Origin of the sequence: uncultured Pontibacter sp. (genome assembly GCF_947495565.1) — a bacterium.
Lineage (GTDB): Bacteria > Bacteroidota > Bacteroidia > Cytophagales > Hymenobacteraceae > Pontibacter.
In genome coordinates, this window is record NZ_CANLZM010000001.1 from 1 (window position 1) to 57,671 (window position 57,671).

Annotated in this window: 45 protein-coding genes (1 of these 45 running past the window's edge); 20 read left to right on the forward strand and 25 right to left on the reverse strand. The window is 49.1% G+C overall.

Going from position 1 to position 57,671, the window contains the following annotated elements:
* Nucleotides 1–137: 137 nt before the first annotated feature.
* The 5 genes from Q1B04_RS00005 to Q1B04_RS00025 form a co-directional block, all read right to left on the reverse strand.
* On the reverse strand, nucleotides 138–1,610 hold the full coding sequence (locus Q1B04_RS00005; RefSeq protein WP_299754102.1) for a PQQ-dependent sugar dehydrogenase: 1,473 nt from the start codon (nucleotides 1,608–1,610) through the stop codon (nucleotides 138–140).
* 121 nt (nucleotides 1,611–1,731) lie between these two features.
* Entirely contained in the window at nucleotides 1,732–2,247 is a 516-nt protein-coding gene (locus tag Q1B04_RS00010) for a cupin domain-containing protein (protein ID WP_299754104.1), read from the reverse strand.
* A gap of 114 nt (nucleotides 2,248–2,361) precedes the next feature.
* A complete protein-coding gene (locus Q1B04_RS00015) occupies nucleotides 2,362–3,045 on the reverse strand; it encodes a TetR/AcrR family transcriptional regulator (RefSeq protein WP_299754106.1) in 684 nt (227 codons plus the stop codon).
* A 24-nt stretch (nucleotides 3,046–3,069) separates the two neighbouring features.
* The gene (locus Q1B04_RS00020; protein WP_299754108.1) at nucleotides 3,070–3,690 is read right to left on the reverse strand and encodes a carbonic anhydrase family protein; all 621 of its coding nucleotides are present in this window, start codon (nucleotides 3,688–3,690) and stop codon (nucleotides 3,070–3,072) included.
* A gap of 26 nt (nucleotides 3,691–3,716) precedes the next feature.
* Complete coding sequence (locus tag Q1B04_RS00025; RefSeq protein WP_299754110.1) at nucleotides 3,717–5,282, reverse strand: SulP family inorganic anion transporter; 1,566 nt, start codon at nucleotides 5,280–5,282, stop codon at nucleotides 3,717–3,719.
* Between the two features lie 316 nt (nucleotides 5,283–5,598).
* Between Q1B04_RS00025 and Q1B04_RS00030 the strand changes: the two genes are divergently transcribed.
* The 6 genes from Q1B04_RS00030 to Q1B04_RS00055 all read left to right on the forward strand — a co-directional run bounded on the left by Q1B04_RS00030 (nucleotide 5,599) and on the right by Q1B04_RS00055 (nucleotide 11,237).
* Nucleotides 5,599–6,012, forward strand: a complete 414-nt coding sequence (locus Q1B04_RS00030; RefSeq protein WP_299754112.1) for a Dabb family protein — start codon at nucleotides 5,599–5,601, stop codon at nucleotides 6,010–6,012.
* A gap of 389 nt (nucleotides 6,013–6,401) precedes the next feature.
* A complete protein-coding gene (locus tag Q1B04_RS00035; protein WP_299754114.1) occupies nucleotides 6,402–7,712 on the forward strand; it encodes a hypothetical protein in 1,311 nt (436 codons plus the stop codon).
* 132 nt (nucleotides 7,713–7,844) lie between these two features.
* Nucleotides 7,845–8,321, forward strand: coding sequence for a Dps family protein (locus tag Q1B04_RS00040; protein WP_299754116.1), 477 nt, complete (start codon nucleotides 7,845–7,847; stop codon nucleotides 8,319–8,321).
* Nucleotides 8,322–8,662: 341 nt separating this feature from the next.
* Nucleotides 8,663–8,926 carry an ankyrin repeat domain-containing protein gene (locus tag Q1B04_RS00045; protein ID WP_299754118.1) on the forward strand — a complete coding sequence of 88 codons (264 nt, stop codon included), beginning with the start codon at nucleotides 8,663–8,665 and terminating at the stop codon, nucleotides 8,924–8,926.
* Nucleotides 8,927–9,044: 118 nt separating this feature from the next.
* Nucleotides 9,045–10,049 carry an alpha/beta hydrolase gene (locus Q1B04_RS00050; protein WP_299754120.1) on the forward strand — a complete coding sequence of 335 codons (1,005 nt, stop codon included), beginning with the start codon at nucleotides 9,045–9,047 and terminating at the stop codon, nucleotides 10,047–10,049.
* Nucleotides 10,050–10,193: 144 nt separating this feature from the next.
* Entirely contained in the window at nucleotides 10,194–11,237 is a 1,044-nt protein-coding gene (locus tag Q1B04_RS00055) for an alpha/beta hydrolase (RefSeq protein ID WP_299754123.1), read from the forward strand.
* A 106-nt stretch (nucleotides 11,238–11,343) separates the two neighbouring features.
* On the opposite strand, the gene Q1B04_RS00060 is transcribed toward Q1B04_RS00055, so the two are convergent.
* Nucleotides 11,344–12,615 (reverse strand): hypothetical protein, encoded by a 1,272-nt coding sequence (locus Q1B04_RS00060; protein ID WP_299754125.1) that lies wholly within the window; start codon nucleotides 12,613–12,615, stop codon nucleotides 11,344–11,346.
* 209 nt (nucleotides 12,616–12,824) lie between these two features.
* Here Q1B04_RS00060 and Q1B04_RS00065 point away from each other — a divergent pair, with 209 nt between their 5' ends.
* Entirely contained in the window at nucleotides 12,825–13,613 is a 789-nt protein-coding gene (locus tag Q1B04_RS00065; protein ID WP_299754127.1) for a PhzF family phenazine biosynthesis protein, read from the forward strand.
* 194 nt (nucleotides 13,614–13,807) lie between these two features.
* Here Q1B04_RS00065 and Q1B04_RS00070 read toward each other — a convergent pair whose 3' ends face one another.
* From Q1B04_RS00070 to Q1B04_RS00080, 3 genes are all read right to left on the reverse strand, one after another.
* Complete coding sequence (locus Q1B04_RS00070; protein WP_299754129.1) at nucleotides 13,808–15,565, reverse strand: M14 family zinc carboxypeptidase; 1,758 nt, start codon at nucleotides 15,563–15,565, stop codon at nucleotides 13,808–13,810.
* Between the two features lie 210 nt (nucleotides 15,566–15,775).
* Nucleotides 15,776–16,225 (reverse strand): DoxX family protein, encoded by a 450-nt coding sequence (locus tag Q1B04_RS00075; protein WP_299754131.1) that lies wholly within the window; start codon nucleotides 16,223–16,225, stop codon nucleotides 15,776–15,778.
* A 40-nt stretch (nucleotides 16,226–16,265) separates the two neighbouring features.
* Nucleotides 16,266–16,886: a mechanosensitive ion channel protein MscS gene (locus tag Q1B04_RS00080; RefSeq protein ID WP_299754133.1), complete on the reverse strand. Its 621-nt coding sequence runs from the start codon at nucleotides 16,884–16,886 to the stop codon at nucleotides 16,266–16,268.
* Nucleotides 16,887–17,006: 120 nt separating this feature from the next.
* Between Q1B04_RS00080 and surE the strand changes: the two genes are divergently transcribed.
* Nucleotides 17,007–17,783: a 5'/3'-nucleotidase SurE gene (gene surE / locus Q1B04_RS00085; protein WP_299754135.1), complete on the forward strand. Its 777-nt coding sequence runs from the start codon at nucleotides 17,007–17,009 to the stop codon at nucleotides 17,781–17,783.
* A gap of 85 nt (nucleotides 17,784–17,868) precedes the next feature.
* Here the strand turns inward: surE and Q1B04_RS00090 are convergent, their stop codons facing one another.
* From Q1B04_RS00090 to Q1B04_RS00125, 8 genes are all read right to left on the reverse strand, one after another.
* On the reverse strand, nucleotides 17,869–18,285 hold the full coding sequence (locus Q1B04_RS00090; RefSeq protein ID WP_299754137.1) for an energy transducer TonB: 417 nt from the start codon (nucleotides 18,283–18,285) through the stop codon (nucleotides 17,869–17,871).
* 98 nt (nucleotides 18,286–18,383) lie between these two features.
* Nucleotides 18,384–19,202 carry a TonB family protein gene (locus tag Q1B04_RS00095; protein ID WP_299754139.1) on the reverse strand — a complete coding sequence of 273 codons (819 nt, stop codon included), beginning with the start codon at nucleotides 19,200–19,202 and terminating at the stop codon, nucleotides 18,384–18,386.
* Nucleotides 19,203–19,301: 99 nt separating this feature from the next.
* On the reverse strand, nucleotides 19,302–20,603 hold the full coding sequence (locus Q1B04_RS00100; RefSeq protein WP_299754141.1) for a M56 family metallopeptidase: 1,302 nt from the start codon (nucleotides 20,601–20,603) through the stop codon (nucleotides 19,302–19,304).
* A complete protein-coding gene (locus tag Q1B04_RS00105; RefSeq protein WP_299754142.1) occupies nucleotides 20,587–20,979 on the reverse strand; it encodes a BlaI/MecI/CopY family transcriptional regulator in 393 nt (130 codons plus the stop codon). The genes Q1B04_RS00100 and Q1B04_RS00105 overlap by 17 nt, the downstream gene beginning before the upstream one ends.
* A 138-nt stretch (nucleotides 20,980–21,117) precedes the next feature.
* Nucleotides 21,118–22,536 carry a RagB/SusD family nutrient uptake outer membrane protein gene (locus tag Q1B04_RS00110; protein ID WP_299754144.1) on the reverse strand — a complete coding sequence of 473 codons (1,419 nt, stop codon included), beginning with the start codon at nucleotides 22,534–22,536 and terminating at the stop codon, nucleotides 21,118–21,120.
* A 22-nt stretch (nucleotides 22,537–22,558) separates the two neighbouring features.
* Nucleotides 22,559–25,642 (reverse strand): TonB-dependent receptor, encoded by a 3,084-nt coding sequence (locus tag Q1B04_RS00115; RefSeq protein ID WP_299754146.1) that lies wholly within the window; start codon nucleotides 25,640–25,642, stop codon nucleotides 22,559–22,561.
* Nucleotides 25,643–25,921: 279 nt separating this feature from the next.
* The gene (locus Q1B04_RS00120; RefSeq protein ID WP_299754148.1) at nucleotides 25,922–26,524 is read right to left on the reverse strand and encodes a phosphoglycerate mutase family protein; all 603 of its coding nucleotides are present in this window, start codon (nucleotides 26,522–26,524) and stop codon (nucleotides 25,922–25,924) included.
* A gap of 54 nt (nucleotides 26,525–26,578) precedes the next feature.
* Nucleotides 26,579–27,172, reverse strand: coding sequence for a GNAT family protein (locus Q1B04_RS00125; protein WP_299754150.1), 594 nt, complete (start codon nucleotides 27,170–27,172; stop codon nucleotides 26,579–26,581).
* Between the two features lie 492 nt (nucleotides 27,173–27,664).
* Here Q1B04_RS00125 and Q1B04_RS00130 point away from each other — a divergent pair, with 492 nt between their 5' ends.
* The 9 genes from Q1B04_RS00130 (at nucleotide 27,665) to Q1B04_RS00170 (ending at nucleotide 38,397) form a co-directional block, all read left to right on the forward strand.
* On the forward strand, nucleotides 27,665–28,369 hold the full coding sequence (locus Q1B04_RS00130) for an SDR family NAD(P)-dependent oxidoreductase (RefSeq protein ID WP_299754152.1): 705 nt from the start codon (nucleotides 27,665–27,667) through the stop codon (nucleotides 28,367–28,369).
* A gap of 76 nt (nucleotides 28,370–28,445) precedes the next feature.
* Nucleotides 28,446–29,564, forward strand: a complete 1,119-nt coding sequence (locus tag Q1B04_RS00135) for an NAD-dependent epimerase/dehydratase family protein (protein WP_299754154.1) — start codon at nucleotides 28,446–28,448, stop codon at nucleotides 29,562–29,564.
* Nucleotides 29,565–29,595: 31 nt separating this feature from the next.
* Nucleotides 29,596–31,659 carry an SDR family NAD(P)-dependent oxidoreductase gene (locus Q1B04_RS00140; protein ID WP_299754156.1) on the forward strand — a complete coding sequence of 688 codons (2,064 nt, stop codon included), beginning with the start codon at nucleotides 29,596–29,598 and terminating at the stop codon, nucleotides 31,657–31,659.
* 3 nt (nucleotides 31,660–31,662) lie between these two features.
* Entirely contained in the window at nucleotides 31,663–32,673 is a 1,011-nt protein-coding gene (locus Q1B04_RS00145) for a zinc-binding dehydrogenase (RefSeq protein ID WP_299754158.1), read from the forward strand.
* Nucleotides 32,674–32,675: 2 nt separating this feature from the next.
* Nucleotides 32,676–33,725 carry a Gfo/Idh/MocA family oxidoreductase gene (locus tag Q1B04_RS00150; protein WP_299754160.1) on the forward strand — a complete coding sequence of 350 codons (1,050 nt, stop codon included), beginning with the start codon at nucleotides 32,676–32,678 and terminating at the stop codon, nucleotides 33,723–33,725.
* Between the two features lie 35 nt (nucleotides 33,726–33,760).
* The gene (locus Q1B04_RS00155; RefSeq protein ID WP_299754162.1) at nucleotides 33,761–34,831 is read left to right on the forward strand and encodes a glycosyltransferase; all 1,071 of its coding nucleotides are present in this window, start codon (nucleotides 33,761–33,763) and stop codon (nucleotides 34,829–34,831) included.
* 227 nt (nucleotides 34,832–35,058) lie between these two features.
* A complete protein-coding gene (locus Q1B04_RS00160) occupies nucleotides 35,059–36,201 on the forward strand; it encodes a glycosyltransferase (protein WP_299754164.1) in 1,143 nt (380 codons plus the stop codon).
* Nucleotides 36,191–37,297 carry a glycosyltransferase gene (locus tag Q1B04_RS00165; protein WP_299754166.1) on the forward strand — a complete coding sequence of 369 codons (1,107 nt, stop codon included), beginning with the start codon at nucleotides 36,191–36,193 and terminating at the stop codon, nucleotides 37,295–37,297. Before Q1B04_RS00160 ends, Q1B04_RS00165 begins: the two co-directional genes overlap by 11 nt.
* On the forward strand, nucleotides 37,294–38,397 hold the full coding sequence (locus Q1B04_RS00170; RefSeq protein ID WP_299754168.1) for a glycosyltransferase: 1,104 nt from the start codon (nucleotides 37,294–37,296) through the stop codon (nucleotides 38,395–38,397). Before Q1B04_RS00165 ends, Q1B04_RS00170 begins: the two co-directional genes overlap by 4 nt.
* On the opposite strand, the gene Q1B04_RS00175 is transcribed toward Q1B04_RS00170, so the two are convergent.
* Nucleotides 38,372–38,503, reverse strand: coding sequence for a hypothetical protein (locus Q1B04_RS00175; RefSeq protein WP_299754170.1), 132 nt, complete (start codon nucleotides 38,501–38,503; stop codon nucleotides 38,372–38,374). The two genes, Q1B04_RS00170 and Q1B04_RS00175, sit on opposite strands and share 26 nt — an antisense overlap.
* Before the next feature lie 18 nt (nucleotides 38,504–38,521).
* Between Q1B04_RS00175 and Q1B04_RS00180 the strand changes: the two genes are divergently transcribed.
* Together Q1B04_RS00180 and Q1B04_RS00185 are read left to right on the forward strand one after the other, a co-directional pair.
* A complete protein-coding gene (locus Q1B04_RS00180; RefSeq protein WP_299754172.1) occupies nucleotides 38,522–39,340 on the forward strand; it encodes a TIGR04290 family methyltransferase in 819 nt (272 codons plus the stop codon).
* Between the two features lie 82 nt (nucleotides 39,341–39,422).
* Entirely contained in the window at nucleotides 39,423–39,986 is a 564-nt protein-coding gene (locus Q1B04_RS00185; RefSeq protein WP_299754174.1) for an NUDIX hydrolase, read from the forward strand.
* Between the two features lie 693 nt (nucleotides 39,987–40,679).
* Here the strand turns inward: Q1B04_RS00185 and Q1B04_RS00190 are convergent.
* From Q1B04_RS00190 to Q1B04_RS00210, 5 genes are all read right to left on the reverse strand, one after another.
* On the reverse strand, nucleotides 40,680–42,185 hold the full coding sequence (locus Q1B04_RS00190; RefSeq protein WP_299754176.1) for an NFACT RNA binding domain-containing protein: 1,506 nt from the start codon (nucleotides 42,183–42,185) through the stop codon (nucleotides 40,680–40,682).
* A 190-nt stretch (nucleotides 42,186–42,375) separates the two neighbouring features.
* Nucleotides 42,376–43,137, reverse strand: a complete 762-nt coding sequence (locus Q1B04_RS00195; RefSeq protein ID WP_299754178.1) for an MBL fold metallo-hydrolase — start codon at nucleotides 43,135–43,137, stop codon at nucleotides 42,376–42,378.
* Complete coding sequence (locus Q1B04_RS00200; RefSeq protein WP_299754180.1) at nucleotides 43,134–43,409, reverse strand: hypothetical protein; 276 nt, start codon at nucleotides 43,407–43,409, stop codon at nucleotides 43,134–43,136. The genes Q1B04_RS00195 and Q1B04_RS00200 overlap by 4 nt, the downstream gene beginning before the upstream one ends.
* Nucleotides 43,410–43,790, reverse strand: a complete 381-nt coding sequence (locus tag Q1B04_RS00205; RefSeq protein ID WP_299754182.1) for a response regulator — start codon at nucleotides 43,788–43,790, stop codon at nucleotides 43,410–43,412.
* Nucleotides 43,791–43,793: 3 nt separating this feature from the next.
* Nucleotides 43,794–49,013 (reverse strand): PAS domain S-box protein, encoded by a 5,220-nt coding sequence (locus Q1B04_RS00210; protein WP_299754184.1) that lies wholly within the window; start codon nucleotides 49,011–49,013, stop codon nucleotides 43,794–43,796.
* A 225-nt stretch (nucleotides 49,014–49,238) separates the two neighbouring features.
* On the opposite strand from Q1B04_RS00210, the gene miaA reads away from it, so the two are divergent.
* Nucleotides 49,239–50,168 (forward strand): tRNA (adenosine(37)-N6)-dimethylallyltransferase MiaA, encoded by a 930-nt coding sequence (gene miaA, locus Q1B04_RS00215; RefSeq protein ID WP_299754186.1) that lies wholly within the window; start codon nucleotides 49,239–49,241, stop codon nucleotides 50,166–50,168.
* A 40-nt stretch (nucleotides 50,169–50,208) separates the two neighbouring features.
* Here the strand turns inward: miaA and Q1B04_RS00220 are convergent, their stop codons facing one another.
* A complete protein-coding gene (locus Q1B04_RS00220; protein ID WP_299754188.1) occupies nucleotides 50,209–52,587 on the reverse strand; it encodes a BamA/TamA family outer membrane protein in 2,379 nt (792 codons plus the stop codon).
* Nucleotides 52,588–52,593: 6 nt separating this feature from the next.
* Nucleotides 52,594–57,671, reverse strand: partial view of a translocation/assembly module TamB domain-containing protein gene (locus tag Q1B04_RS00225; RefSeq protein ID WP_299754190.1) — the 3' portion only. It continues 205 nt past the right edge of the window; 5,078 of the gene's 5,283 nt are visible here — the last part of the coding sequence; its start codon lies off the right edge, out of view; the stop codon is at nucleotides 52,594–52,596.

Consider the following 57,671-nt stretch of genomic DNA (forward strand, 5'->3'; position numbering starts at 1 on the left):
GGTCTTGCAAGGGATACAGTGTAGATACGCAGAAGCGTTAGCCGGAGAAATCAATAGTTAATATAGGGGGAATTTGAGGCAACAAAAAAGCCACAGTCAACTTGAGTTGTCTGTGGCTTTTTTGTTGTTAGTGGTTGTTACTCTATCGGTACAAGCCTGTAAATTACGCCAGGTTTTTCAACGGCAACATAGATATAGCCGTCGGGGCTCATTTTTACTTCCCGTACGCGGCCGATGTTTTTTAGCAGCTTCTCTTCGCCCAGAATCTTGTCACCATCCATTTTCAGGCGGCTCAGGAATTGGAAGCGCAGGGAGCCCACCATCAAATCGCCTTCCCATTTTTTGTAACGGCTGCCGGTTACAAAAGCCATACCTGACGGCGCAATAGAAGGAACCCAATAGTGCAGCGGCTGCTCCAAGCCTTCTTTTTTGGTTAACTCCGTGAGTACGGTGCCATTATAGTTGATGCCGTAAGATATAACCGGCCAGCCATAGTTCTTTGCCTTCTCAGCTATATTCACCTCATCGCCGCCTCTTGGTCCGTGCTCATGTGTCCAGATTTTACCTGTTTGCGGGTGCATGGCCATGCCTTGTATGTTGCGGTGCCCATAAGAGTAAACGCTTGCCACAGCGCCGGCCTGGTTTGCAAAAGGGTTATCTGCCGGAATGCCGCCATCTGCTTTTATGCGGTGCACCTTACCAGCATGGCGCTCCAGGCTCTGCGGGTTTTCATCGTGGTTGCCCCGGTCACCTACAGATAAGTATAGGTTGCCGTCTTGGCCAAACTCTAGGCGAGAACCGTAGTGATGGCGGGTTTTAGAGTAGGGCAGCGCCTCAAAAATGACCTGCTGGTTGGTTAACTCATCGCCTTGCAGCTTTGCACGCATAACAGCTGTAGTAGACAACGTGCTGCCGCCTTCCTCTTTAAAAGCTGAGTAGGATAGGTAAACAAGGTTGTTCGTCTTAAAATCCGGGTGAACTTCTACATCCAGCAGGCCGCCTTGGCCCTGTGCCAGCACCTGAGGCGAGCCGGCTATTTTCTGAAGGGCTTTGCCCTGCGTGTATCGGTAAAGTATACCTGAGCGGTCTGTTATCAGCATGTCGCCGTTCGGCAAAAAGGCCATTCCCCAAGGCACATCCAGCCCAGTCACTACCGTGTCGAGGCGGAAGGTCAGTTCTTCGGAGGTTTGCACGGGGGCTAGCTCTTTCTCCTCGCTAAAATCGTATTGCTTTACTTCCTTGATGCCCTGCTGAATGTAAGTTACCAGCCCATTGATCTGCTCATCAGTAAAGGTCTCATCAAAAGCAGGCATGCCTTCGTCAGGATAGCCGTGTTTGATGGCTTTAAAAAGGTCCTGATCAGAGCTGCCGTGCTTCCATTTTCTGTCGGCAAACGCCTCCAGTTCTTCGCCGTGGCAACCGGAGCAGTAGCTGATGTAGGCAGCCTTTGCGTTACCCAGTGCAACTCCGGTGGTAACTGCTCCTGCAGCAGATGCTACGGCGTTGGCCGTAGCATCAGAAGAGGTGTTGGGCGAGGTAGTGCTTGTGCAGCTGCTGACACTAATCAGTGCGGCTGCCAGCAAAGTATAAAATGGGTATAAGTTTCTCATGCAGGTTTACCAGAAGGTCTAATGTGTAGTATGTTACTATGCAAATATACTTATCTCTTCAGAATCAATTTGAAGTTAAATTATGATGCAGTGCAACACGCGTTATAAAGTGTAACATGCGTTATAATAGGTGCCAGTGCTGCAGCAGCGGACCAGATTTTCCTAGAACCGGATCTGTGGCGGGCAGTGCTACAGCGGCAATGTTTTCTCTTTTTTCCTCCGGGTCTTCTTTTTCGGTGCAGATGTCATAATTTCCCTGTCCGGCCGGGTAGGCACCCACCACTTTAAAATCCGGAGAAGCGGATTTGAGGCAATGGCCTGTGCCTGCGGGTAATACCAGCATATCGCCAGCATTTGCAGTTAACTCCTGCGCGCCAGGTCCGCCAAGTATAAGTGTTGCCGAACCGGATGTCACGCCCAGCACCTCATGCGCCTTACTATGGTAATGATGGTAATTGAAGACACCGTTTACCCAGCTGCCGCGCCAGTTATTTTGCTGAAACGCATCTTTAAATTGGCTTACTAAATCATTGCTGTTCTTGAGCACCTGCCGGTACACCAGCAAGGGCAACTGTTGGTTGTTGGGTATGTTGCCGTGTGGCTGCAGGAGGTAAGTGGTGATTTGCAGATCTTTCATTATGAGGCGGCTTAACTTTTATACTTTCTGCAGATGCGGCTCTGCAAAAAGTATAAACGAAAAAGAGCCACACCCCGTGTGGCTCTTTTAGTTGCGAATAACTGTTTTTGGGTTCTACTTTTCTTCTATAGCTTTAAATACGAGGTCGGTCAGAAAATCCTGCAGTTGGTTGTTCTGGCCATTGTCAATGTTGGTGAGCGAAGGCAGGTGCTGCGCAAAAAAAAGCTGGTAATGCGCACTCTCTGCCACTGTAGAAACCAGCGAGTCAGGGTACTTATAAGTGGGGCTTATCTCCTGGATAATTGCCGATATACGTCTGCAGAGCCGCTTGTAGCTCAGAAAAAAACCTTCTTTATTATCTGCGTCCACATCCTTAGTCAGGTAAGCTTTAGCCGACTCCGCCACTACGATGCGCTGCAGAATTACTTCGCTGATGTGCGCAAAATCCATATCATCCTCCACTTTGCCGGACAATATACCGATCGCGATGCGAAGGCGATGTTCGGGCGCAGCAATATTGGTGGTGGCAAACACCAGGCGGTATTCCAGCCAGTTCCAATACCACGAAATCAAGTATACAAGCAACATGTGCTTGCTCTCAAAATACCTGTAAATCGTAGCTTCGGTAGTGCCTATCTTTTCTGCCAGCTTTCTAAAAGTAAATGATTCCAGCCCTAGTTCATCAATAAGAAGTATGGCATTCTGTATAATCTGTCGTCCTTTCTCTGTTGATTCAGGATCTTTCAGGTATACATTCTCATCAACTTTAATTTTAATGTTTGCCAGTAAATGCCTCATTTAGAGATTGTTGGTGTTTTGCGTTTATTCGTAAAAATTAACAGCGCCTGTCTCTACATCATACATGGCACCTACAATATTAATTTCACCGTTCTTCATCATCTCAGCAAGCACAGGGCTTTTCTCCTGGATCTCATCCACCGCCTTATGAACATTTACTTCCGCTACCTGCTCCACAAACTCGCTGTTTTTAGAGCTTCTGTCTCCTTCATACTTCACGGCATCAACAGACGGGGCTATTTTCTTAATCAAACCAGTCAGATTGCCCAACTCTACGTGGTCGCAGGCGCCTTTAACGGCTCCGCATCTGGTATGACCCAGTACCACAACAAGTTTAGAACCAGCCACTTTGCAGGCAAACTCCATGCTTCCAAGTATGTCTTCGTTTACAATGTTACCAGCTATTCGTGCGCTGAAAATGTCGCCCAATCCCTGATCGAAGATCAGCTCAGCTGATGTTCTGGAGTCGATACAGCTCAGGATAATGGCAAAAGGGAATTGCCCGGTAGAGGTTTCGTTTACCTGCTGCAGCAGGTTGCGGTTGGCCTTCAGGTTGTTAACAAAGCGCTTATTCCCTTCTGCCAGAATCTCCTTTACTTTTGCAGGTGTAAGTACTGCCTGCGTTTCTTTGGTCTGTGTTCTCATGTTTATGCCTTATCTGTTTTATATGGTTATACATTGATTTGTTTTTCCTGAGCGATTTCTTCATCACTCATTTCCTTTACCGTCAGCGCAATATTCTTATTCTTGGCTGTCTCTCTAAAGTCCTCAATCAGCTCTTTCACGTCCTGGTCAATAACAGCTGATTTGGAAATGTCTATTTCCAGTTCGGAGTCTGCCGGAATTTTGCGGAGCGTATCTAAAATATTGCCTTTGTTAAGGAACGTTACCTCCTGTGCCAGCACTACATGGTGGCGCTGTTTGCCGGCCGGTGTTTTAACTACTTCTGTGTAGTGGGACACATGGTAGCTGTTTTTGAGGATGAAGAATACCGCCACCGCCATGCCAATACCAATACCTGTAAGTAGGTCTGTAAAAACAATGGCTATAATAGTTATAATAAAAGGCAGAAACTGATTATATCCTGTTCTGTACATGCTCTTGAATAAAGCGGGCTTGGCGAGTTTATACCCAACTACCAGTAGTATAGCCGCCAAACTTGCCAGCGGAATCATGTTGAGGATACCCGGAATAAAAGCAACGGAGGCAAGTATAAGCAGGCCGTGGATAAAAGCAGATAGCTTGGTGCGGCCACCAGACTGTATGTTGGCCGAGCTTCTGACGATTACCTGGGTGATAGGCAAACCACCGATCAGACCAGATACCATGTTACCTATTCCCTGCGCTTTAAGCTCTCGGTTGGCTGGGCTGATGCGTTTGTAAGGGTCAAGTTTATCGGTAGCTTCCAAGCAAAGCAAAGTTTCTAAGCTGGCTACAATAGCGATAGTTCCTGCCAAAAACCATACTTCATAGCTAAGGATGCGGCTAAAATCCGGTGTGGTGAACTGCGATACAAAACCTCCGATACTTTCGGCCACAGGCAACTCAACCAGATGGTTAGGGGCTAATGCCAGCTGCGGGTAATAGTTGCTGAAAACCACGTTTAGGATGATGCCCAGCACCACCACTACCAGAGGCCCTTGGATAAGCTGAAATACTTTGCTTTTTTTAGAAAGCACCTGGTCCCAGAGTATAAGTATACCCAAAGACAGGACACTGATGATAAGCGCTGCAGGGGTTATGTAATTTAAGGCATCGAATAGGCCTGTAAACGTGTTTCCACCATCAGGCTGAATAAAATGCACATCCCCCTCGTAGTCACCGTCGTAGCCGAATGCGTGCGGTATCTGTTTTAAGATAATTATGACACCGATACCCGCCAGCATGCCTTTAATAACAGAAGTCGGGAAGTAGTAGCCGATGCTTCCTGCTTTCAGGAAACCCAACGCCAACTGAATAACTCCGGCCAGAAAGACAGCGGCCAAGAACACCTCGAAATTTCCTAAATCCTCGATAGCGTTGAGAACGATAACGGCAAGCCCTGCTGCCGGGCCACTCACACCTAGTTGGGAGCCACTAATAAGTGAAACAACAATACCTCCTACTATACCGGCAATAATACCCGAAAAAAGAGGAGCGCCTGAGGCCATGGCAATGCCCAGGCAGAGTGGTACGGCCACCAGAAACACAACGATTCCTGCCGGCAAGTCATTTTTGATTTCTTTGATACTGATCATACTTTATAACTGTTTTTCTATAGCTGTATTCTTTTTAACAATAGTAATACTATAGTGTTTCAAAGTAAGATAATTTTTTTTGGAAGCAAAAGTGTTTACAAGAATTTAACAGTCCTGTTTTGGAGATATTCTGTATTATGCAGCAGCTGTTGCAGGTAAAAAACGTTGGTTTATACTTTAAAATCGCTCATAATCAAGAATGCAAAAATGCTTTAGGATGATGCCTGTTAATAGATAAAGCCTTATATTAGGTTTAGTTGTGGAGAAGCCTTAGCGCAGGCCGCGATTGCAGCACTTATACCAAACAGCCAATCCAATGAAAAAGCTATCCAGAAGATCATTCCTCGGCAGCAGCACCTTTCTGTCCTTTGCGGGCGCGCTTGGCGCTTTGCCGCTGTTAGGCAGCAGCCCCAAAAAGCCGAAACCCAATTTTATACACCATGTTTACTTCTGGCTCCACAACCCCGATTCGGAAGAAGACAAAGCCAAACTGATTGAAGGGCTGAACACGCTGAAGGCAATTAAAGAAATACGTCTGGCCAAAATCGGGGTACCCGCCAGCACCAACCGCGATGTGATTGAAAGAGGTTATGCTATATCCTGGCTACTTTTCTTCGATAACCTGGAAGAGCAGGAGCTATACCAAAAGCACCCCATTCACCTGAATTTTGTGGAGAACTATGCGCCCCTGTGGTCGAAGGTGATAGTGTATGATTCGGTGGATGTGTAGGGGAAATATGGCTGTTTATACTTGTCCGGCTCCTCATGGCGCAAACGTCTATACGTGCCTTTACTAGGATGAGCAATACTCCAGTTGCAGTAGTTTCAGCAGAAGTATAAATCCGCCCCCTGCCCCTCCCGAGAGGGGAATTGCTCGTGAATGATTTCATACCCCTACCCCCGCCTGAAGGGAGCCAAAGCCAGAAATGAAATAAGCAGCTTATAAAGCTGTGGATGAACAAAGGCTATTAAGTATAGCTTATTTCAAATTGAAGAGAAGCAGCAGCTATGAAAGTATAAATTCACAAACATCCGCTTACACTAGAAAATCGCCTCCCACACTTCCACTCAAAAACCTTATCTTGCTTCTTTCATCATACCCACAAAAATCACTCTACTATGAAAAAAGCACTATTGCTGCTGCTGGCCGTAGCCTGCTGGGCCTGCACTTCCTCCCAAACAGAAACAGAAACCGCTGAAGCTGCCTCCATGGACCAACTGGCTGAACGCTATGTGAAAAACCTGCTTCAACTAGGCCAATACGACAGCGATATAGTGGATGCCTACTACGGACCGGAGGAGTGGAAGCCAACTGAAGCAGCGGCAGACTCGCTTCCCGCCGAAGATATTCTGAACGAGTTCCGAGCGATACAGGAGCAACTGGAGGCGCAGCCGGAGCAGAACCTGTCGGAAGACGAAAAGCGCCGCCTGGCCATGTTTAGAAAGCAGGTGCTGGCCGCCATTACCAAAGTGGAAATGATGCAGGGCAAAAAACTGCCTTTCGATGAGGAGGCCAAACTGCTGTATGATGCCGAGCCGCCGCACTACAAACTGGCCTACTTCGATTCCATACTTACCGAAATAGACCGCGAGCTGCCAGGCAAAGGAAGTATAACTGAGCGTTGGGATGCCTATCGCGCCAAATTTGAAATACCGAAAGCGAAGCTTGACACTGTATTTAAAGCTGCCATTGCTGAAGCGCGCAACCGCACCAAGGCACACTACCAACTGCCGGAGCAGGAGAATTTTAAAATGGAGTTTGTGACGGACAAAGCCTGGTCGGGATACAATTACTATAAAGGCAACGGCTATAGCCTCATTCAGATTAATACTGATTTCCCGATTTACATTGAGCGCGCCATTGACCTGGCTTCACACGAAGGCTACCCGGGCCACCATGTGTTTAATGCGCTGCTGGAGCAGAACTTGGTAAATGAAAAGGGCTGGAAAGAGTACTCGATCTACCCGCTGTTCAGCCCGCAGAGCCTGATTGCCGAGGGTAGCGCCAACTATGGCATTGAGGTGGCTTTTCCGGCGCAGGAGCGACTGGCTTTTGAAAAGGACGTCTTGTTTCCGTTGGCTGGTTTAAATGCAGCCGAAGCAGATCGGTACTACAGCATCCTGGAAAAAATAAGCCAGCTGGACTTTGCCGGTAACGAGACAGCCAGACTTTACCTGAACGGCGAGATTAGCAGGGAAGCCGCCGCCGACATGCTGGTAAAGTATAACCTCTACCAAAAAGACCGTGCCCTGCAGCGCACCCGCTTTATGGATAAGTACCGCAGCTATGTCATAAACTATAACCTGGGCCAGCAGCTGGTTCGCCAGTACATAGAAGCCAACGGCGGCACCGACAACAACCCGGAAAAGCGCTGGGAACTGTTTGGGGAGCTGCTTTCTAACCCTTACACCGCCTCCATGCTGAAATAGGCGTGCCTTTGATGTATAGAATCGTAGCTGCCCACGTAAGTAGGTATAGGCTATTATGACTTTGGCCATTTACTGTAAAACAGCAGCAGGTTACTTTTATACATCGTTTCATCTAAAACCTATACCAAAACTATGGCAAACAAAAATATGATAGGCATAGACGCTGATAAGGCGCAGCAGTTAGCCAATAAACTGAACATGCTACTGGCTAATTATCAGTTGTTTTATATTAATGCGAGAGGCTTTCACTGGAACATCTCCGGGAATAAGTTCTTTGAGCTGCACGCTAAATTTGAGGAGCTTTATGATGATGCTATCCTGAAGATTGATGAGATAGCCGAGCGCATTCTTACCCTGGGCCACACACCCTTCCATTCGTTTACTACTTACCTGGAGAACTCCATTATAAAAGAAGTAGCCGACGTATCGGATGGGGCAGAGGCTGTGCGTGAGGTACTTAATGGTTTTAAGGTGCTGATTGAGGCAGAGCGGGAACTATTAACGCTGTCTGGCGAGGCCGACGACGAAGGAACAAGCGCCCTGATGAGCGACTACATTCGCGAGCAAGAAAAGCTGGTTTGGATGTACTCAGCCTACCTGCGGGATTAGGTAGGACATATACTTTGGAAGAATCTGAAAAGCCACTCCATTGCGGGGTGGCTTTTTTGTATATAAGTGCTGTGTAAAATTATATATAATTGCTAAAATATAGTATATTTGTTAGTCCAATTCCCGTTATTCGCTGGATTTGAGTGTATAGCAGGAGTAAGTACTCCTGCTAGCTGATAGTTGGCACACATTACAATTATTGAAGAAAAGCATAGATGAAGAAGAATCCAGCTTTGGATGAGTTAATTTCCTCTATTGTAAATAGTAATACCCAAAAATTTATCGATGTATTAGAAGGAAGCTCAATAAACATGAACAACAGATGACGCAAAGGCTGGACTTTGCTTCATTATGCTGCCCAATACTTAGCTTTTGAAATAGGTCAGATACTTATTTCAAAAGGTGCTGATGTCAATGCGAAAGATGATTTCGGAAATAACGTGTTGTGGAGAGCAACTTTTTCATTCCAAGGTAAGGGTGAATTTATTGAATTGCTTTTAAGAAATGGTGCGGACAGGTTTGCTAAGAATAACAGCGGAATATGTCCTGTTGATTTAGCTAATACCATAAGCAACTATAACGTCAAGCAGTATTTTGAAGAATAACGCAGTGCCAACGTACTTAGCCATAAGCCAGCTACGCCGCCTTATGGCTAAGTACGTTGGCTGTAACCTTGTAAAAACATATCTATTGATAAACTAAACCCAGTTTGACAGATAAAACATGAAAACACTAAAAATCACTTTCATTTTAATACTGACAGCTTCTTTGATTTCTGTTGGATATATCTACTCTTTGACATTCCAGCCTGAAGGACGTTTGGACTGGGGACAAGTGTTATTTTTAAAAATGGTAGGTGACAACGATGAACAAATAGCGCTACTCAAAAAAATGAATGTTCAGCAGCGCAGCCATTTCATAGATGCATTACCATTTAATACCGCAGGCTTAACCATTGATACGCTTGAAATTACGAATGATAGCCTGACGGTTTTTATCTTCAAATCACAACATCTAACTAAAAATAGCCCTGTGATTGTCTATTTTCATGGTGGAGCTTTTGTTTTGCCCTGGACAAATTTGTCAGTAACTTATGCTTCACGTTTGGCTAATTCTTTTAACGCTATTGTAGTTGGTGTTGATTACAGGGTTGCCCCAGAACACCCCTTTCCCACACCAAATAACGATTGCTATGCTACCTTACTTTGGACAATACAAAATATAGAAAAATGGGAAGGAAACCCCAATCAAATAATCATTGCTGGCGAAAGTGCAGGCGCAACTTTGGCAACAACGGTAGCGATAAAGGCCAAGGAAGAGAATTTAACAAACATCAAATACCAACTTTTAGATTGCCCCGTTTCCTATATTCCATTCAAAACAGACGCTTATCAGAAGTTTAAGCGGGGGTATTATCTGGAAGAAACCGAAATGCTTTTTGGTGTAGAAAGTTATTTGCCGAATAAGGCTGATTATACGAATCCGCTGGCGATGCCTTACTATGCAGTTAACTTGTCAAATCTTCCCCCTGCCTATGTAATAACTACCGAATTTGACCCTTTGAGAGACACCGGACGGGATTATGTAAGAAAATTAAAAGAGGCTAACGTTCCAACCATACATAAAGAGGTGAAGGGCATGTTGCACTGCATACCAGGGCCGCTCAATGAAAAGGATAGAACTAAACTATATAACCAAATAGCAAAAGAAATCAACATCACAACATAAAATTGAAATACAAATAGAAAGGCAGCAGCCAACAAAATCTATGAGGTAGCTATGCCACCTCATAGCCCAGCACGTTGTAGCCAATTTGAAGTATGAAAAATGAAAAGCTCAGTAAAGAATTTGGTATACCAGAACTAACATAATATGAAGCATACATTTTTACTTATTTTATTTCTTTCTTTAGTCCCAGACATATTAGCCGCACAAGCTAAGCCAATTAACGAAGAAAAGTTTGTCACAATTGGAGGTATAGAGCAGTGGGTAACTATCAGCGGGGAGGACCAATCCAAATCCGTTATCCTGTTTCTGCATGGTGGGCCTGGCAGCACCATAAGTCAGTACGATGACGCCATCTATGGCTACTGGAAAAAAGACTTTGTTCTGGTGCACTGGGACCAGCGAGGGGCAGGAAAAACCTTTGGCCGTAATGCCCCCGATACGGTAACAGAGGATTACTGGATGGAGAACCCGCTGACTTTGGAGCAGATGACAGCCGATGGGATTGAGCTTTCTGAGTATTTGGTCAAGCACCTGGGCAAGCGGAAAATAGCCCTTGTAGGAACCTCCTGGGGATCGATATTAGGAGCAAAGATGGCAATTGCCCGCCCAGACCTTTTCTCTGCCTATATAGGCCACTCCCAGGTTGTAAACTTCTATGAAGGGTTTGCGCACGCCTACAGCCAAGTAACTAAAATGGCACAGAACACCAAAGACGAGGAGTCTTTAGATAAGCTGAAAGAATTGGGACCTCCCCCCTACGAGGATGCAAGGAAAGAAGGCCAGCTGATGCGCGTCATTAAAATGTACGAAAGGCAGAACTCAACACCAGCCCCCGCCTCTTGGTGGAAGGTGGCAAGTGCCTATGACAATGAAAAAGACGCTAACGACAGGTATAACGGAGATGATTATTCTTTTCTTTATTCTGCCGGCCACAAAAAGATGGGAATAAAGTCAATGATGGCTGGGGTGAACTTCATGAACGATGGCTTGCGCTATAAAATTCCTGTGTGCTTTATCCAAGGTGAGGGAGATATCCTGACCCCTAAAGTCCTTACCAAAGCGTATTTCGATAAAGTGAAAGCTCCGAAGAAAGAGTTCGTCCTTGTACCAGGTGCTGCACACGGTCACAACCAAGCCGTTATAGACGCGCAGTATGAAGCTGTGAAAAAGACCCTAAATCTCCGTTAGTAAACCAGAAACAACAGTAATAAGACTAGCTACAACCACACCCATAAGCCAGCTACGCCGCCTAATGGCCAAGTACGCCATTAGCAAATCTCTAAACCAACAACTTTCAATGCCAATTCTCCATATGTTCCGCATGGGTTTTTAAATAAGAGCCTGACTTGTAAAACTTATCGTAAAATTCTAAATCCAGGTGGTGGGCCTGCAGGTACGTAATCGTGAAGATAGAGGGCACTGTGCCCGGAAACTTGCCGAAGGTATCGTAAATGTACTGCGCCTGCATCGCCACACATTCCCTAAACTCCTCCGGGTGTACTTCGGCTGCCCCTCGCACCTTAGCTGAATCTTTCCAGGGGCCGGGCGTGTCTGCGTGAAAAGGGCCACCTTTACCAAATTTTCTGTCGCAGATAGCATCTACTGCGGCACGCATATTTGTGTGGTGAGGTGGGCAGTAGCCTTCCATCACACCTTTTAAGCCGGTAGGGTTGGGGTATGGCCAGCTGTTGTTAGTGTCGAACCTGAAGCCAAGTCCCGGCACATCAGGGTTTCCGCTTGCGCCAAGCATGCTAAACGGATCGATGCCGTCAAACATCCAACCGCCCAAACCCATAGCCTGCAGCATCAGGGCACCAGCGTAGCAACTGGTGCTTAACTCCGCAGTAAGTTCAGCCATAGACCATTGCTCCAAAAAAGTGATTGGCCATACGCTTTGTAGATTTGCCAGGTGGCTATACTTTTCTATGCCGGGTATGGGACGCTTATTTATATCGTCGGTAATTAACATTCCATTCTGCAGCATGTAACAGATGGCCAGCAGCACGTGCTGCGACAGGTCGCCTACAGGTATAACCAGCAGCGTACCCGGTTTATTTACCACCCAGGTATTGTGTGCTTCCACGTATGGCACCTCACAGGGTAGTTTTACACGCCCACCCTGCAGCTTTTTAACTTGATTTTTTAGCGGGTTGATGACAGCATTCAGGTCCAGGTGGCCGTTTGCATCTCGTTCAGCGGCGGCAGGAGCATCGCGGTTATCGAGAACATATACGCCTTCATCATCTGTAAAAAAAGTCATGCTGGTATGGAAACCGGCGGCAGACGGAAAAGTACGTCCTCCTGCGGCACCAGCGTAGTTGGAGAGGTGTGGGGCATACCTTGCTGCCCTGTAAATCATGTGGTGCCAACTGGTGCTGCCTGCGCAGGCTGTTACCACCAGCAGCTTCTCCAGCTCCGACAGCGGCACCGGCTCATACTTCGATTTGTAGGTGAAAACGCCATCCGGTATTTCTGCGCCCATAAAAAAACGGCGCGAACGGCGGCCTAACAGCGCATCTACAAGGCTAAAATCCATCATCTTCTCAAAACCCTTCGGTAGCTCCATCCCCATACTTTTTATAGCTTATACTTAGTTGTACTGTGGCGTTAGGCTATTGTTGAGCTGTTGGCCAAGTATAAACCCGGCGGCTACCAAGTTCTTTATGTGGTTTCAGGCGGATGCACCCTGTAGAGAGAGCGTAACAAGTATGGCTTTTTTGCTACCTTAGTACTACAAGGCAAGAACATCTAAACAAACTAAAGCTCTTTATCAATTTGAAAAAGATACAACTATACCAGATCGATGCTTTTACCGACAAAGTATTCGGAGGCAACCCGGCGGCTGTCTGCGTGCTGGATGCATGGCTAGCAAACGCAACCATGCAGCAGATAGCCGCTGAGAATAACTTGGCCGAGACCGCCTTCGTGGTGCCGAAAGGAGAGGACTACGAAATTACCTGGTTTACGCCTACCGTAGAAGTAGATTTGTGCGGCCACGCCACCTTGGCTGCCGCTTATGTGCTGTTCAGGTATGCCGGCCATACGTCAGAGGTGATCAGGTTCCACTCCCGCCGCAGCGGCCTGCTAACGGTGGAGAAGAGCGAAGATGCACTGACACTTGATTTCCCGACAGACAGGTATGAAGCAGTAATTACTCCGGATACCCTGATAAAAGCCTTCGGAAAAGCACCCTTACAGGCCTACAAAGGCAAAACTGATTACCTGCTTGTGTATGCTTCGCAGGAGGATGTGGAGGCATTTAAACCTGATATTGCATTGATCAACAGCGTGGAGGCAAGAGGTGTGATTGTAACAGCGCCGGGTCATGACGTTGATTTCGTGTCGAGGTTTTTCTGCCCGCAGGTAGGCATCAGCGAAGACCCGGTAACCGGCTCCGCCCACACCACACTAACTCCTTACTGGAGCGAAAAACTAGGCAAAAAAGTACTTACGGCCAAACAGCTTTCCGCCAGAAAAGGCAGCTTAACCTGCGAGTTTTTGGGAGACCGGGTAAAGATCACGGGCAAAGCCGTGACATATTTGAAGGGGGAGATAGAAGTATAGACCTAGCAGTGTCCAAAGGTCTGGCGAGGGTTTTCGCTCGTGCTGGCTATTGCTTGGGCCTCTGGCCCAGTCGAGTTGCAAACTCAACATGGTAAACAGACACGGGTTACAAACCCGCGCCAGCGGAAGACACTCGATTTAAAAGTATGAAAGCCACCTTTAGAGGTGGCTTTCATACTTTGTAGGTTTTATACTTATAGCGGCAGTTTTACATCCTGCATCAGCCTTCCTACAGGGTACATTTGGTGCGTATATTCGTAGTGCGGCGAATTTTTATAGATGAAATCCAGTTGGGCCCGTGCGCTTTTTGCAAACTCCGGGTCCTGCTTTTTGCGCTCCTCCAGCTGTTGGCGCAGCTTAGGTTTCTGCTCCAGGTACTCGGCGGCCAAATCCTCGAACACATAGCTGGAGAAATACTCCTTCTGCATCAGAATACTGTCAAAGAAGTTCCAGTTGAAGTACGAGTCCACGGCCTGCGGCTCCAGCACCTCTACCAGGAAACGATTTGCCTCCTGGTTCAGGTATACCACATAATCGCCTTTAAAGAACTGGCGCGGCATACGCCTGGTCTGCACCTGCACATCGTAGTGCAGGTAATGGCCTTCGTATGGGCGCTGGCCTGTTTTATAATCGGCAATGTAGTAAGTGTCTAAGGTGAGGGTAGTGTCTTGCTGCAGCTGCTGTAGCTGCACGTTGTTTAGTTTAAGCCGCTCAATCACTTCACGCCAGGCTTGCGGAATTATGTAAGCAACCGGTTTTTCTACTGTTACAGTCGGTGTAAACTCATTGTAGTAGTTTATCTTTTTGCTGTACGGCGATTTATGGTCGTAGTACAGGCGTTCCAAACCGCTCACGTCGCTTGGTTTATACTTGGCCTCATATCCCAGAAAAGGAATTTGCGCGACCTTGCTTGTGTCGAGCTGCCAGTTTAGCGGAAATTGCTTTTGGGTGAGTGTTTGCTGCTTGGCCTGCTGGCGTAACTTCCCGATCTCGTCGGCATCGCGGTGCACGGTTTCAATCATGTTTTCCATCAGCTTATAAGTAGCTTGCACCCGTTGGTTAAACGGCTTCAGCATATGCGTTTCGGGCACAAAGCCAATGGTATGGTAAAGTGCAGTGTAGCCGGTGGCATAGCGCGGCGACTCCATAAAGCCGATAATTCCTTCGTCCGGGGTGTCGCCGGCGTGGTTCATGTAGGGCACCATCGGAAATTTATCCTGCTTCATACCTTCGTAAAGCGTCGGCGCCATTTTACCGTTCAGGTACTTGGCCAGCGAGGGGTGCAGCTTGTTATGCTGTGTGGCGATAAGCGTCATCACGTGCTGGTAATCTGCCCCGTTGGAAGTATGGTTATCCATGAACACATCCGGGTCCCACTCCCTGAAAATCTGGTGAAAGGTCTGGGCGTTGCGGGAATCGGTTTTGATATAATCGCGGTTCAGATCCAGGTTGCGGGCGTTGCCCCGGAAGCCGTACTCCTCCGGCCCGTTCTGGTTGGTGCGGGTGTGGCTGTTGCGGTTTAGGGCGCCGCCAATGTTGTATACCGGAATAATTACCAGCACCACATTATCAAGTTGCTTACGCAGCTTCTTGTTCTGCAGGTAATCGCGGGCCAGCATCATGGTAGCGTCTATACCTTCCGGCTCGCCTGGGTGAATACCATTTTGGATAAGTAGGATGCGCTTATTTTTCTGACGTATGGAAGCAGGTTCGAAATCTTTGCCCGTAGAAACGACGACCAGGTGCAGCGGCCTGCCTGCATCCGTGCTGCCAAACGGAATCATTTTTACCTCATCGTAGGCCTCGTCCAGTTGCTGATACCAGTTTATGGCTTCGTCATAAGTGGCGGTCTGGTTTCCGTTGCCCTGCTCGTAAGGCGTTTTCAGGTTAGGTCTGTCTTTGTCTGGCGTGCCGGTGCTTAGCAGCGCGGCAAGGAATAAGGTGGTTAGCATGGTTTGGTTTAGCGTAAGATCAAGAGGCAATGATAAGGATTTCTGAGGGGAAATCCTTGGTTAGGCGCTTAACTGCTGCAGCCGAAAAGGCACCCCCGCAGCACGAAGTACTGATTTTAAAAAAATAAAAAAGAGACGCACTACTATGCGTCTCTTTTTATATGTTAAGTTTTCGGGTTGCGATTAAAATGTCGTCAGGCAACAGAAGGTCTACGCAAAATACTTCCGCGTTCTTACTTTGTCTTTCGGGAAAAGCTTGTGGTCGATGCTGTACTTGCCTGGCCCGATAAAGAGGAGAGAGAAGAAAAGTATAGCGGCTTCCAGTGCGTGCGAGTAACCGCCAAACCCATCGCCGCCGGCTACGTGCCGGATAGTAGCTACAATCATGGTAATGAGCAGCAGCAATACGGCCGGCCTGAATAGCAAACCCAGCATCAGCAAAAAGCCTCCCACTACTTCAGCAAAACCAGCCATAAAACCCCAAAATGAGGGTGCAAAGCTTATGCCGAGCAATTCCATATTTTGACCTATTGCTTTCCAGAGCTCAGGTCCGCCAGCCAGTTTAGGCCAGCCATGAAGTATAAACATAATGCCGATGCCCACCCGGAGCAGCAGCATCCCAACATTTTTTGATTTGTAGCCTGAGCGTAGTATAGCCATAAAGACAAGTATAGGTATTAACCTTGAACATAGCAATAGACTAATATAACAAGATTTTTTTGACCAGCAAATTAGCGGGAGCCGTTGTGGCGGTAAGCTTTGGCAACTGGTCGGTTGGCAGCGGGCTGTGGTCAAGTATAAAGCTCATGCCTGCGTCTGGTGCCAAGGCTACCAGGTTGCCTTCCTCATACGTAACCGTGCGGATGTTATACGCCTGCTGCAGCTCGCTATACTTGGAGCCAACGCTTATATCCTGCGCGGTCCTGAAATCTGTACTTAGAATGCTGATGCGCCATACCTGACACTTCGGGTTGCAGGCTTGTTCTATTAAAAGGCCTTTTTGCTGCCCTTCAGGATGTAAAACGTAAGCAGTGCTTTGGATTCCCTCTTGCTGCAGGGTGGTGTCTTTTATACTTAAGCCGCTGGCTACCTGCTTCCGCATCTGCTCAACAGGCATCCCGATGCTGATGTTGCCAACCCGTTGCTTTCCCACCACAAATAGGGCCGGGTCAGGTTGTGGGGCGGCTTCTTCGGTGATAGCAGGAATTAAGGCTTCTTCGGGAGCGCTTTCTGTGGTTTTATCTTGTGTTTCGTCTTGTTGCGAGAGACAAGCAGCCATGCCCACTCCCAGCAACATTGCGTAAAGTATGTTCTTCAGCATAGTGGCTTTCTCACTCTGTTATTTAATAATTAAACCTTGATGCGCTGCTGCAGGTTGTAGTATATTAGCATCAAATACGAATTCGTTCTTTTTGTCACACATCAACTGAAAATATTTAAAATGGCTAAACCTTTAATCTTAGTTTCCAACGACGACGGCATTACGGCACCGGGCATCAGAACGCTGGTGCGTGTGGCCATGAAGGTAGGGGAGGTAGTAGTAGTGGCGCCAGACTCGCCGCAATCGGGCATGGGCCATGCTATTACAATTGGTAACACACTGCGTTTAGATAAATCAATTGCCCTGGAGGATTTGGGTGTGGAAGCTTACGAATGCTCCGGCACACCCGCCGACTGCGTGAAACTGGCCAAGCACCACGTGCTCCGCGACCGGCAGCCTGACCTGGTGGTGAGCGGCATCAACCACGGTTCTAACTCCAGCATCAGCGTACTTTACTCGGGCACTATGTCGGCTGCTATTGAGGCGGCTATTGAGGGGTTGCCGGCCATTGGCTTCTCGCTGTGCGACTACGGGCACGGGGCGGATTTTTCTCATGTGGAGGAGTATGTGGAGAAGATCATACGTGAGGCGATAGAGAACCGCATACCTGAGAAGACGGCTCTGAACGTGAATTTCCCGAAGAAAAGCGAGGAGCCGATAAAAGGCATCAAGATCTGCCGACAGGCAAGAGCCAAGTGGCAGGAGGAGTTTGATGAGCGCCTGGACCCGCACAACCGCAAATACTACTGGATGACGGGCAGCTTCGTAAACTTCGACAAAGGCGAGGACACGGACGAGTGGGCACTGGTTAATAACTTTATTTCCATAGTGCCATGCCAGTTTGATATGACCGCGCACCATGCCATTAGTATGATTAACGAGGAGTGGAATTTTTAATATCCCACTTTTCCTAAAGCTAAAAAGTCCCTGCTACATAATGGCAGGGACTTTTTAGCTTTACCGTAAATTGATGCAGCAGGTGCTACTTCTGCTTGCGGGGTGGAGCAGGCGATATAAAAATAGGAACAGTAAAGCGAACCGGCACCAGTTTATTGTTCTGCATGCCCGGCTGCCATCTACCATTCATTTTTAGAACCGCGTTTACACAGGCCTCGTCTACTTGCGGAGATATACTTTGCACTACCTCCACATCATTTACAGACCCATCAACTCCTATCACAAAGCTTATCACCACTTTACCGGCTGGCGGATTTTTAGGTAGTTTAAGTTTAGCACTCAAGAACCTGAACATAGCCGCATCGCCACCTTTAAACTGTGGTAGCTGTTCTGTATATGTCCACTTTATCTCTTCAGAAACAACGGTTGAGTCTTGCGCAAAAGCTGAATTAGCAAGTATACACGCTGCAACAGAAAGTATAGCAACCAAAAGCCTGTACATGTGGGATCTAAATTTGAACCTAAAGGTATATTATTTCCTGTTGCTGTGTGTATAAAATCCTATAGTGCCTAAGCGGCTGTTCAGGCAAAGCAGCTGCTTTATTTCTCCTCCGAGCGCAGAAACTGCACAGGCAGGGCTAACTCTGCGGCTACAGGCTTGCCGCTTTTAGTGGCAGGCTGCCATTGCCCGGAGGTTGCTTTTACAGCTGCTGCGGCAGCCTCTGCCAGTTGGGCAAGTATGGTTTTGTTCTGCAGGTTAAAGGTAGAGGCATCCATGTAATCTAGTCTGGCATCCGGCCCAACGGTTTTCTTTAGTTTGGTGTTCGCCAGTTTGATGTTAGACACGCTGCCATCCTGCTCTACCGTAAACTTTACTACCACTCTGGCGTTCAGGTGCTCCTTTTTAGCCTCTTCAGGCAACTTCAGATGCTGGTTTATAGTCTGCAGCAGGGCTTGCTGCCCACCTTTAAACTGTGGCTGCTGGTCTGAGGTAGTGTTTTTTTGCTCATCCTTCACTGAATAACGGATAGGCAAAGTATATAAAACCGGCACTACCTTTCCATTCTGCTTGCCTGGTGTCCATTTACCATTCATCATATTCACCACACGCACTGCCTCGGCATCCATACTTTGAATAAGTGATTTGATCACGTGCACATCGGAAATAGAACCGTTGGTGCCGACAATGAAGCTAATAACCACCAGGCCCTCCAGGCCCGCCTGCTGTGCGTCTTTCGGGTACTGAATGTTCTGGCCCAGGAACTTGAGCATTGCACCTTCACCGCCCTCAAACACCGGCATCTGATCCACATAGGTGTAAGGTTTTTCTGGAGTTTGTGCCATTGCAACAGGAGCAGAGGCAAGTATAGCCATACATGCAAGTGCGGCTGCGGTTAGGTGTTTAAGCGAGTTTTTCATGGTTAGTATATTTTTTAGGTTTTAGAAAAGGCAATAACTATCCTGCATCAGCCTTAGATAAGCTGAAAAAAAGGTATTTAAAAACGAATAAGTTATACTTTACTTAATGGCGAAACGAATAGGAAGCGTATACCTCACCGGAACCGCCTGACCGTTTTGCCTGCCGGGAATCCAGTTGCCGTCCATCATTTTAATCACGCGTATGGCTTCTTCGTCGGTGCCGTTGCCAAGCGGTTTTAATATGCTGATGTCGCGCAGGCTGCCGTTGTCCTCCACCACAAAGCTCAGCACCACCAAACCCTCCGTGCCAGTCTCTTGTGCTTGTTCAGGGTAACGGATGTTTTTGCCCAGAAAAGCCATCATGGCTGCATCGCCTCCCTTAAAAGTGGGCATCTGCTCTACATAAGTATAAGGCTTTTGTTGTGTTGCTGGAGCAGCCTCTTGGGCAGAAGGTGCTGTTGCCTCTGCAGCAGGGTTAGTAACTAACTCTGAGGATGAATTTATACTTTGGGAGACTGCCGTAGCCTGCTGCCGCGCAAGTATAAGCGCGAGGCCAGCCAATAGCGGAAGTGTAAGCAAAGGGCGCAGCCAGCTTGGTTTTTGCCCTTGTAGCTGCAGCATGCGCAGGCGCTTGAGCACCTGTGGCTTCGTAAAATGGCTACCTACAGGCAAGCCCATACTTAGCAGCGCCTCTTTAGAGAGTAAGGACGTGTATTTCTGTGCCTGGTGCACTGAAACCACAGCTGCGTCAGCCTGGTACTCGTGTACGTCGCGCAGCTCCTGTTTTAGCAGCCACACAGCAGGATGCATCCAGAGTATAGCCGAAATCAATTCATAATAAAGCACATCCCAGGTATGCCCAAGTTCCACGTGTGCCAGCTCATGGGCCAGCACCTGTTTCTGCTCCTGCTGGTTTAGCTGCTCCTGCTGCTTACTCAGAAAAATGCTGCTGCCAAACGCAAAGGCGGCGTACTGGTTATCGAGTTGGTAAACCTCTGCGGGTACTTCGGCAAGTATGGGTTTGGCCACTGCTTTTAATTGCTTAATCTGCCATAACTGCTTTGCCAGCTTTGTTAAGAGCAGCGCTATGCCTGTAAAGTATAAACCCAGAAGCAGAGCGGGTAGGAGGGAGCCTGTAGTTTCGGTTGGTTTAGGGGCGGTGGTTGTTACACTAATCTCGCCGAGCTGCACTGCATGTAGCACCTGCGCTACAGCGGCATCCGGGGCAAGTATGGCGGGCCAGCTAAGGAGCGGTAGCAACAAAGCGAGGACAGGAGCTGCCAGCAAGTATAGCCTGTTGAAGCTAAAAGTTTGCTGGCGGCGCAGCAGTGCGTAGTGAATCAGGTAGAGCATCAGCAGCCCGATTCCTGCTTTTATGGTATAATTAAGTATGGCTTCCATCGGTGCTGTCGTTTTCGTCCAAGTCTTGTTTTACGTGCCGCATCAGTTGGTCCAGTTCGTTTACATTCAGGTTATTGTCTTTGGCAAAGAAGGAGACCAGCTTCTCGAAAGAGCCACCAAAGTAGCCGCTCATGAAGTTCTTTAGGAAAAAACTTTTATACTTGTCCTGGTCTACCAGCGGAAAGTACTGGTGCGACTTCCCAAAAGCCTCGTGCCCCACAAATCCTTTTGTCTCCAGAATGCGAACGATGGTAGATACGGTATTGTAGGCTGGCTTCGGCTCCGGCAGTTCCTCAAGTACATCCCGCACAAATGCCCGCTCCAGCTTCCAGAGCACCTGCATGATCTCTTCCTCGGCTTTGGTTAGTTCTTTCATAGAAGTATAAATAGCTGTGTTGCTGTAGTAAATATATAACTATATACTTAGTTTAAAAACTAAAAGTTTAGTTTTTATGATTTATATATAAAAAAAGCGGCCTCTAGTAGTAGAGGCCGCTTTTTTTATGAAATTGGATTAGTACCCAGGGTTTTGTTGTAGGTTAGGGTTAACCTCTATTTGCTGTAGCGGTATTGGCCAGAGGCTACGGAATGAGGTATTATCCTCTTCACAGAAGCCAAGCAAGTCACAGGTTAGGTTGTAGCGCTTCAGATCCATGAAGCGCAGGCCTTCCCCAACGAATTCTAAACGGCGCTGCTCCAGAATCTCTGATAGCGCCTGCGCATTGGTTAAACCTTCCACGCGTAGCAAGCCTGCCCGCTCACGGATCATATTGATGTCGGAGATCACATCAGCACTTGCCATGGCTGCACCTCCAGCCATTCTTGCATTTGCCTCTGCCCGGATCAGGTACATCTCCGCAAGGCGGATGATGATAACGTTATCTGCGTTGTTCGTAACGTCGTCATACTTGATCAACCTGTTGCGGTTCCGCTCAAAACGAGTGGTAGCCTCTAAGCGCTCATCTTTAAAAAACGTAGTGTCTGTTACTGTTTCGTTGTTTACTTCTCTTTCTACGACAACGGTGTCTGTCTGGGCCAAGAAAGTATTTACAACACCAGAACTCACATAAAAGCGCTGACCAGATGTGGAAGGATCAGAAGAAGTTCCTAGTGCGTTCGCATCGTTCAGCGTGAAATTTAACTCAAAGATTGCTTCGTTGCTGCCTTCCTGTGTGTACAGTGTGCCGAAATCTTCTACAAGTTCATACGGACCGCTGTTGATTACTTCGGACGCGTTAGCCTCTGCTTCTGCCCAGTTGCCTTGTTGCAAGTGCACACGTGCCAGCAGCGCAGTCGCAGCTAAGCCACTTGCACGTTCGTTACCTGCAGTTCCTTCCAGAAGCATCTCAGCGTCCTGCAAGTCTGCGATGACAGCCGCATATACTTCAGCTTCCGTTGCACGCGGCAGGTTTTGAATTTCCTCAATTGTGGTGGATGGGGAAGTAACCACCGGAACACCACCAAAAACTTTTAAAAGATCGAAATGAGCCAGTGCGCGGATAAACTTCATTTCCCCTACAATCTGGTCTCTTTCTTCAGCTGTCACGTCATCACTATCAACTAGGCGCTCAGCGTTTCTGATCGTGATGTTCGCACGGTTTATTGCCGTGTAGATTCCAGCCCATGTACTGGCGATCTGTAAGTTTGAGGCATTTATGCGCTTGCTGGCTACCTCTCTGTCTGTTGTAAAAGTACCGGCAAACGTCAGATTGTCTGCATACAGACCTTGGTAAAGCAGGTACCGCTGTCCGTAATAGTCGGCATCCTGCAGTGCACTGTATGCTCCTAATGCTGAGCGGTTTAGTGTTGTAAAGTCAACTACAGCCCCATCAGCCTCAATGGCGGTAGTTGGTTCTACGTCCAGTACCTCCTCGCAACCAGTAAAGGTGAAAAGCCCTATAGCGGCTGCTAATATGATTGGATATTTTTTCATGTTATGTCTTTCGTTATTCTTTTTAGAAACCAACATTTACACCAAAAGTGATTGTTCTGGCTTGTGGGAAAGTATAAAAGTCTACTCCCAAAGTTGTATTTGACGTTCCTGCAAAGTTAACCTCAGGGTCAAACCCTGGGTAATCAGTAAATGTAAACAGGTTTTGTGCTTGTGCATACACACGCAGGCTTCTCAGTTTGATTCGTTCAGTCAACGATGTAGGTATTGTATACCCTAGCACAACGTTCTTCACGCGGGTATAAGAGCCATCGTAGATAAAGCGCGATGAGTTGCTGCGGTTATTGTTGTTAGGGTCAAAAACAGTTGCTCTCGGCACGTCTGTTACATCACCTTCCTGCTGCCAGCGGTCTGATACAAGCGACAACATGTTATCGTCCAGGAAGTCGTTGCCTAGGTGCTGCTGGTATTGGTGTGCCGGGTTGGCGATTTGATTACCCACAGAGAACTGTAGGAACACACTCAGATCAAAATTACGGTAGGCTAAGGTGTTGGTGAAGCCTCCTACATAATCTGGCTGTGCATTACCGATAATGGTTAAATCATCGTCGGTAATAAGGCCATCAGGCTGTCCGTTTGGTCCGCTGATGTCACGGAAGTTAACATCTCCTGCCTGAGCGCCCTGCTGCAGGCGGCTATCTGGAATTTCAGCCATTGTGCTATAAACACCATCTGTCTGAAACCCATAAAATGTTCCTATAGGCTCTCCTTCACGTAACACAAGCGAGTTACCTCCAAAACCGTAGAAAATGTCCTGGCCTTCATATAGTTCTGTTACCTTGTTTCTGTTAAACGAGATATTAAAGTCAGATGTCCAGTTAAAGCCATCCTTTCCGCCGTCTATGTTTACTGTGTTCAAAGCCAATTCAAAGCCTTTGTTCTCGGTAGCGCCAATATTAGACTGGTAACTTGCAAAACCGTTTTGTGTGGCAACTGGCCGCGAGAACAACAGGTCGTCAGTCTTTTTGATGTAATAATCAAGGGCTAGGTTGATTCTGTTGTTCAGGAAACCAATATCAGCACCTACGTTAAATTGTGAGGTAGACTCCCACTTTAAGTCTGGGTTCGGAATCTGCGTTAGAGCAATACCCGGTAAATCCTGATAATTAGCGCCAGTTACCAATGCTTGGTAGCTAAAGTTACCGATTTCCTGGTTACCAGTTACTCCGTAAGAACCACGTAGCTTGAGCTCGCTAAGCAAACCTATGTCTGACATGAACCCTTCCTCTATTAGTCTCCAGCCAGCTGAAACAGATGGGAAGTAGCCATATCGGTTGTTTTCTCCGAAACGTGAGGAGCCATCAGCACGGAAGTTTACCCCAAGAAGGTATTTATCCTGAAAGCTATAGTTTAAACGCCCGAAATACGATATTAGGACACTCTCTGTTAATGAGCTGGAACCATCATTTACACGGGCAGCACTTGCTACATATCGGAATTGCTCTCCAGGGAAGCCTTGGCCAGTAACATAAGACGATTTAATGTCATTGTTCTCGCGGCTGGTACCAAGCACTGCGGAAACATTATGCATTTCGTTGTAGGTTTTGTTGTAGCTAAGCGTAGACTCCAGCAGAAGCTTTGTAGCAATAGTCGAAGCATTTGTCGCTTCACCGCCTGTAGCTGTCGCGAAAGATCCAGGATAGTTTATAGCAGTATAGCGGCGCTCATCCACATTTAATGCGTCATAACCACCTTTTACCTGCAAATCTAATCCCTCAACCAGGGTATAGCGGGCAAAAATATTGCCTAGTGCACGTAAGTTTGTGGTTACGTCATCATTCTCTGTGCCTTCTGCCACTGGGTTAGTGTAAAAGTAGTTAGGTCGTGTATAGCTGCCATCTTCGTAGTATACAGGGAAAATAGGTGATGCCGCTAGTGCATTAGCAAACGGTCCGTATAATGTGTTATCACTTACAATACGGTTGTTTTCTGAACGGCTCAACTGGATGCTTGTACCAAACGCGAGTTTATCATTCACATTATGGTCAAGGTTTAAGCGAGTTGAGTAACGTTGATACTGGCTTCCGATAATGATGCCTTTCTGGTCAAAATAGTTTCCAGAAACGTAATAACGCGTTTTAGCATCACCACCGCTCACAGAAAGTTCGTAGTTTTGAATGCTGGCATTTCTTGTTACTTCATCAATCCAGTCCGTTTCAGTTGGTTCAAAGTCAACACCTCCATAGTAGTAGTCAATGAAATCCTCAAAAGTAGCACCTGGAGCTAGCTCACCATCGTTCACATAGGCCTCCACCATTATTTCCTTATACTCTTCTGCTCCCAGAAAGTCAGGCTTTTCCCACATGCTCTGAACACCGCCGTAGGCATTGAAGTTGATCTGGGTCTTGCGGTTAGCACCTCGTTTGGTAGTTATCAAAACTACACCATTTGCTGCTCTTGATCCGTAGATAGCAGCGGCAGAAGCATCCTTCAAAATGTCGATTGACTCAATGTCATTTGGGTTAAGGTCAGCTATCGCATTGACGCTTTGCCCTCCATATCCAAGTTGTGAGTAGTCGCCTGTTGTTAATGGCACGCCATCTACCACGTAGAGTGGCTGGTTGTTAGCGGAGATAGAGGTTGCACCGCGTACGCGTACACTAATGCCTGCGCCCGGGGTACCAGAATTCTGAGATATCTGCACACCGGCAGCACGTCCTTGCAGGGCCTGGTCTACACTGGTTACGGGCAGGTTTTCAAGTTCTTCGGATGTTACTTTAGCTGTCGCGCCTGTTACCTGACGGCGCTCCTGTGTACCATATCCTACCACCACAACTTCTTCCAGCAGTTTTTCATCGGTTGCCAGTTGCACGTTCACAGTTGAGCGGCCACTTACAGGCACTTCCTGTGTGGTCATGCCTATAAAGCGAAATACCAGTGTAGCGTTTGGCTGTACATTTAAACGGTATTCACCATCGGCACCAGTGGTTATACCGTTAGAAGTGCCTTTTTCCAGAACCGTAACACCGGGTAGTGCAGAGCCATCTGAGGCTGCAGTCACCCTTCCTGATACAGTTTGAGCCTGTGCCCACGCGCTTGTCATCAGCGCGAAGATCATCAAAAAGCTCAATAGTAAACTTCTCTTCATAATTAATCTGGTTAGTTTTAAAATTTAATAATAATGTAATAGGTAGTATGCTGGTCTCTACTTTATACCAGTTTGTTTAAGCAAAGTATTATGTAAATATAATTAGTAAAACTGAAATTATTGGTTGCTATGGGTTATAAGTGCAAATTAATTTTATCTTTAAAGGCTTCAAAATAAATGATGTTTTAACATGAGCCTGGGGTTGCGAAAGCAACCTGCAAACCAAATGTACAACTGAAAAAAAGTAGGGTACAGGCTTGTATTCTTAATTATAGGCAGTTAGACAACGTTCTTGTTGAGTTCTGCCTTCTCCATCATGTGTACCGCCAGAAAGCTATTTCCGCCTTTTATACTTGCCTGCCAGCCCAGGCGCTTTAACTCGCGGCGGATAAAGCTGTTTAACAGGCCATGCGCTACCAGTATAGTGGTTTTGTTTTGCCGGGCATCCTGCTCAAGCAGCTCTGCCGCCTGCTTGGCGCGTGCTCGGGCTTGGCGGAAAGTCTCTATATCACGGCTGTTAAAACCCAGAAACCAAAGCAGACGGGCACTCAGCAGCCAAAACCTGATGGGCAGGCGTAGCCACGGCAGCGAAATAATCCGACGCTCAAATTCCCGAAAGGTATGATCTATCTTTAGTTCAACCTCCTCCCCAAAAATAGCACGGGCTGTGAGCTGCGAACGCACAAGTGTGCTGCAGTATACTTGCTTTATCTGCTTGTGAGGAATAGCCTCGTGCTGCAGTACAAACTTTTCAACCTGGGCAGTATCATAATCAACTATGTATTGGCGGGCGGCCTTCACATCAAATAATCCATTGCGCGCTACCTTAGGTTTTGCGTGGCGGATAAGGAAAATGCGGTGCGTGCTTTCAGCAGGGTTCAAGTATGGCAATTTTGGTAGTGATATACTTTACCTCCAAAAGGCTGCTGCGGTTGCCTAATTCTTTACCAGGAAATCGGCAAAAGCGGAAGCTTTGACTGCTGGCCACTCAGGTTTCAGGATGCTATAATAGATGGTGTCGCGGCGGCGGCCGTCGTGCATCTGTGTGTGGCTGCGCAGAACGCCCTCTTCTGTGGCGCCAATTTTGAGCATAGCGCGGCGTGAGCGCTGGTTTAAGACATCTGTTTTTAACTCCACTCGCTCCATTCGCAGCATCTCAAAAGCATGCTGCAGCAGTAAAAACTTACAGTGCCGGTTAATGCCTGAGCCTCGAAACGCTTTGCTCAACCAGGTCCACCCAATCTCCAGGCGCTTGTCCGGTAATGAGATGTTGCCATAGCTCGTGCTGCCGGCCAACTGCCCGGTCGCCTTATCCACAATCATAAAAGTGTAGCGGGTGCCGGAGGCAAATCCTGTCTCCACTGTCTGCGCCCAGTTCTGTAGCTCCTGCGCATCACTGATTCGGGTGGGCATAAAGCGCCATATCTCCTCATCGTACACTATGCCTGGCAAGTTGTCAAGATCCAAAGGCTGGTAACGGCGTAGCAGCACACGGCTATCCTCAAGTATAATTTCGTATTTAAAGTCCATTAGAGGCATCCAATTTATGCCGGTAAGTTAAGAGAAATCATACTTAATTTCAGCTAAATGAGCAGTGTGAAAAGTTTGGAGAGGAGGCAAGCTTTAATATAAAATTACGGTGATGGTATACAATGTATGATGAAGTAAGCAGAGCCAGACTTAAAGAGAAACTTGTTATAAAAACGCTTTCTACATTCAACTAGGGCAGCTATAGTTTTCTCTTCCATAGTTTAAGTACCTCCTTTATAAGTCATCATACATTTTATACCACAGCCAAAATTACAATCATGTCTGAGGCGCTGCCTTGTGCAGCGCACACCCGATTTTTTCTAGGATTTTATTGAGGTGTAGGCTTGATAATATAAGTTTAAACAATAATTAAATTGATTTTATATAGTCCTTAGGCAGCATCTACAACCCTGTTTAACTCTGCTACGTTGTAGCTAACAGTTTATTTAGAGTCTATTTTTTATAGCAGGAAAGCAAACTTTAGCCAACAACGTGCAGCATTTGAGAGGTAAAAAAGCGGTAGTAAGTGGAGGTGGGGCAGGCATAGGCAGAGCCATTGCGGAGCAGCTGACACAAAACCAGATAACCACTGCCATTGCAGACCTGCACTTTCCTGAGCAAGCACCCCACAACGCCCTCCCCTACACCTGCGACGTGACTGATGCCACAGCCATAGATAATCTCTTTAGCCAGGTACAGCAGCAGCTAGGCACACCCGATATACTTGTTTGCAGCGCCGGACAAGGTATACATGAAAAACTTACGGAAGGAGACCCTGCTAAGTGGCAGCACGTCATCAACACAAACCTGATGGGCACCCTGCGCATGATCAGGGCCTTTGTGCCTGGTATGGTAGAGGCCGGCCACGGTGATGTAGTATTGGTAACGTCTGTAGCGGCGGGGCAGGCGTACCCCTATGGAGGTGTTTACGCGGCCACTAAAAGCGCCCTCCAAACAATAGCTGAAACGCTGCGGCAGGAAGTGCTGCCAACTATTCGCGTAACTGCTATAGCCCCTGGCGTAACAGATACATCCTTTTTCGAAAACACCCTCTCTGCCTACCAGTCAGTGGAAAGCATTGGCTACGGGGCATTATCTGCCAGCCAGGTAGCCGACGCCGTATTGTATGCCCTTCGGCAGCCGCCGGGAGTTTCCATCAATCACATAACACTTAGGCCCACAGCACAGGTTTTCTAGTGCCCGCCGAACAGTAATCGCCAATAACGAAGCACCATTAATTATATACATTCTAAACAATTAGCAACCCTCAACTATGAAAAACAAAGTACTGATAACCGGAGGAGCCGGGTTTATAGGTTCTCACCTGGCAGATGAGCTGCTGCAGCAGGGCTATGACGTAAGAGCGCTGGACAACCTGAGTGAGCAGGTGCATGGCAAAGATTGCAAACGGCCGGAGTATCTGCACGGGGATGTGGAGTTAATGGTAGGCGACGTGCGCAACCCCGAGGATGTGGCCCGTGCGCTGGAGGGTGTGGATTATGTGTTTCATTTCGCGGCCATGGTGGGCGTGGGGCAGAGCATGTATGAGCTTAGGGAGTACACAGATGTAAATAACATAGGCACTACTGTACTGCTGGAAGCCCTGATTAAAAACCCGGTAAAGAAACTGGTGGTGGCCAGCAGCATGAGCATCTACGGCGAAGGCATGTATAAAAACGCTGCCGGAGAGATAACCACAGCGCAGGAGCGCCCACTGGAGCAGCTTAAAGCCGCCGACTGGGAACTGTACAGTGAGCAGGGCGAGCAGCTGCAGCCAATCCCTACCCCTGAGGCCAAAACACCATCGCTTTCGTCGGTTTACGCGCTTAGCAAGTATGACCAGGAGCGCCTTTGCCTGATGGTAGGCCGCGCCTATAATATCCCAACGGTAGCCATGCGCTTCTTTAATGTGTACGGTACGCGCCAGGCGCTTTCCAATCCTTACACGGGGGTACTGGCCATTTTCGCATCCCGGTTACTCAATAATAACTCCCCAATGATTTTTGAGGACGGATATCAGCAACGTGATTTTGTGCATGTGCGCGATGTGGCATTGGCCTGCCGTCTGGCCATGGAGAAAGACGAAGCCACAGGCAAAGTATTTAACGTAGGCAGCGGCAACAATTATACCATCCGTGAGATTGGCGAACGTTTGGCCACCGTGATGGGCAAAACCGAGCTGAAGCCGGAGATAACAGGTAAGTATAGAGTTGGGGATATCCGCCACTGCTATGCTGATATATCGCTGGCGAAAGAGGTGTTAGGTTTTTACCCGCAGGTAGAGTTTAACGCCGGCCTGGAGGAACTGGCCAACTGGCTGGAAGGGCAGATCGCCTACGACCGTGTAAACGAGGCAAGCGCCGAACTAGCCGCCCGCGGCCTAACAGTATAGCTCCCGATCAATTAAAGAATTCGACATCAAGATGATAACAGATAAACAAACTACAAGCAACACACCTGCTATGCCGGTGGTGGGCCTGGTGGAATGGTTCAGACCCGGAGAGTATGAGCATGTGCAGGAAACACTGGCAAGCCTGAAGGAACTGCGCGTAACCGAGCTGCGCACCGGCGTATCGTGGGCAGATTACTATACACCCGGCGGCCAAGACTGGTACGATTGGCTGATACCTACACTGGCCAAAGAGGTAAACATACTTCCTTGCTTTTTGTACACGCCACCAAGTATAGGCGAAAAGCCGCGCACCTCTTCCCCGCCTAAAGACAGAAAGGCTTATGCCGATTTTCTGGATGTTTTCATTGCCAAGCACGGGGAGCATTTTGAGTGGGTGGAGCTGTGGAACGAGCCGAACAACATGATTGAGTATGACTTTACTCAAGACTACGGCTGGCACAAGTTTGCAGAAATGATAGGCGGCGCAGCCTACTGGTGCAAACAGCTAGGCAAGAAAACGCTGCTCGGCGGCATGAGCCCCATCGACCCGAACTGGCTGCAGACAATGTATGACCGTGGGGTGATGCAGTACATCGATGCCGTGGGTATACACGGTTTCCCGTATGTGTTCGACCAGATGTGGGACGGTTGGGAAGATAACACACAGGCGGTACGCAAAGTAATGGAGCGCAACAACTGCAATGCCGAGCTATGGATAACCGAGGTAGGCTTTTCTACCTGGCAGCACGATGAGTTTAAGCAGCTGGAGGAGTTTAAAAAAGTACTGCTGGCCGATGCCACTCGTGTGTATTGGTACGCTGTAAAAGACCTGGATACAAACCTGCCGACTGTCGGCGGTTTTCACCTGGATGACCGGGAATACTATTTTGGGTTGAAACGAAGCGACGGCACCAGTAAGCTGCTGTACAGGCTCTGGGCCCGCCACGGCATCGAGAAGCTGAGTGAACTGGAATATGTGAAGCGTTCCCTGAACGACAGCACGGAACCTTATACTTTAATTACAGGCGGAGCGGGTTTTGTAGGCACCAACCTGGCCAAGCGCCTGCTGGAGCAGGGCAAGCGCGTACTGGTGTTCGATAGCCTGAGCCGGGACGGGGTGGAGCAGAACCTGCAGTGGCTGCACGACACCTACGGCGACAAGCTGGAAGTATACGTAGGTGACATCCGTGACCTGCAGGCGGTGCGCAAAGTAATGAAACACTCAGAGCAGGTTTTCCACTTTGCGGCGCAGGTGGCTGTAACAACCTCTCTACATCTTCCTATCAACGATTTTGAGATAAACGCCCGTGGCATCATTAACCTGCTGGAGGCGATCCGGGAGCAGGACAACCCGCCGCCGCTGGTGTTCACGTCTACTAACAAAGTATACGGTGGCCTCGAGGACATGGAGTTTATCTCGAACGGTTCGCGCTATTATCCTGCAGATGAGCGCATCAAGAAGTATGGCATTTCTGAAAAGCGCCACCTTGATTTCCACAGTCCTTACGGCTGCTCCAAAGGCGCCGCCGACCAATATGTGATTGACTACGCCCGTACCTATAACCTGCCGATGACGGTGTTCCGGATGAGCTGTATCTACGGCCCGCACCAGTACGGCAACGAGGACCAGGGGTGGGTGGCGCACTTTGCCATCAAAGCCATAGAAGATAATCCTGTAAACATTTACGGCGACGGCAAGCAGGTGCGCGATGTGCTTTTTGTGGAAGACCTGGTGGATGCTTTTCTGCTGGCGCAAGAGCATATGGAGCAGATAACCGGACAAGCCTTTAACATTGGCGGCGGCCCTGAAAACACTGTAAGCCTGCTGGAGCTGCTCAAAACCATCAGCAAGTATAAAGGCAAGGAAATTCCGCTCCATTTCGGCGACTGGCGCCCAGGCGACCAGCACTATTATGTATCAGACACGCGCAAATTTCAGGAGGCCACCGGCTGGTACCCGCAACACAATGTGCAGGAAGGCGTAGCCAAGCTGTACCAGTGGCTGTGCCTGAACCGGGGTTTTAAAGTGCCTATGTCGCTGTCATCAGTGTTAGAAAAAGAAGAAGAACCTATTAAAAAAGCAGCAGTAGCCTAAGCCATGCAAGACACGCTTACAAAAGACAAGCAAACCGTAGCCAACACCCAGGCCGCAACCATGAAAGCAGCCGTCATATCGGCACCTAAAAGTATAACTGTACAGCAAGCCACCTTGCCCGAGCCAAAAGCCGGGCAGGTGCGCATCCGGCTGCAGGGCTGCGGCCTTTGCGCCTCCAACATTCCTGTATGGGAAGGGCGCGAATGGTTTAACTACCCCGTCGAAGCCGGGAACCCGGGCCATGAGGGCTGGGGAATAGTTGATGCGCTGGGTGAGGGTGTGGCAGAATTGCAAATCGGTGATCGGGTGGCTGCCCTGTCTTACAACGCTTATGCGGAATATGATTTAGCTGATGCCGACAAGGTGGTAAAGCTGCCGGAGAGCCTTGCGGGTAAGCCGTTTCCGGGGGAGCCACTGGGCTGCGCCATGAATATCTTTAAGAGAAGCGACATACAGGCGGGGCAGACAGTGGCCATACTGGGCATCGGTTTCCTGGGGGCGCTGCTGGTGCAGCTAGCTAAACATGCTGGTGCCAAGGTTATTGCCGTATCGCAGCGGGAGTTCTCTTTGGAGGTGGCGAAAGAGTGCGGCGCAGATGAGATCATTAAAATGGATGATCATTATAAAATTATAGAAAAAGTTAAGGAACTAACAAACGGAAACTTCTGTGAGCGCGTAATAGAGTGCACCGGAAAGGAGTGGCCGCTCAACCTGGCAGGCGAACTAACTGCAGAGCGCGGTAGGCTGATCATTGCCGGCTTCCATCAGGACGGGATGCGTCAGGTAAATATCCAACTTTGGAACTGGCGTGGCCTAGATGTCATCAATGCGCATGAGCGCGATCCAAAAGAATACATGAATGGTATAAAAGCCGCAGTAGAGGCTGTAGAGAATGGCAGCATGAACCCCGATAAGCTCTACACGCACAGCTATACTTTAGATAACATTGCTAATGCATTTGATAACCTTACAAACCGCCCCGACGGTTTTGTGAAAGCCCTGATAACCTTCTGAATATGACGGAAACTATACTTGACAAAGCGGAAGCTTTTTCAGCATCTTCTTCTAAATCCTCCGGTGCAAAACCTAAACTTGGCTTTTTGGGTGTGGGATGGATCGGCCGCAACCGGATGGAGGTAATTGCAAAGCATAAGGCCGCAGAGGTTGTTTACATTTCTGATACAGCAATACAAAACGCTGAAGAAGCCTTAAAAAGCGCTCCCGAAGCAAAGCAGGTTTCTTCGCTGGAGGCAATGCTGCACCAGCCCGGAGTAGACGGTATAGTGATCGCTACGCCAAGCGCTTTTCATGCCGAACAGAGTTCGCTGGCACTAGAGGCTGGCAAAACAGTATTTTGCCAAAAGCCTTTGGGCCGAAACGTGGAGGAGACAAAGCGTGTGGTAGAGGCCGCCCGCAATAACAACAAACTTTTGGGAGTAGACCTGTCGTACCGCTACACCAAAGCCATGAAGGAAGTATATAAGGTAGTGCAGAGCGGGGAGTTAGGGCAGATTTACGCCATTGAGCTGGTGTTCCACAATGCCTATGGCCCAGACAAAGCCTGGTTTTATGAGCCAAAGCTATCGGGTGGCGGCTGCGTAATAGACCTGGGCGTGCACCTGGTAGACCTTGCGCTGTGGAGTATGAATTTTCCGAAAGTAAAGAAAGTACAAAGCCACCTTTACGCTAAAGGTAAACCTATAAGTATGGCTGAGGGCAAGGTAGAGGACTATGCATCGGCCAATATTGAGCTGGAGGGCAATACCCACATGCAGTTAAGCTGCTCCTGGAATCTGCCAGCCGGTCAGGAGGCTATTATCAGCGCCACTTTCTACGGCATAAACGGTGGTATTGCCTTCAAAAACATAAACGGATCTTTTTACGACTTTGTGGCAGAACGCTACTACGGCACCAAAACCGAGCAGCTTTGCACCCCTCCCGACGATTGGATGGGACGTGCCGGTGTGGCCTGGGCAGAGCGCGTGGCCAACGGAGAAGGCTTTAGCGAAGAGGCCGAAGAGTTTGTGAAAGTAGCAGAGGTATTAGATAAAATTTACGGAAGATAAGAATTATGGAAGCACATCATCCCTCAAAGATTTTGATGACTGCAGATACCGTTGGCGGTGTCTGGACGTACGCGTTGGAGCTGATCAGAGGACTGGCACCTTTTAAAACGCAGGTGGCACTGGCCACCATGGGCGGGCCACTTTCTGAGGAGCAGCGGAGGCAGGCCAGCGACATCGACAACCTGACCCTTTACGAAAGTGAGTATAAACTGGAGTGGATGGAGAACCCGTGGGAGGATGTAAAGCAGGCCGGACAGTGGCTGCTGAAGCTTAAAGACGAGGTACAGCCCGACCTGGTGCATCTGAACAGCATGGTGCACGGCGCCCTGGATTTCGGGGTGCCTACTGTGGTGGTGGTACACTCTTGCGTTATGTCTTGGTGGAAAGCCGTGAAAGATGAGGACGCTCCTAAGGAATGGGACAAGTACAGAGACATGGTAACCAGAGGGCTGCAAAACGCAAGCATGGTTATCGCTCCCACACAAGCCATGCTGCACCAGGCAGAGGCGCTGTACGGCCCGTTCCAGAACAGCTCGGTTATATACAATGGCCGTGGGCAGCACACATTCCAGTTTGGTAAAAAAGAGCCTTTTGTGTTTAGCATGGGCCGCGTATGGGATGAAGCCAAAAACATATCAACGCTTGCGCACATTGCCTCCGATCTGCAGTGGCCTGTCTACATCGCCGGCGATGCCCGGCACCCTGCCACCGGCAAGGAGGTGCAGCTGGAAAATGTGCATTTCCTGGGCCAGCTTACTGAAAAGGAAGTATCAGACTGGTTGTCCAGGGCATCTATCTATGCCTTGCCAGCCAAGTATGAGCCATTCGGTTTAACGGTTTTGGAAGCGGCTATGTCGGGTTGCGCACTGGTTGTGGGCAAAACAGACAGCCAGGCCGAAATTTGGGGTAATGCCGCCAAGTACGTAAACCCAAATGATGCTGATGAGCTGCGCGATACGATCAATCATCTTATCGAGGATGAGTTTGGCCGCAATATTATGGCCTGCCGTGCCGTAAAACGCTCTCATGGCTACACCGCCGACCCAATGGGCCAGGACTATGACCACGTTTACCGGCAGTTGCTAAAGCAGCCGGTCACAGTTTAGTTTGATTGCTGATTGTTAGTTGCTGGTTGTTCTCCTGATAGAACGATGAAACAGCTTAACATTCAGCAATCAGCATTTCCGGCATTGTTGCGTGTTTTCACCAACAACTTGCATGGCTGTAAGAAGAAGCAGCTACAATTAAATTTTGCAGCGTTTGTTGGTTATAGGCATACAACGGCAGAGGCTATAAACTCGCGCAACTCTATCAACTCAGAACTAACAACCACATGAACATCACCCTTTTTTACCACTCCATACTTTCTGACTGGAACCACGGCAACGCGCATTTTCTGCGGGGCATTGTGCGGGAGCTGGAGGAGCGGGGGCACCAGGTGAAGGTATATGAACCCGAAAACGGCTGGAGCCTGCAGAACCTGATCGAGGGGTACGGCAAAGACAAGCTGAACGAGTTACAGGAATACTATCCGGGCATCAGCACAAACTTTTATACTTTAGAAAGTATAAATCTGGATGAAGTGCTCGCAGACACGGACCTGGTGCTGGTGCACGAATGGAGCGAGCATGAGCTGGTAAAGCGTATCGGGGAGCATCGCGCCAACCGAGGCAAGTATAAACTCCTGTTCCACGATACGCACCACCGGGCCGTAACAGAGCGTGAAAGTATGGCCAAGTATGATTTGTCGCATTACGACGGCGTACTGGCTTTCGGTCAGAAAATCCGTGACTTATACTTGCAAGAAGGCTGGACCAAACAAGCCTGGACCTGGCACGAAGCCGCCGACACATCCGTTTTTTACCCGCATGAGCGCACTGCTTTTGACGGTGACCTGATTTGGATTGGCAACTGGGGCGATGAGGAGCGCACCGCTGAACTGCATGAGTTCCTGATTAACCCGGTAAAAGAGCTGGGCCTGAAAGCTAAAATCTACGGTGTCCGGTATCCGGAGCATGCTAGAAAAGCGCTGGCAGATGCCGGCATCGAATATGGCGGCTGGCTGCCCAATTACAAGGCTGCTGAGGAGTTTGCCAAGTATAAAGTTACGGTGCACGTGCCGCGCCGACCTTATGTGGAGGCGCTGCCGGGTATTCCTACCATTCGTCCGTTTGAGGCAATGGCTTGCGGAATTCCGCTTATCTCCTCGCCCTGGAACGATGCCGAGAACCTGTTCTCGCCGGGAGAAGATTTTCTGGTGGCCCGCAACGGAGAGGAGATGAAGCAACACCTGCAAACCATCCTCAACCAAACTGACAAAGCCAAGGCAGTAGCCGCACGTGGTTTAGAGACCATCCGCAGCCGCCATACCTGTGCCCACCGTGTAAACGAGCTGGAGAAAGTATGTGAGGAGCTGGGTATAGCCGAATCAAAAATTTACCTCAACGCAAAAGAGAACATCCTGCATGAAGAATAATAAACTGAAGATTGCTTTCTTCGGCTCTAGCCTTGTTTCTGCCTACTGGAACGGTGCCGCCACTTACTACAGAGGTATCGTAAGAGCCTTGAGCGAGCGTGGCCACCACATCACCTTCTACGAACCCGATGCTTACGACCGCCAGCAGAACCGCGATATGGAAGACCCGGACTGGGCGAAAGTGGTGGTGTACGAGGCTACGGAAGAGGCGGTGCAAAACTGCTTGGAAGATGCCGCCGCAGCCGATATGGTAGTAAAAGCAAGCGGTGTGGGCGTGTTTGATGAGCTGTTGGAACTCGAGGTGCTGAAGCTGCAGACCGACGAGCGCCTGGTGGTGTTCTGGGATGTGGATGCCCCTGCTACCTTAGACCGTGTGCACAACAACCCAAATGACCAGTTCCTGCAGCTGATTCCGCAGTACGACATGGTGCTGACCTACGGTGGCGGCAATCCGGTAATGAATGCATACGAGGCGCTAGGCGCTAAAAATTGCGTGCCCATCTATAATGCCTTGGATACTGCCACGCACTTCCCAGTGGAACCTGACCCGCGCTTTGCCTGCGACCTAGCATTTCTGGGAAACCGCCTGCCCGACCGGGAGGTCCGCGTAGATGAGTTTTTCCTGAAGCCGGCGGCGCTTGAACTGAATAAGAAGTTTATAATAGGCGGCAGCGGCTGGGGCGATAAGCAGATGACAGACAATGTGCACTACGTTGGCCATGTCTACACCAAAGACCACAATGCCTTTAACTGCACTCCCAAAGCCGTGCTCAACATCAGCCGCGAAAGTATGGCACGTTACGGTTTTTCGCCGGCCACGCGCGTTTTTGAAGCTGCCGGAGCAGGTGCCTGCATTATTACCGATTATTGGGAGGGGATAGATTTCTTCTTTGAGCCCGGTACAGAAATATTGGTAGCAAAAGACGGAGCAGAAGTAGCCGAAATTATGGCTGATTTATCTCCGGAAAAAGCAAAAGCAATCGGAGAAGCTGCGTATAAGAAAGTACTTGCAGCGCATACATACCATCACCGCGCCGAGCAACTGGAAAAACTGCTGTACGCAAAAGTTAAACTATCAAACAAAGCATTGGCATGAATATCGTAATTCTGGGCTTATCCATCACCTCAAGCTGGGGCAACGGCCACGCCACCACCTTCAGAGGATTGGTAAGAGAGCTAAATAAACAAGGCCACTACGTCACATTTTTAGAGCGGGATGTACCCTGGTATGCCGGCAACCGCGATTTAGCCAAGCCTGATTACTGCCAGACAGAGCTGTATAAATCGCTGGACGACCTTAAAGCCCGCTTTACAGAAGATATACGCGAGGCAGACATCGTGATAGTGGGCTCCTATGTGCCGGAAGGTGTGCAGGTAGGGGAGTGGGTCATAAAAACCGCTCATGGCATTAAAGCTTTCTACGACATTGATACACCCGTAACACTGGCCAAACTGGAGCGTGAGGATTATGAGTACCTGCACCCTGACCTCATCCCGAAGTATGATTTATACTTATCTTTTACCGGAGGACCGACGCTAGACCTGTTGGAGCAGAAGTATGGCTCGCCAATGGCCCGCGCACTTTACTGTTCCTTCGATCCTGATTTATACTACCCGGAAATGATGGAGTGCAAGTGGGACTTAGGTTACCTAGGCACTTACTCCGATGACCGCCAACCGCCGCTGGACAATCTGATGCTGGAACCTGCCCGCCAATGGGCCGACGGAAGATTTGTAGTGGCCGGTCCGCAGTACCCGGCAAGTATAAAGTGGCCGAGAAACGTACAGCACATCCAGCACCTGCCACCAGCCGAGCATCGTGAATTTTATAACACGCAGCGCTTCACCATGAACATTACCCGCGCAGATATGGTGAAGGCGGGCTATGCGCCAAGCGTACGCCTTTTTGAGGCAGCGGCGTGCTGCACACCAATTATCTCAGATTATTGGGAAGGGCTGGAAACGATTTTTGAGCCGGAGAAGGAAATTCTGATAGCCAAAAACTCTAAAGATACCATTAAGTACCTGCGTGAGATTTGCCGCTCAGAACGCAAACTGATTGCCGAGCGAGCCCGCAGAAAAGTGATGGCAAACCACACAGCCGCCCATAGGGCGCAGGAACTGATCAGCTACGTGGAAGAACTGATGAGCCTGGAGAACCCGTTTGCAACTACGCAAATTGGCCAAGAAGTATAATTCCGCTCAGTTTAAAGTATAAAAGCTGCCGCCTTGGGTTTATACCTGGGGCGGCAGCTTTGCTTTTGTGTATCAATAGCTGCAGCACCTGCGTACGTTTCCTCATACAACAAGTACAATATTTATGACTGAGATAGAAGCGCTTGCACCCTGGTTCCACAACCTGCACCTGCCAAACGGAGATCAAACGGCACCAAATCATTTTCTGGGCGATTTCCCTAACTTTAAATGGCTGGAGATAGAGCCTTGTATTCCTGCTGACCTGACAGGCTGGGAGGTGCTGGACATTGGCTGCAACGCCGGCTTTTATAGTATAGAGTTGGCTAAACGCGGGGCAAATGTGCTTGGCATAGATGTAGACCCGCACTACCTGCGCCAGGCGGAGTGGGCGGCAAAACAGTATGGCTTAGAAGATAAAATCGAACTGCAGCAAATGCAGGTATACGATGTGGCTCGCCTCGACCGTGAATTTGACCTGATCTGGTACATGGGCGTGCTTTACCACCTGCGCTACCCGCTGCTCTCATTAGATATTCTTTCAAAAAAGTGCCGTGGGCAAATGGTATTCCAAACCCTGACTATGCCCGGAAATGAAGCAGCAGACACACCCGAGGACTTTGGCATAAACGACCGCAAGCGCATGCTGAAAGACAGCTGGCCCAAAATGGCTTTCATCGAGAAACGTATGGCCGGAGACATCACCAACTGGTGGGCGCCAAACCATGCTGCCATCGAGGCAATGATGCGTTCCTGCGGTTTGCGGGTGAAAGAGCGTCCGGGGCACGAACTCTACATCCTTGAAGCAGATCAAGAGCTAAAGCAGGCGCAGCAATGGAACGAATCAGAGTACCTCTCTGCCACCGGGCAAGACTGGCAGGAAGCTGTGCAGCGCAAAGTAGAGGGTAAAAACGATTATATGGTGCGGGAGCACAAGGAGGAGTAGTAGAACGTGATTCTGAACATTTACGTTACCCACCTACCTAATGGAGTGGCTTTTTTAAGCTGATTAAGTATAACTTGCAAGTATGTCTGAAAACAACAATACCCCACAGCCCTGGAAGATTCTGAAATCTGACATGGTAGTGGATGAAAAATGGTACAAGTTGCGCCGTGATGAAGTGGAGCTTCCGAACGGCCATGTGATGGATGATTACTATGTAAGCGTGCGCCCGAATGTGGTGCTGGTTTTTCCGGTAACAGAAGATGACCATGTTCTTTTTGTGCGCCAGTACAAGCATGCGGGCAGGGGTATTTTTATAGAACTGCCCGGCGGCGTAATTGATGACCACGAAGCTAAACCGCTGGAAGCCGCCCGCCGCGAGCTGCTAGAGGAGACTGGTTATACTTCAGAGCACATGGAGCCACTGCTGGAGGTAATCGACAACCCCACAAAAGACACAAATAAGATCTACTACTTCCTGGCCCGAAACGCACATAAAATAGCCGAACAAGACCTGGATGTAAGCGAGCACATCGAAGTGCTGGAAGTGCCATTAGCAGAAGTGGAGCAGCTGGTGCTAAGCGGACAAGTAAACGTATCCGGCTCCATAGCCCTCTGCCTGCTTGCTTTGCGGAAATTGGGGGTGTAGTCTTCTTTGAGAATAAGTAGGGGAATTTTGTAACACCTATTTCAGAAGAAGTATAAATTTCATTGCTACGGCTATTCAGGATAATCCCCCTGCCCCCTTCAAAGGGGAACTTGGATCTCGCTCCGTCAGCTGCATCATCCAACCACCCCTAACCCCTCAGAGCTACGCTCGCTAGTTTCGAACTCTCGTTCTCACTAGTCTAAGGCGGGGAATTCTGTAGAAGCTCCGCTAGCGGTGGCTATCGAATCTGATCCCAGTCTTTCCGTGGGGGTAGGGGCCCTCGACAAAGAGCGCCTATGGAGTTTTTCCGGTGACGAACGCAGTGAGGCAGCCCGAGGCACGAAAAGAGGGCCCCTACCCCCGGCAGGAAAAAGTCCCAGCGCGATGCGGGAAGACGAGGCCTCCCTTAAAGAGGGCCCCTACCCCCGCCTGGAGGGAGCCAAAGTATAAGATGAAACAAGCAGGTTATAAAGCCGTGGATCAGCAGCAGCTAGGAAGTATAGCTTGTTTCAATTCGTGATAAGCGACAGCTAAGAAGGTATAAAGCGCTCAAGCGATGGGAGCAGCTTTAAAAGTAAGGCTACTGCAAGTATGGTTTTTCAAGCCAGTTGAGTTGCAAACTCAACATCATTTTAAGACACGAGTTGCAAACTCGCGCCAGAAAAAACGAAAAGCTACAAATACCTATCCGCGCTATACTTTTGCAAACGGATTCTCCGGCTTTACTAGCAGCACCTTCTCCCGCTCCACCACAACAGAACCGGCAGGGGAGCCTTTGGGCTTACGCACCCATTTTTTAGGCGTGTAGATAACCGGGCACAGCGAGTCAGTTTTGCGCTTGCTGTAGTAGGCCGCCAGCTGCGCCGCTTTCTCCAGCACAGTATTGGGTATACTTTTACCAGCCTGGTATTTAATCACCACATGCGAGCCCGACACATCTTTGGCGTGTAGCCACATATCTTCTTTATAAGTATGGCGCTGCGTAAGCTCATCGTTGTTCTGAGAGTTTTTACCGACCAGAATCTTAAATCCCTCACTCTCAAAAACCCTAAACGGAATCTGCACCTGTTCTTGCTGCTTGCTGCCGAGCAGGTGGTTATACTCCCGCAGGTAAGCTTTCATTTGTTTGTAGTTCTCCACATCGGCCAGGTTTTGCAGCGCATCTTCCAGAACAATGAGTTCCTCCAGCTTACGCTCTACTTTCTCCTCCAGCTGCTTTACCTCCACGTGCTGGTTTTTGGCCTTGCGGTAAAGTCGCTCAGCAAACTTCTGCGGCGTTTCGTTCTGCTTCAGCTTATAGGTTCGGGTCTGATCCGTGTAAAAATCATATAGCTCAACCTCGGTGCTGCGTGGCGGTATATTGGTGAGATTAGCCATAATCACATCAGCGGTTTGGGAGTATGAACGGTCGTGGCGCAGCTCCTGCAGCTTCTGTTCGCTTTGGTCCATTACCGTTTTGGTAACATGACGCTTGCGCTCCAGCTGCTGTTTTGCCTGCTCATACTGGCGCTCAAAACCAGTCTCAGATAAGTATAGGCGGGTAAAGTGATCGGCAGCCTCCATAGGGCCCGCATACGTATAAAGCACCTCGCCGAGTGGCAGGAGCGAGAGGCGTAGCTTACCCTTTAAACGGATAATGTAGTATAATTCAGGTGATTCAAGTACATCCAGCATACTTTGCACCAGCTCCCACTTCTCTTCCAACGCAGCCTGGCTATAACCGCGTTCTTCTAAGTATAAAACTGGTACCTCCCCGAAAGTAGGATAAATTTTGCGCAGGTTGCCGCTGGCAGTCTCAAAAGCGGAGAAGTTCTGCAGCAGCGGGCGGTCCATTTGTAGCGGGCTCAGTTCGGCATCAGCAGAGAATTTGTTCTGGAACAGTTCTAGCGCCTCGTTATCCTTGAAAAGTATAATATTAGAGCGGTTGCCGAAAAGCTTAAAGAGCAGCAGGTAACCTCCGGAAAGTATAAAATAGAAGCTGCGCTCGTTTTGGTGCTGCACCACATCCTCCACCGTCTGCCCCTGCAGCTCCTGCATCAGTTCTACGCTGTTGGCGCGGGCCCTTCTAAACTCAGTGGGGAAGGAGAGTGAAGTAAACTGAGAGCCCAGTTGTGCTCGTATGTACAGCTCTTCTGTATCACGGGCGAAGCCAATCACCAGCTCATCTTTATTTTGGCTGAAACCCGTAACTACCTGCATACCTACCAGTTTAAGCTTGAGTGCCTGAGACAGTTGCCGTAAAAAGTAGTAGTTAAGATGCATTTTTTGGGATGATAGACTAGATAACGAAAGATATAGGACGTTTCATGACATACGTATCAAGCAGCACGATCATTATCAAATCAAAATTATAAAGTATGGATGTCTGATACGTGCGTCGTGCTGCCGGTTATACTTCAAGCTGCAGGCCGTCGTAGCCAAGCCGGATAAAATCGGGTAGCTGCAGCTCTACTTCACGGTGCAGGCCCATTAAATGACTGATGTGGGTCAGGTATGCCTGTTCCGGCTGCAGGTCCTCTAGCAGTGCAACAGCCTCTTTCAGAGAGAAATGCGAGATGTGGTGCTCGTGCCGCAGTGCGTTTAGCACGATAATCTTAGAGCCGCGCACTTTCTCCTTTTCCTCTTCCGAGATATAATTGGCATCTGTAATGTAAGTGAAGTCGCCGATGCGGAAGCCGAGCACGGGCAGTTTGTAGTGCATCACCCTGATCGGGGTAAAAGGTACGCCCACTACCTCAAAAGGCTCTTCGGTAATGGTGTGCAGCTCCACCTGCGGTATGCCGGGATACTTGAAATCAGCAAAAATGTAGGCAAATTCCCGTTTCAGCTGCTCCAGCACACGTTCCTCAGCGTATAAGGGCATGTCTTTGTGCTGTGAGAAATTATAGGCGCGGATATCATCTAAACCAGCAGTGTGGTCTTTATGCTCGTGCGTAAACACCAGGGCATCAAGGTTTTTGATGCGCTCCCGCAGCACCTGCTGCCGGAAATCAGGCCCCGAGTCGATGATAATGCTTTTGCCATCGACCTGCAGGTGCACCGATACGCGCAGGCGCTGATCACGGTAGTCTACAGAACGGCAAACCTCGCAGGAGCACCCAATAACTGGTACGCCCTGCGAGGTGCCCGTGCCTAATAATGTTACTTTCAATTGGCGTTAACTTCGTTTCGGATTTCCAGGTAAAGCTGCCTGGTCTTATCGCTCAGGCGGCTTTCATCCACAGAAATGGTGCGAAGGATATCGTAAAGGCAGTTAATTTTACCTTCAAGGCTGTAGTATTTATTTACAACAGCCACTTTCATATCTTTTAGCAAGCAGTAGCCGGCTTTAAAATTTCCTTTTTCGTAGCGCAGCACAAAATCCGACTCTGCAAAAATATCCTCCAGCTTGTTTAAAAATGGCCGCGTGTACTTAAGCTGCATTTACTTTATAGTATACTTTTTTACTGTTTCAACCAGCATGTCAAAATCCAGCGGCTTAGGCAGGTAATCGTTAATGCCTACGGCTTTAAAATCATCCATGCTGTAGTTGTTGGCATTGCCGGTTACCGCAATAATCGGAATGTTAGCAATCTCAGGGTCTTTGCTAGCACGTATCTCCTTGGTGCAGTCCATGCCGTTTTTCACGGGGATGTTCAGGTCCATCAGGATCGCATCGATCTTGCCGGCCTCTACCTGCTTAAGAACCTCGCCTCCGTTCTTGGCTGTCAGAATCTTGTAGTTCTGCAGTTCCAGGATCTTCTTAGTTAGGTTCAGGATAACGGAGCTATCCTCAGCGATCAAAATAGTCTTGCTTTCTGCCATTGTCTAACTGAATAATATGTCCTTGTAAGTTTTTTTATAGTTTTCGTACTGCGTCTGTAACCTGGAGAAGTTTTGCTCAACCTGCTCCAGATTATCATTTTTAATGTCGTGTTCTAGAACTTTGGCAAGTTCTGCCAGCGGATTAATGCCCAGCGTGAAGCCGGTTCCTTTAAGTTGATGCAATGTACTTAAAATACCTTTGTAATGTTGTACATCAAGTTCTTTTTTGGCTTCCTCAATCAATCCAGCGGCCTCTTCCTCAAACTCTGTATATAATTGCTTGATAAAATCCTCTCCACCTATCTCCTTTAGCTGCGCCACCACGTTTAAATCTATAATTGGATCCTGCGTCTCCGGTTCGGCTTCGGCCACAGCCTCATCTCCGGCCGGTTTCCAGGAGTTTTTTTCCCACTTAGATATCATGGTATGCAGGTCAGAGCTCTTCACAGGTTTCGACACATAGTCGTCCATACCCTGGTTCATGAACTTTTCAGCGTCATCCTTCATGGAGTAGGCTGTCATGGCAACGATAGGAGGGCAGGCGGTGCCTAGTTTCTCCTTAATATGTTTTGTAGCCGTAACGCCGTCCATCTCCGGCATCTGGATATCCATAAATATAATGTCATACTTGTTGTGGATGGCGTGGTCAATGGCTTCGTAGCCGTTCGAGGCAATATCGGTAATGCAGCCCAGGCGCTCCAACTGCTTCTGCGCAACTTTCTGGTTTATCTGGTTATCGTCTACCAACAGCACGTGCGGTGTAAACTGCAGTGTGCCCAATTCTTTTGGCTGCTGCTGGCGCTGCTTCTGCTCCTCCACCTCCGTGGCTGTAGCTACACGCACTTTAATGGTAAACCAGAACACGCTGCCCTCGCCCGGCTTTGACTCTACACCGATATCGCCGCCCAGCAGTTGAGAGAGCTGCTTGGATATGGCCAGCCCAAGACCTGTGCCGCCAAAGGTTTTCGTGGAGGAGTTGTCGAGCTGCGTAAAATCGGTGAACAGTAGCTGCTGGTCTTCCTGAGAGATACCGATTCCGGAGTCTTTTACCCGTACTTGTAGCCTGTAATAATCCCTGGTAAGCTGGTTGGCGGCAACATTTATACTTACATCGCCGGCATTGGTAAACTTGATGGCGTTGGAGGTGAGGTTTGATAGCACCTGCAGCAGCCTTGTTTCGTCGGTTACGACGTGGCGCGGCACATCCGGCTCTATGGTATAGGTAAAGTTGAGGTCTTTTTGCTGCGCCCGGTTAGCAAACAGCGAGTGTATTTTGATTAAGGTCTCGTGCAGGTCTACGCCGCTTTCGTGTATTACCAGCTTGCCAGCCTGTATTTTGCTCAGGTCCAGAATATCGTTAAGTATGGCCAGTAGCGCATCCGAAGATTTGCGTAGCGTATCGATATACTCGCTCTGCTCTGGATCAGTGTTTATCTGGCTCATCAGGTCTATCATACCGATAATGCCGTTCATAGGCGTGCGCAGCTCATGACTCATGTTAGCCAGAAACTGAGTTTTCACCTTCAGTAGCGTTTCTGCTTCCTCTTTTGCGCTCAGCAAAGCCACTTGCGTACGCTTGAGTTCTGAAACGTCTCGGGCTACGCCCTCCAGCGCCACCGGCTCTCCTTGGTCGTTGTACACTAACCTGGCATCGAGTATAACGGTTTTATGGCTTCTGTCTTTGCAGACCATCTCCACTTCAATGTCGCGCACGCTCTGCACCTCCAGCACCAGGTCTCTGATTTGTTTCTGATATTCCGGTACAGTATAAAATCTTGCAGCATTGCTGCCCAACACTTCCTGCTCCTCGTACCCAAGCAACTGCGTAATGGAAGGGCTGACAATAAGCAGAATACCATTAAGGTTAGTGCGGTAATACACGTCCTGAAACGATTCGAAAATGTTTCTGAATTTCTCCTCGTTTTCGGCCAATGCCAGCTGAGACCTTTTTTTGTCTGTTATATCCAGGGCTATACCAGATATTTCATCAAAGGTGCCGTCTACCAGGTAAATCGGGTTCAGGTACACTTCGCGCCAGCTTTCAGGGTAGTTCAGGTGGATTTCGAAGTGCTGCGGATGCCCCGCAAAGGCTTGTTTATACTTGTCCTCCCAAAAGGCATAGCTGCTTTCATGAATCATGGACTCGTCGTTCATGTGCATGTGCTGCTTTAGAGGGTTACCGCTACGGTCCTCAAAAGCCTGGGCAAAATTCCGGTTAAAAGAGGTAAGCTCATAGTTGCGGTTAAGCGACCACATGTGATGCGTACCCGACTCAAAAATCGCGTTAAGGCGCGCGTTCTGGGTGTTTATCTGCTCCTCATTCCGCTTACGCTCAATGGCCAGTGCTACCTGGTTCGATATAAAGTGCAGAATCTCAATATCAGTGCTGACGTAGGCTTCTGGGTTCTGGTAATCCTGCAGGGTGATAACTCCGATAATGCGGTCGCCGATGGCTAACGGTGAGCAAAGTATAACTTCCGGTATAGCTCCGTGTATACTCAGGTTCTCGCGGTTAGATAGCTCAAGCAGTTCCTGCTTCTGCATGTACAGCGGCTTACCTGTTTCTATAATATACTCAGACAAGCCCATTGAGAAGGGGCGCTTTACCTGTGGCTTAGCGGATTTATCTACAAACTGATCTACCAGGTACACAAAGTTCAGGTAGTTACGCTCATTATCGCACAGGGCAATAAAGATGTTGCGTGTCTCTATAATCTTGCTCAGCTCGCGGTGAATGGCCGAGTAAAGCGAGTTAAGGTCTTTGCTGCTGATGGCTAGGTTGGCGATGCTATAGTATACTTTCTGAAGCCGCTCCGCTTTTATACGGTCCGTGATGTCGTGCAGAATGGCGCGGGTAGCCACAGGCCGGCCGTCTTGCCAGCTGCAGGTTATACTTCCGATCAGGTGCACCGGCTTGCCGGCTTTAGTCAGGAACACCGTTTCGATCTTGTTCACATTCTCGCCCTTGTACAGGTTGCGCAGCTGGTAAATCAGCTTGGCCTTGTAATAAGGGTGCACAATATCATTCAGTGTCAGCGACTCAATATCCTGGTCCGTGTAACCGAGGCGGTCTTTCCAGGCTTTGTTTACGAAGATGAACTTGTTATCAACCGAGATATTCTGGATAAGGTCGTGTGCATTGTCGAAGAGGTCCTGCAGGCGTATCTTGTTGTCCTTCAGGGCCTCCATGGCGATGCGCTTGTCCGTCATGTCTTTGCCTACGCTGGTGACGCCGGTTACAAGGCCCTCAGAGTTATACTCGAACATGGAGTTCCAGCGGATGGTTTTCAGCTGCCCTGACTTTGTAACCACGTCGCGCTCATAGTATGAGCTAAGCTGCTTTAGCTCTAAAGATTTTTTAAAATCCTGCAGACGCTGCGCGCGCTCCTGCTTGGGTACAAGTAGGTCATGAAAGCTCTGCCCGATCAGCTCTTCTTCCGTGTATTCTACATACTTCAAGAAATAGTCGTTGGCAAAGGCAATCTTTCCTTCCGTGTCGAGGCTGTAGTAAATCAGGTTTACTTTGTCCAGGAAGGTGCGGAACTGGTTCATGGACTCATGGAGCACCTCCTCGCGCCGTCTTGTTTTTTGTGCGAGTTTGCGCTGGGTGATATCACGCTTAAATACCTGAATGTATTTCTCTCCATCCAGTGTAAGCAAGTTTACTGTGAGCTCGGCATCAAACGGGGTGCCATCCTTACGTATGTTTTTCCATTCAAACGTAACCGATCGGCCTGTTTCCAGCACTTCGCGCATGATGCGTTCTGTCTTGTCCACTGAACGCTCTCCGTCCGGCTGAAACTCTGGGGAGTAGTCTATCGGCGATTTACCGATCAGATCCTCGCGGGTACAGCGGAAAAATTCAATGGCCTTGTCGTTGCACTCTATTATGACGCCATCTTTAAACAAAAGTATGGCGTCATAAGAAGCCTCAAACAGCAGTTTATACTTGTCTTCAGTATTCATGAGCTGCTGCTGCAGCCGGTGGCGGTCTATGTAATTACCAATGGCAGTGCCGATAAAGTCAAGCAGCGATATGAATGACTGTGTCATGCGGGGTTCGCTGTTTGGCCAGATCAGAATGAGTGCCAGTATTTTTTTATTTGTGGTGATAGGGACGATGGTGAGCGACCGGAGCAGTTGTTTTTGCAGCTGCTTTTGCAGGCTAGCCACGGCATGGCGCTTGTTTTCAGTGTGCAGGTGCTGCAGGTGTATGGGGTCCAGGCTCAGCTCATCCGGCAGCATCGGTGCGCCGACTTCCCCGGCAGAGTAAGACAGCTTGGCCAGGTTATCAAGAGAGTGTAAAGTATAAACACAGCCGCCTTTTACATCGCTTTTCTCCAAAAGCTCGTCCAGCGTGTTGTGCAGAATATCGTTCTGGCTGTCGGAAGACGAAAGGTTGGTGATAAGCTGATTTACAAACTCCAGCTGGTGGTTTCGGAAACGTACATCCTGCTCGGTCTCGATCAACTCGTTCAGGTTTTTTACCGAGCCATAGAGAATTTCTTCTGACTTGAATTTTCCTTTCTGCAGCGTAATCTCAACGGGCAGCAGTTCGTGGTTTTCTTCGTGCAGCCACCATTCAAATTTTTGTTTGCTTTCCTGCAGCGCCTTCTTCAGCTGCCCTTTTAAAGCTACCCGCTCAAAGAGGTTAAGCTTAAAAGCCCTGAAAATAGACCTGCCGGCCAGCTGCTCTTTTGTTTGCCTCACCAGCTTGAGGGCGGACTGGTTAATGTCTATAAACAAGCCGTCACAATCGAGCAGAAACATTGGCTCCGAGTTTTCCTCGAACACATCGTGGTAGCTGTCGCCGTCGTAAGGTAGCAATGCGGTGGTTTGCCCCACGTTTGCCAGCTCTACGCACACCAGGGTTTCATCCTGATAGTGCACCATGCGGCAACTATAGCTATAAGAGCTGCAGTGCTCATCCTCATCCACATCCACAAGCCCAGTGAGTTTTCGCTTTTGCTGTAGCTTTAACATCAGGGCAGTGAATTTATCCTGAGAGACACCCAAGAGGCTACGCAGGCTGCGGGTAGTACTAAAATCGGAATCTGAGGTTTTATAGTTGCTGGTCTGCGCATTGGCGGCTAACACCAATCCGTTTGGCAAGGCCACAACCACACCGTGGTCAGGCTTTGCAAGTTGCACCAGCACCTGCAGTAAGCCAGAGGCAGATTGTACTGTTTTCTCGTCAGGTTGCCGATATTGAGTATGAGGCATGATGGTATCCTATAAGTATAAAAGTATGCGGTTTGCAAAGAGCGGATCCGCATGTTATGCTAATTTCTTAATAAAGCGATAATTTAGCAAAAAATTGCTTTGCAGGCTATCGTACAACCTAAGTATAACCAATTTAAGCTCAGGATTGTGCATTGTGTTATACGCTACGCCAACTATTTTGCCGTAATATGCGGAGCAGTAGTTTTTTGAAGTTCAGAACGATTTATGGAAAGTATAACAAAGCAGAAGCAGCTGGTGGTGGTGGTAGGGCCGACGGCTGTAGGTAAGACAGACCTGTGCGTGCAGTTGGCCAAACATTACGGCACAGAGATCATATCGGCAGACTCACGCCAGTTTTTCAGGGAGATGAACATTGGTACGGCAAAGCCAATCCCCGAGGAGCAGCAAGGCGTGCCTCACCATTTTGTGGACTCCCATAGTATAACCGAAGCGTATAGCGCGGGAGCTTTTGAGCAGGATGTGCTGCTGTTGCTGGAGCAGTTGTTTCAGCAGCACGACGTGGTGATTATGACCGGTGGTTCCGGGCTTTACGTGCGGGCGGTGCTGGAGGGGATGGATGAGATGCCTGAAACTGACCCGCAGGTGCGGGAGGCGCTAACTAAACAGTACGAACAGGAAGGACTGCAGCCACTGCTGGACAACCTGCAAAACCTGGACCCTTTATACTTTGAGCAAGTAGACAAAGCCAACCCGCAACGGGTGGTGCGTGCACTGGAAGTATGCCTGAGCAGCGGAAAACCGTACTCTTCCTTCCGAATAAGCGAAAAGCAGGAGCGCCCGTTCAACATCATTAAAATAGCTCTGAACCGAGACCGCAGCGAACTCTACAGCCGCATAGACCAACGCATGGACCTGATGCTGGCGCAGGGGCTGCTGGAAGAAGCTAAAAGCCTGTACCCGTACCGCGAGCACAATGCACTGCAAACTGTAGGCTACAAAGAGATATATGATTACCTGGAGGGCAAGTATGACTGGGAGGAAGCCGTGCGTCTGCTCAAGCGCAACAGCCGCCGGTACGCAAAGCGCCAGCTTACCTGGTTTAATAAAAATCCGGAAGAGTATGCCTGGTTCAGCCCGGTGCAGTGGCAGGAGCTTGTAGCGCACATAGAGAAAAGTATGGCTGAGAAAGCCTGAGGTCTCTAACTATAAAAGCTGCCATGCTGTAAACTACACTTTAGAACGGATACCCGATACCAATGTTGAGCACCATACCATAGTCGCCGCTGAAGCTGCCGTTAAATTTGTCCAGCACAAAACGCTCTCCTTTTGGTAAGTAAGGCACACGCACCGGTATACCTAAATCCAGGCGGATCACGAAGAACTCAATATCGATGCGCAATCCAAATCCAGTACCTACAGCCAACTCATTCAGAAAATCGCTTGCCTCGAATTTTGCGCCGGGTTTGTTTAGGGAACCGTCTTCTTTAAAAGTATCGCGCAGCAGCCAGATATTACCTGCATCCGTAAATACAGCTCCTTTAAAGAACCCGAAAATAGGGAAACGGTATTCTAGGTTGGTTTCCAGTCTGATGTCACCGGTTTGGTCAAAAAACGAGAAAGTTTCTGATGTGGACGGTTCGTAACTGCCGGGGCCAATGCTTCTGGCCCGGAATGCCCGAATACTGTTAGGCCCCCCAATAGAGAACTGCTTTACATAGGGCATGGTAGACGAGTTGCCGTAAGAGTACCCTACGCCGGTAGCCAGTCGCCAGACCAGTTGGCTCTCTTTCCCCAGGTTCAGGTAGTGCCTGAAATCGTTATCCAGCAAAACATATTGCGCATATCTGTCTCCGAACAAGGTGCGCGGATCATCATCTGTCGGAGTGTGGGCTCCTGCTAACGATTGAATGCCGCTAACCAGATTGCCGGAAACGTCCAGTGTTACTTTGTCAAAAATGTTGCTGGTCCGGTCTTTATGCATTTGGGTACTGTAGGTGAGCTGGTATATAGACCCAACAATAAACTGACTTTCAAAACTGCTTTGTAGAAAAGGGTTGTCCTCCAGAAAATCCGCGAAGAACCTTGTGCTATCCACAAGCCTTACATACTGCAGGTTTATAGGAGTTACATCAAAAGTAAGTTCTTCCTTCGGCCGCCAGGTATAGCCATAAGAGGCGTTGTAAGAGTTCATTCTGTAATAGCCGGAGCGGCTCAGGAAGTTAAAGCCTAGGCCTATGCGGGTTTGCGGCACAAACTCGGTGCGGAGGTTACGCAGGTTAAATGGCGACACAATCCGCGGAATGGCAAGGTTTGCCTGTACTCCTAACTCGTAGGAGGTAAGGTTGGTGTTATCGGGCACCTCCACTTCCTCTGGGGCTGTGCCTGTGCCGCGCCCGCCCACCTGCGATTCGAAGCTGCCTGTCAGTTCCACGCTCAGTACTTCGGAGCCTTTAAAGGCGTTCCGGTTGCGGAAAGATACCTTAAGCCCTGGCCCCGCAAAATTGTTTGACTTACTGACCATCTGCGCCTCCGCCCGCAACGATTTCTTTAGAGCAGGGGTGAGGTAGACAAAGGCGTCCAGTTTCCCGGTATTGGCAGTGTCTCGTTCATAGTCTATGTTTACAAACTTATAAGCCGAGAGTCCCGAAAGGCGCTTGATGGTGAGCAAGTGGTCTTCTCGGGTGTACAAACTATCCTGCTCCAGAAAAACACCGTCCAGCAGGTGCCGCGCCCGCACATAATTCTCATTCGGGATGTAGTGGTAGCCTCTAAAGTCGATGGTGTCGTTTGTGGAGAGGCTGTCGCCGATAGAGTAATTGGCGAAAATAAAGATGTCATCTAAATCGTATGGCTGCAGCGCCTGCGCCGAGGCTGCATTCTTAACGCGCATCAGCACATCTGCCTGCCTATTGCCCACAGTGGTATCAACGCTGAATATCAGCAAATCAGGGCTGAAGTAGTAGTAGCCTTTGTTCTTGAGAGCGCCGTCAATCCGGATGCGCTCATCTGTCATCTTACTTAAATCATAAGGTTCGCCGGGCTGCAGCAGCGACTCTGGCTTTGTCTGCTCAATAGCCTGGTGCACCGGAAGCGAATCGTTTAAAGTATACTTGATGTTGCGCAAACGGTATGGCTCTCCTACACGAGCAGTCCAGTTGATGGTGGCTCTCTTCTTATTTACTTCTGTGGAGCTGGCTACGGTATTGTTAAAATAACCCCGGTTGTGCAGGCGGTTGCTCATAACCTGGCTTACGCTGCCAGTGTCTACTTCCGAGATAAGCACAGGCGGCTCTCCTAGCTTTGTCATGATCCAGTGGCTGAGACCTTTTTCCTTTTCAGTATAAAAGGCATTGTAGATGGCCAGTTTCGGGCGAAGGCCAAGTATGGATGCATTAGGCTCGGGACGTACAGTGGCGCTCAGCTCCGTCTCCATGTCGGCGCTTCGGTTGCTGCTGTCACTTTCGCCTTCAACTTTTACATTGTAACCGATAAAAAGGGCATCGTCTTCAGGCACAGTCTTGGTAACGCTGCACCCTGCCAAAAGCAGCAAGAACAGCAGTAGCGATAGGGTAGAGGCACTTCTAAGCCTTGCAAGTGGGTAACTTTTTAGCATATCCTGTTATTCTGTACCTTCTTCTTGTAGTTTTTCTTCTTCTTTAAGCTCCTTTTCCTCTTCTCTGAACTCGCGGGCAGCTTCTATCCTGCGTTCTTCTTCTCTTCTGCGCCTGCCTTCCAAATCGCGGAACAGGTCTGAAAAGTTATTATACTCTCGCACATAGATCAGCGATACGCCCGTAGCGCGTACATCACCGCCTTCTATAAAGCCTTCGTATTGGTTGCGCTGGAAACCGCGTACACGCAGGCGGCCGTCTTCTGTTAAAGAGTACTCCACTGAAATATCGCCGCCAAAGCCGCTCATGGTTTGGTTAGACTGGCTGCCGCCTTCTAAGCCTATATCTGTACCCACACGAACGGTAAGCCTGTCGTTGAGGAACTGCTGGCGCATGGCCACATTCAAGTCTGTGCGTCCCTCCGCAGAGCCAGACGAATAATCCTGGTAAGAATCCACGCCTAGCTCAAGCCCTAAGCCGCCGGCGTAGCGGTTTGTAAGCTGGTTGAGCTGGTCGGTCATTACCTGGCCCAAGCTGTTTCTGGCCGTAGACTCAAAGCCGCCTCCCGAGCTTGTGAGCGGGTCAGGAGCCATAAATCGGTTGAGCACCAGCAGCGAGAACACCTGTTTATTCAGTTCAGATTCGTCCTGGCGAAGGTTGCCTAAGCTTGAAACCACCATTGGCGGCACGCTGCCCTGCTCTTCTTCCGGTAAACGTATATCAAAGCTGATTTCAGGTGTCAGGATTTCGCCCCGCACAAAAACATACACCTGGAAAGGAACCTGATTTTGAAGATCGGGAGTTAGCGTACCTGCAGCCTGCGATGCTACCAGTTCCTGTGGTGCGGTCTCTACGTTATAGATGGCTGTAATATCCATGATAGCCTGTAGCGGATCTCCGGTCCAGTTGATGTAGCTGCCTTCTGCAATGTCCAGTTCGCGGGAAGCCAGGTCATAGAAGTCCATGCTATACTTGCCGTCTGAAACCGTAAAGCGTCCGCTCATGTTAATCTCGCCGCTAGGGCGCATGCCTATAAACAGCGGGTCTGCTGAGCCGCGTACAGTAAGCTGGTCGCCAGTAATTGGGTCAATAATAATAGTGATTGGTGTAGCGTCGGTTACGGTGATCTGCGCCTCAATATCAGCGCCAACAAAGCCAGTTACTTCTGTGGAGTCTTCTTGTTCTGCACGGATTACCCGGGTCATCTGCGGGTTCAAGTTAACAAACTCCACGATACCGTCGCGCTCAGCGGCCCCCACCTGGTCGGCAGGAATAACGGTTGTGAACTCAGAGCCGTCCAGTACGCGCGCATTTACTTTAATAGCCGGCTGCGCCATGTCTCCTGTTATGGAAGCATTAGCGTTAACATAAACTGTGCCGTAGAAAAGGCTGTTATCCTGCGCGGTGGAGTTAAGCGCCAGAAAACGCTCCGTGTCTACTTCCAGCCCAAACTCAAAATCTGTGTAAGTCTCAGTCAGGATGTTGCCGTTGATGACCATATCGTTGCCCAGAGAATCGGTGATGGTGAAGTTAGGGAAGCGGATGCCCTGCTCATTAAACTCCAGTTGCTCGTTCTGTAAGGTGAACAAGGAGCCCAGCATGGTAATGTTAAATTGCGCCTGATTAAAGTTGAGCTGCCCCTGAATGTTCGGTTGCTCCAAGGTGCCGGCAATGCGTAGATCGCCGGTGGCGCTGCCATCTAATTGGGTTACCATACCTGCCATAAAACCTTCCAGAGAAGCCATGTTCAGGTTATTGATGTTAGCATTCAGGTTCAGGAGCGTAGCGTTAGGCTGTGGTTCCATAAAACCGTTTATCACTACCTGGTTGCTGTTGCCGGTTAAGCGGGCATCAATATTGTAACGGTTGTTGGTGCCGCTGCTGGCTTGCAAGGCTAAATTGCCTACGGGCACACCTTCGTATGCAAAATCCGATATAGTTAGGTCCGACGTGAAAGCCAGGTTATCAGTCATGATGTTGCGCACTGTGGCAGTGCCGTTTATAGTACCGGCTATCAAGCTATCCTGCGGCTCCTGAATGGTGCGCATCAGGTAGCCGATATCAACGTTTTCAAAATTGGCGGTTAGCGGCGCGTTCGGGGCAACAGGGCCTGTGCTGTTAAGTATGATGGCCTGGTTGCCGTACGCTAACCGGATGTTGTTGGCATAAAGAAGGTTTGTGTCGAACTGCAGGTAATTATCCTGCGGCACATCCCAGTCATCTCCGTTAATAACTAACTGATCCGGGTTTAAGGAGAAGCGGTAGCCGCGGTTCATACTATTTAAAACTCCTCCCAAAACCAGACGCTCGTCTTGCTGGGTGCTGTCTCCGGCAATAGTTAAACGCACTGCCAGTTCATTGTCACGTGCGGCGCCGTCAATCCGGATGTTATCAGCGGTTAAGGACGGCGAAAGCAGTTTCTGCAGGTTAAGGTCATAAGCCAATTGGTTTCTGTCGCCGCGCACTGCCAGGTCTATATTATGCAAAGTATAATCCGTGTAAACAATCTTGCTGATGCGGCCATTTAGTGCCAGTTGCTGGTTATCGCCGTTATAAGTAGCTGTGATGGGGGTAGCTGGCTGTAGCTGTTCCAGACCTGGCACAAAAGAGGTGATCAGGCCTGTCTGCTTCAGATCAATGGTGGCGGTGAAATCGTCCAGGCTTAAGTTTGCAGGGAAAGGCGGGTCTGGCTGCAGGTCCAGGTAATTGGAGAAGTGCTTCTGCAAGGCAGTGGGCAGCGTCGCCAGTGAGTTCCGGAACCTCATATCTGCATCTACTACGTCAGACTGTACCATAATTTCTGCTGTCTCGCCACGTTGGGCCAGTGTCATTAACAAAGAGTCCACGGGGTAAGTAGTGCCGTTGTGCTGCACCTTTAGCTCTTGTGCCGCCAAACGACCGCTCAGCGTGCTGGCATCAGCGCCTGTAAAGTCTCCTTGTAGTTGCCCACGTACAGCCATTGGCTCCGGATAGAGGTTAAGGGCCTGTAAATCGGCTTTGGCCAGGTCCAGGTTAAAAGTATAAGCTGGCTGGGTTGTGTCGCGGAGGTTAAATTTACCCACAAGGTCAAAGGCCAGGTTCTGATCTTTGGCAGTGGCCTCTACTGTGTACAGGTTGCGGTTTACGTTGGCATTAAGCCTGATGTCGTTGTAAGTATAATTGTTATAGTCAAAGACTTTTAAGTTAGCTGTTACATCGGCCTGCATGGTTTCTGGGGTAAGGCCGGTGCCGCGCGCCTCAGCCTCCAGTGCTATTTTGCCAAGCCCCAGGCTGTCTGTCATCAACTGGTTCAGGTCGAAGCCGCCGCTGCGCACGGTAGCCGTAAAGCTTTCGTTCGCGCCCATATCTACTTTAGCCACCATATTACCAAAAGAGGTGCGCAGGTCAGCATTTGCATCGAAGGCGGCGAGGGTACCTTGGTAATTACCCGTCATGCTCATTTGCGAAGGCAGCCTGAAATTTGGGGGAATAGTGCCTGCCGGTACCAGCGCCTGCACATCGGTGCGGGTGGTGGCAAAGCGGTCAATGTCCAGGTCCATGTATAAATTATCCGGATCCATGGCGTTGCGCACAGTTCCACTTACATCAACCTGTGTGTTGCTCAAGCCCGACAGTTGCAGCGTTTGGATACGCAGGTTATCAAGCTGTCCCTCGGCCCTGGCTGTAACCCTGATGTTGGAATTGGCTATACTTCTAAAAGATGGGTTTTCAGCCATATCCGGCATAAAATACAGTACATCCTGCATGCCGATGTAGCTGTTGCTGATATCCACATCTAAGCCTACCTGCTCCGGGTTTTCGGCGATGGCTTCCAAAGAGGGGTATGTCATTGCCAATTGGTTTTGCAGATGGCTGTGCCCGGTTTTCAGATCCAGGTTGGTGAGGCTGGCGCTGGTAGAATCTACTACGATCTGCCCTTCGAAATTCTGTATGGCAAATCCGCTCTGCTCCTGTAGGGTCAGTTGGTTTAGGTTTACCTCCGATCGGTTAAGGCTATACTTTATGTCCTCGGCATCCAGCACAATATCCTTGAAATTAAGGTGATTGTAGTCCATGCCGCGCGGCTGCTTTGGCGTGTTAAAGTTGTCGAAAGCCACGTTCAGGCCGGTTACATCGATTTCTCCGAGCGTAAGTACCCAATCCACAGTCTGGCCGTTTGCCTGCTCCACCGATTCATCAAGCTCTTCTGCGGTTCTGGCTGGGTTCACGGCCAGCGAGTCTGTCGGTTTATACTTTTCCTGTATATACTTGAGGTCTGTGTGGTGCAGATCAAAGGTGCTGAGTTCTATGCGTGCGTTTTTCAGGTCTATGTGATCGGCTACCAACTCAGACTCCCCGAGCGCCAGCTCAATCTGCTGCTCAGCAGGCCGGCTCAGGTACTTTACCCGGAGGTTTTCGAGCGCTACCCGGTTCAGGCCGAAATCCATTTCCAGCGGCTCATAAGCAGAAGTATCGGGAGGAGGGAGCTTTGTTTGCTCGTAATCAACCCAAGTGTTAGCCAGCCTGATTTCATCCACCATATAACGCTGCTCTTCCAGGTTCAACTCTTCCATGGTTGTGGTGAGGTCGCCGACACGGGTACGTATAAAGTTTCCGCCTGCCTCATCCTGAAACACCACATACACATTTTCGAGGTTAACGGTGCCGAGCGTAATCTGCATGGCAGAAGAAGCGGTGTCGGCGGGTTGCGCTGCGGCGGTGTCCGTGGCAAAGGCCTCTGTAATAAAATCGAAATTCGTGGTGCTGTCTTCCCGGATGTGTAGCTTCAGTGTGGCGTTGTCAAGGTCTACTTTGCTGATATTTATCTCGCCTTTTATCAGGGAAAGTATGGCCATATCTACGCCCAGTCGCTCAGAGTACCAAAGCGTATCCTGCTGCTGGTCTTCTACATACACCTCCTTCAGCACGAGGGCGTTACGCCAGTCGGTGGTAAAGCCGCCTATGTTTACCTCTGTGCCAAGTGTGTTCTGAAGGTAGTTCTCTCCCTGCCTGGCCAGGTAGTTCTGCACCCCCTGAAACTGCAGCGCGATGATAATAAGTATAAGCAGGCCAACTATAATGGCGAGTGGCCAAAGGATGACCTTTA

Coding starts and splice junctions, on each gene's coding strand:
- Q1B04_RS00090 (WP_299754137.1), bottom strand. CDS start 18,285: ATGTACAGGCTTTTGGTTGCTATACTTTCTGTTGCAGCGTGTATACTT.
- Q1B04_RS00145 (WP_299754158.1), top strand. CDS start 31,663: ATGCAAGACACGCTTACAAAAGACAAGCAAACCGTAGCCAACACCCAG.
- Q1B04_RS00220 (WP_299754188.1), bottom strand. CDS start 52,587: ATGCTAAAAAGTTACCCACTTGCAAGGCTTAGAAGTGCCTCTACCCTA.
- Q1B04_RS00205 (WP_299754182.1), bottom strand. CDS start 43,790: ATGGCAGAAAGCAAGACTATTTTGATCGCTGAGGATAGCTCCGTTATC.
- Q1B04_RS00070 (WP_299754129.1), bottom strand. CDS start 15,565: ATGCTAACCACCTTATTCCTTGCCGCGCTGCTAAGCACCGGCACGCCA.
- Q1B04_RS00200 (WP_299754180.1), bottom strand. CDS start 43,409: ATGCAGCTTAAGTACACGCGGCCATTTTTAAACAAGCTGGAGGATATT.
- Q1B04_RS00125 (WP_299754150.1), bottom strand. CDS start 27,172: ATGGACTTTAAATACGAAATTATACTTGAGGATAGCCGTGTGCTGCTA.
- Q1B04_RS00010 (WP_299754104.1), bottom strand. CDS start 2,247: ATGAAAGATCTGCAAATCACCACTTACCTCCTGCAGCCACACGGCAAC.
- Q1B04_RS00035 (WP_299754114.1), top strand. CDS start 6,402: ATGAAAAAAGCACTATTGCTGCTGCTGGCCGTAGCCTGCTGGGCCTGC.
- Q1B04_RS00190 (WP_299754176.1), bottom strand. CDS start 42,185: ATGCAGGTAGTTACGGGTTTCAGCCAAAATAAAGATGAGCTGGTGATT.
- Q1B04_RS00080 (WP_299754133.1), bottom strand. CDS start 16,886: ATGCTGAAGAACATACTTTACGCAATGTTGCTGGGAGTGGGCATGGCT.
- Q1B04_RS00160 (WP_299754164.1), top strand. CDS start 35,059: ATGAACATCACCCTTTTTTACCACTCCATACTTTCTGACTGGAACCAC.
- Q1B04_RS00075 (WP_299754131.1), bottom strand. CDS start 16,225: ATGGCTATACTACGCTCAGGCTACAAATCAAAAAATGTTGGGATGCTG.
- Q1B04_RS00025 (WP_299754110.1), bottom strand. CDS start 5,282: ATGATCAGTATCAAAGAAATCAAAAATGACTTGCCGGCAGGAATCGTT.
- Q1B04_RS00015 (WP_299754106.1), bottom strand. CDS start 3,045: ATGAGGCATTTACTGGCAAACATTAAAATTAAAGTTGATGAGAATGTA.
- Q1B04_RS00020 (WP_299754108.1), bottom strand. CDS start 3,690: ATGAGAACACAGACCAAAGAAACGCAGGCAGTACTTACACCTGCAAAA.
- Q1B04_RS00165 (WP_299754166.1), top strand. CDS start 36,191: ATGAAGAATAATAAACTGAAGATTGCTTTCTTCGGCTCTAGCCTTGTT.
- Q1B04_RS00115 (WP_299754146.1), bottom strand. CDS start 25,642: ATGAAGAGAAGTTTACTATTGAGCTTTTTGATGATCTTCGCGCTGATG.
- Q1B04_RS00060 (WP_299754125.1), bottom strand. CDS start 12,615: ATGGAGCTACCGAAGGGTTTTGAGAAGATGATGGATTTTAGCCTTGTA.
- Q1B04_RS00180 (WP_299754172.1), top strand. CDS start 38,522: ATGACTGAGATAGAAGCGCTTGCACCCTGGTTCCACAACCTGCACCTG.
- Q1B04_RS00155 (WP_299754162.1), top strand. CDS start 33,761: ATGACTGCAGATACCGTTGGCGGTGTCTGGACGTACGCGTTGGAGCTG.
- Q1B04_RS00095 (WP_299754139.1), bottom strand. CDS start 19,202: ATGAAAAACTCGCTTAAACACCTAACCGCAGCCGCACTTGCATGTATG.
- Q1B04_RS00185 (WP_299754174.1), top strand. CDS start 39,423: ATGTCTGAAAACAACAATACCCCACAGCCCTGGAAGATTCTGAAATCT.
- Q1B04_RS00135 (WP_299754154.1), top strand. CDS start 28,446: ATGAAAAACAAAGTACTGATAACCGGAGGAGCCGGGTTTATAGGTTCT.
- Q1B04_RS00030 (WP_299754112.1), top strand. CDS start 5,599: ATGAAAAAGCTATCCAGAAGATCATTCCTCGGCAGCAGCACCTTTCTG.
- Q1B04_RS00140 (WP_299754156.1), top strand. CDS start 29,596: ATGATAACAGATAAACAAACTACAAGCAACACACCTGCTATGCCGGTG.
- Q1B04_RS00040 (WP_299754116.1), top strand. CDS start 7,845: ATGGCAAACAAAAATATGATAGGCATAGACGCTGATAAGGCGCAGCAG.
- Q1B04_RS00050 (WP_299754120.1), top strand. CDS start 9,045: ATGAAAACACTAAAAATCACTTTCATTTTAATACTGACAGCTTCTTTG.
- Q1B04_RS00105 (WP_299754142.1), bottom strand. CDS start 20,979: ATGAAAGAACTAACCAAAGCCGAGGAAGAGATCATGCAGGTGCTCTGG.
- Q1B04_RS00100 (WP_299754141.1), bottom strand. CDS start 20,603: ATGGAAGCCATACTTAATTATACCATAAAAGCAGGAATCGGGCTGCTG.
- Q1B04_RS00110 (WP_299754144.1), bottom strand. CDS start 22,536: ATGAAAAAATATCCAATCATATTAGCAGCCGCTATAGGGCTTTTCACC.
- Q1B04_RS00005 (WP_299754102.1), bottom strand. CDS start 1,610: ATGAGAAACTTATACCCATTTTATACTTTGCTGGCAGCCGCACTGATT.
- surE (WP_299754135.1), top strand. CDS start 17,007: ATGGCTAAACCTTTAATCTTAGTTTCCAACGACGACGGCATTACGGCA.
- Q1B04_RS00170 (WP_299754168.1), top strand. CDS start 37,294: ATGAATATCGTAATTCTGGGCTTATCCATCACCTCAAGCTGGGGCAAC.
- Q1B04_RS00055 (WP_299754123.1), top strand. CDS start 10,194: ATGAAGCATACATTTTTACTTATTTTATTTCTTTCTTTAGTCCCAGAC.
- miaA (WP_299754186.1), top strand. CDS start 49,239: ATGGAAAGTATAACAAAGCAGAAGCAGCTGGTGGTGGTGGTAGGGCCG.
- Q1B04_RS00175 (WP_299754170.1), bottom strand. CDS start 38,503: ATGAGGAAACGTACGCAGGTGCTGCAGCTATTGATACACAAAAGCAAA.
- Q1B04_RS00210 (WP_299754184.1), bottom strand. CDS start 49,013: ATGCCTCATACTCAATATCGGCAACCTGACGAGAAAACAGTACAATCT.
- Q1B04_RS00150 (WP_299754160.1), top strand. CDS start 32,676: ATGACGGAAACTATACTTGACAAAGCGGAAGCTTTTTCAGCATCTTCT.